This window comes from Lentimicrobium saccharophilum, assembly GCF_001192835.1.
Taxonomy (GTDB): Bacteria; Bacteroidota; Bacteroidia; order Bacteroidales; family Lentimicrobiaceae; genus Lentimicrobium; species Lentimicrobium saccharophilum.
On the sequence record NZ_DF968182.1, the window covers coordinates 1,063,979 to 1,114,529 of the forward strand.

A 50,551-nucleotide genomic window follows, 5' to 3' on the forward strand; every position below is an offset into this window, starting at 1 on the left:
AATTCAATCCTCTGGAACAATTCTGCAAATTTTGGTAAAGAAGTCTACCTGGGTACTGCCGGTTCGCATCCGGGATTTTATTATTGCGATATTCAGCTTGGTTCAGCAGGATTCGGAGGTTTCGGCGGTGCTCATTTTAATGGCGATTACTTATTCAATATTGAACGGGACCCGCAATTTACCGGGGAGGGTGAATTTCCTTATGCCCTAGGCAATAACAGTTCACCTTGCTGGAATGCCGGAACACCGGATACCTCTGCATGGTTTTGCCATGAATACCTGCCTGACGTTTGCCTTTGCGGAAATATCAGGATTGGAGATGGCCGGATAGACATCGGCGCCTATGAGTACCTGTTGTCAACCGGTTATGAAACTCCTGTGGCAAGCGCGGATGACGGACTGATTATCTATCCGAATCCTTCTTCGGAAGTGATAAGGATTGATTTTGAACTGAAAAATGCCGGAAAGGTTGTAATAGAATTGTATGACCTCTCGGGCAGGCTGGTTGCATTGCCTTTTGAACAAAACTGCAGCAGGGGCATTCAGAAGCTAAGCTACAATCCTGGTCAGCTTGCAAGAGGTGTCTATAATTGCCGTATTACAGCAGAAGGCAGAGCCATTAACAGGCTTCTCGTGCGGAACTGACAGTTAGCTGACTCAAATGCAGGATCTTCGGAGAAGCCTTGCTGGTCAGTACACTGATTTTTTTGAAATAAACCTTCTCAACCGGAAGCGGGGATATGGAAAATAGGGTAGTTCGTGGCTGCAGGCATAGGTTGGGAAGGTTTTTTTCTATGCCGGTTCGTGAACCCCGGCTTGGATGGCGGGCATTCGTTTGCATGGGTCGCCGGGGAATGATAATGAGCTGAAAATTTGTAAATCAGCACAATAATGCTTATCTTTAAAAAAAAATATGGATTGGATATGCTGAGGACCGTCATTATTGACGATGAAGCACACATGCGCCAGACCCTTGAGAATCTGGTGCATCAGTATTGTCCTAATATTGAAGTGGTCGCAAAGGCCGATGGTGTTGAGAGCGGGGAACTGGCGATCCGGAGGACGCATCCGGACCTGATACTGCTGGACATACGTATGGAAGACGGAACCGGCTTCGACCTGCTCAGGAGACTTGATCCCATTGATTTTAAGGTTATTTTTATTACCGCCTTTGATGAATTTGCCATCAGGGCATTTCGTTTTTCAGCGCTTGACTACCTGCTAAAACCGGTTGATCCTGACGAGTTGATTGATGCAGTTCGCAAAGCGGATGCAACTTTTCAGGGCGATTTCAACACACAGCTGGATGCCCTCAGCGAACACCTGAAGCTGCAGGATAAAACGGCCAGAAAACTGATCGTAAAAACCAGCGATTTCATTCATCTGTTGTGCATTCAGGATATTCTTTTCTGCGAGTCGGACGGGAGTTATACCAATATATACCTGGCCGACGGATCAAGAATAACCGCTTCCGCCATACTGCGCGACTACGAGGATATGCTGGCTGATTACGGCTTTTTCAGGGTGCATAAATCATACCTGATCAATGTCAGGTACATTCAGAAATTCGAACGTGCCGATGGCGGGTATGTGATCATCAAAGGCGACCACAAGGTTCCGGTGGCTTCGCGGAAGAAGGAACTCTTGCTCGAGATGTTTGAAAGACTGGCTCATATCTGAACCCCTTCTGCCTAACTGACTGAATCTGAAGGGAATTGCTCCCGCTTTTAATCTGAAGGTATTGCAGGTCCCCTTTTGAGGAAAGTTATGTTTTTATAATGATTCATTATCTTGCCGGCTGACCGGAACTATGCTCTCCTGCATGCACGCTGACCAATGCTGACCTTTCTGCCGGTTATTGGAAATCATTAATGCTGATAATGTCATGTATCCCGGTTTTAAACAGGTTCAGGGTTTACTCCCCTTTATCTTTGCGTTGTGGAGTCTGATTTCAGGGACCGGGGCGGTTGCACAACTTTATTATTCTCCCGATGCGGTTGATACAAGTGCTTTGCTGAAACAGGCACAAAGTCCGGACCCTGCTGCAAAGTCAGAAGCTCTTGCCGAACTGGCATACTTTTTTCGCCAGAAAAACCCGGAAAGAAGCCTGTTACTTGCAGAGGAGGCTTTGAAATATGCACATCCCGAAAAAGATTTAAGCTGGCTGGTTAAGATTTATTTTGCCCGGGGAGCTGCTTTTCATTACCTGGGCAACTATCCCGAATCGGTGCGCTGGAGCCTTGATGCCCTTGACCTGGCAACCAAAACGGAGGACCCGCTGATGTGGTTCAGGTCAATAGAGCTACTGGTACTAACCTACCTTTATTCCAGCAATGACGAACTGGCCATGAAGTACGCGTCAATGGCTTTTCCGATGATTTCCGCCGCTAAAAGCAAAACCGAAAAATTTGGTTTGCTGATCAGGCTGGGATGGGTATATAAACAGACGGGAAATTTTGAGCGGGCTATACCTTTATTTCTGAAGGCAGATCAGCTCAGCGGAGAATGCGACACAATAGGGCCGGCAAATACCTCGCTCAATGCCCTTCACCTGGGAAGCTGCTATTACGCCCTGAAACAAACTGACAGCGCCCTGTACTTTTTCAGGAAAAGCGACAGGGTAAGGGCTGCTAACCATATTGAGGTGATCGACCGGGTTGTTACCGGCATTGGCCAATGTTTCAGAAATATGAACCGCCCGGATTCGGCTATGCATTATTTTCAGATCAGCAGAAATTTGTCTGAACAAACGGGAGATATGAGCAACCTGGCAACAGTTAACCTGGAACTGGGTAATTTATACCGCGAAGCCGGTCTGATCAGTGAGGCATTGGCGTATTACCGGCAGGCGGTTTCATTCGGGAAATGGGTTGCGGAAAATCATGCATTTTATACTGACCAGCGCAAGAGCATTGATTTCTGGTTTTCACCAAGTCAGGACGTGCCCGTGTTCTATGAGATCAGCGGCTACAAAACGGTAATCGCAGCCTACAGAAGCATCAGCGAGGTATACAGGGACCAGGGAAATTACAGGGATGCCTTAATAAATTTTGAAGAAGCTGTAAGCGTTGAAGATCTGCTCGAGAAAATCTACCGCCGGAGTGAAGTGATTCAGCTCAGCACACGCTATGAAACCAGTTTCAAGGATCAGAAAATTCAAATGCTCCTCCGTGAAAGCGAACAGGGTATTCTGAAAATTAACCGCTCAAGGGTTATTATTCTGATACTGTCGGGTTTCATGGCGCTGGGGTTGGTCATTTTTCTTTTTTTGTTCCGCAATAAATCAGTCAAAGCGCGCCAGCAAAGTATTTCTTTGCAGCAGCGGCTGCTTCGCTCCCAGATGAATCCGCATTTTATCTATAATTCCCTTTCCTGTATCCAGAGTTTTATCCTGAGTCATGAACCGGATCTGGCCAACAAGTATCTGGCACATTTCGCAAGGCTGATGCGGAATATTCTCAAGAGCAGTGCGCAGGAATTTGTTACCCTTGAGGAAGAGATTGTTACCATTGAGAATTATCTCGAACTGCAACGGGTGAGGTTTGCCGATAAATTTGACTTCAGAATAGAGGTGGATGAAAATCTTGATACCGGAACACTTTTATTGCCGCCGATGATGGCGCAGCCATTTATCGAAAACTCCATAGAACACGGAATAAAGCATAAAGAGACCAAAGGATTGATTGAAGTCAGGTTCTGGCAGAGCAATGGATCGTTTTATTGTGAAATCAGGGATGACGGTGTCGGACGGGAGAAAGCCATGGAAATACAAATGAAATCAGATGCAAAGCACAGGTCGGTGGCAACCACCATAACCCGGGAGCGGTTAGCGGTGATCAACCGTAAGCGCAAACACAAGATCAGCCTGGGTATCATCGACCTTAAGGATGATGCCGGGGAAGGCGTCGGGACGCGCGTGGTATTTGAAGTGCCGATGAGGTTATAGTTTCTGCGCGTCTATGTATATGGCTGCTCAGCAATCAGGCTGCCCGAGGTGATATCGGGATTGTCAATAAGAAACTTTAATGTGGAAGCTTCTGAAAGGTCCGGATTTGTCATTCCTGAATTTATTATTTCAGGTCCGTAAGGTCTGAAATCCGTCAGACCGAAAGCCACCTTCATATTTTCCGTTTCGTAGAGATATCCGTCTGCTTGTCTGGTAAGACGGCTTACCAGATCTCCCTTGCGGTGAAGCAGGGTAAGTCTGCCGTTGGCCCATTGCAGCATATAGCCGTTATCGGTCTTGTTAAAGCTTTCCCGGGAAAGGCAGAACCTGGGCTTATCCCGGAAAGGAGCGCCGGATGAAGGGCAGAAAGTGGTGCAATTGCCGCATTCGTTGCAGAAACCGGCCAGGTTGAGCACCTGGGTTGACTGTGCTATCTTCAGAATGCCGGTCTGCTCAAAAGAAATCCCGTTTTTGTGATTGATCATTTTCCACTGCGGGATATCAACGGCTGGTGTCTGATACGAAATATTTGCCCTGTTGGGACAAACGGTCACGCAGATATTGCACAATTCGTCGCATTGCAGGCAGCGCAATGCTTCTTCGCGGGCTGTTTCTGCTGTTAGCAATGGCGGAGTGTTTTCCATCGCCGGATCAATGTTTATCCGCCTCGATTTTCTTATGATAAGTTCTGATTTTTCCAGGTGTTTTGCCGCGGGAGGATTATCAGTGTCAAGGGCGATTCCGGCCGATGCCGCGATCGCTGCGGCCGCCCTTCGTCCGTCGCCTGCGGCTTTTACGATGGTTGCCGCACCCCTGGCAGCATCCCCGCCGATATATACACGGTCAAGCTGCGTTTCATAATCTGACTCTGGCCTGAGGGAAAGCTCTTCCGGTGTGGCAAAATCAATATCCGTCTCCTGACCTAAGGCAGGAATCAGGGTGTCGACCGGCAAAGTGATCAGTGGTTCGTCTGTTTTGCAGGGTGCAGCCCTGCCGCCATCCGGAGGCGTAATCAGCTTCATTTTTGCACACGAAAGGGCGACGATATGACCGTCTTTCAGATGAATCTGCTCAGGTGAGAGCAATTCCAGCAGCCTAATCCCTTCATTCAGAGCAGCTTTTGTTTCTTCGCGGCTGGCAGGCATCTCAGCCCTGCTGCGCCGGTACACCACGCTGACGGAAGCATCTTCCGCCGCGGTGCGTCTGGCTGTTCGGGCCACATCCATCGCGGTGTTGCCGCCGCCGATCACCAGGATATTCCGGCCGGTGTCAGATTTCTTTCCGGCCTTAGCCAGCTTCAGAAACGTGAGGGGATCCACCACGCCTCCGGCCCCGGCTCCTTCGAGCGGAAGCGTTTTAAAACGTCTGGCCCCGGCGGCGATATAAACATAGTCGAAATCCCTGCGCAATTGTCCGAACAACTGCCGGTTAACCGGGGAGTTAAAATGAATGATCACCCCGGTTGACCTGATTCTTTCAACATCTTTCATCAACAGTTCAGCCTTCATGCGGAAAGGCGGGATGGCATCGCGCACCATGCCTCCCGGGTCAGGGTGTGACTCGAAAATTTCAACCCGGAAGCCTGCAAGGCGCATGAAATAAGCAAACGAGAGCCCGGATGGACCGGCTCCGATTACGGCCGCACTCTTACCGTTTTCCTTTACCAGTGGTACATCAGATGCTTTTCCGTTATGTGCAGCAAATAATTTTAATTCCCTGATTTTCAGTGGTTGATCGTAATTTATCCGGGTACATCGCAACTGGCAGGGGTGGTCGCAGGCTGAACCGAGTACATTGGGAAACGGATTCTTCCGGTGAATGGCATCGAGCGCTTTGCCGGTTTCCCCTCTTGAAATATGGTGGAGGTATTCCGGAATATCCTGGTTTGTCGGGCATTCATCCACACAGGGGGCATGAATGCAGTCGAATAAATCCAGTTTACGTCCTGTCTTTATGCTTTTTTCCGAAAACGGATCACACCGGTAACGCATGTCATCAACAACCGATAAAGCATACTTTTCCAGATACATGGCCTGGCGGGCAGTGTCAGCGGTGTTTATGCCGGAGGTCTGCTCAATATACTGCTGCAATCTCCCGTAACCTCCGGGCTTCAGCAGGTCGGAACATACGGTTACCGGCATCAGGCCGCACTGCAACAGGTCGCTGATGTTGAAACAGTCGGCGCCACCCGAAAAGGAAATGTGAAGGCCGGGGCCCAAATCGCGACGCAGTTTGGCGGCGACATTCACACTGATGGGGTGCAGCGCCCTGCCGCTCATGTACATCATTTCTTCCTTTGGCGGAAAGACCTTTCTGTGGTTTATGCACTCAAGGGTGTTGGTGAGCTTTACCCCGAAAGTCAGGTTGTTTTGCCTGGCTGCCATCTCCAGCCTGCGGATGATTCCCAGGGCGTCTTCATATTTTAAATCATGTTCAAAAGCGGCATCAGGCACCATGGTCTTATAGCCCAGTTGATTGTTCAGAATTTTCCTGAGCTGTTCCTCCCCGAGCAGGGTGGGATTCAGTTTGATGAAAGTATGAAGTTTCTTCTCCGTTAACAGATAGTGACCGATTTTTTCAATCTCACCGGGCGGGCAGCCATGCATGGTGCTCAGGGTGATGTTTGTCGAGATGCGGTCGGGGATGCTGAGGTCGCGCAACTCAGGGTATATCGGCAGAAGGGAACTGATCATCGCTTCCTTTTCGGGTTGACAGTCCTGCATTTTCGAAAGAAACCATTGCACATTTTCATTCAGTATTCCCTGCAGATTGTAACCCACACTCATGTTGAAGATAAAACCGCCCGCAGCTCCCGGGTGGCCAAGCCTGTGATGCAGCAGGTGAATCAGTATCCAGGCTTTCAGGTATTCCCCGAATGACTCATGGATACGCAGTTCCTGCGACCATTCACAGTTGTACCCTTCGTCCTGCATATCGATGCAGGGTTTCGTAATCTCAAGATCATCCAGCGTTTGTATGGTTTTCAGCTCAATGTAGCTTGCTCCGCATAGCCATGCGCTGACAATATTCTGCGCAAGCTGGGTGTGGGGGCCCGCGGCCACGCCGAATGGAGTCCTCAGATGTTGTCCGAAAATCCGGTAATTTTCAGTGCCGTTTACCTCAGGATTGAAGAACAATGCTTCCGGAATGCTGAATATCTGCCGGTTGCGCCGGTAATCTTCTTCTATCATCTGCCACAGCCTGTGGATGGAGGCAACTGAGAATCCTGTGGAATGAGCCATGTCCTCTGGGTTTTGGTATTTTTCTTCTCCGCTCTTAATTTTTAATTAAGTTTGTAAGAGGGAACCTGCGTGGGATTTCATAACCCTCGGTTTTACCGTGGTCAGTTCATGCAGGTATGTAAAGATAATGAAAATCATTTCAAATTTATGGTCATTGGTGATCACGTTTCCTGTGTGATTCTTGCAGCCGGCAACTCCGGCAGGATGGGATGCCATAAGGCCCTTCTGCAATTCGATGAATCCCGGACTTTTATTCAGCAGCTTACCGGGGTTTATCACCTGGCCGGGGCAGGGCAGATTATCGTTGTTTGCAGTCCTGCGCTCGCCCTGTTGCTGAACAAAAGTGCAGATTTCTTCGGTTTTCCGGTGGAACTGGTCATTAACTCAAATCCGGAAGCCGGAAGATTTTATTCGCTGAGGTCAGGGCTTGAGCGGGTAACGAAAGGTAACGGCTGTTTTTTTCAGAATGTGGATAATCCTTTTACCAGTGTTGAGCTGCTGGTGATGCTACATGAATCATTCAGGGGCGATGGTGCTGTTATCCCCGTATATTGCGGCAGACCGGGGCATCCGGTTTTGCTTGGCCGGGAAATGATCCGGAAGATACTTGAAGCCCCGGAACCACCTGCCCGCATCGATGATTTTCTGAAAGCCTCAGGACCTGAATATGTTGCGGTGCCTTACGCCGGCGTTCAGGCAAACATCAATACACCGGAAGAATACAGGAAATCATTCGGAAGGGATTCTCTGAAAGAGAACAGCTGCATTCATCCCCCCGGATAGAATGCAGCTGTAATGCGCGTAGAACAAGGCCTGATCAGTTATAGGCGAGCACAACCGTATAGTTTCCAACAAACCGCCCGCCCTTTGGTATATCAGGAGTAATGGCTGTCAAAGCAAGTGCCTGTTCCCCGTGGGCATCAGTAGTCATAAACTGGTCTTTGTGAGTAGTGGAAGTTTCGAGATTGAATGATTCACCATCCCTGTTAGTTACCCTGGCATTCGTAAGCTTAACGCTGCAAAGCATATCCGCTGCCGTTGTCAGGTTCAGTTTTCCGAGTTCGACCAGTTTGTGATCATTATTAACATTCAGCGAAAAATCAGTCTGTCCCTCAAATCCTGCATCCACAGCATCAACAATCTCTGCGGCCATATGCCCGGTAACACTCGCCTGCCCGTAAACAGCAGCATTAATTGCTCCTGTAAGCATAATCAGCAATATCAGATAGTTGGCTTTCATGATTTCACGCTACCATAATCTAACCAATGGCAAATGTACAACTTTTAAATTACGATTGTCAAGTATTTTTCCAGAAAATTGTTAAAAATTTGATAAATTTTGCATAGATTATTATAAAAAACTGAATATCAATTATAAAGGTAACGAAGCAAAATTTTATTATGTAAAATAAATTTACATTTTATGTATGAGGGTTATTTCTGGTATGTGAGGCGAAAATTCCATTGACGATAAAAGCTGTAAGGGTATTTTTCCTGTAATGCATTTACTTCTGCCTCCCCTTGACACCGGCCGGTGCTTTAAACGGTCGCATGGAAAAGCCGGTGTATAAAATTTGTGAATCACCAAATCAAAGACCTTACAGGTCATTCAGCCGGATGACTTGTAAGGGTAATTTGTTGTCAGGTTGAAGGGTTATCGTGGCCGGCTGTTTCCGGAAGTGCGGCCTTCAGGCAACAGGTGCGGTCAGGAAGGGCTAATTGTGTTTCAGCCCGTATTTGGCAATCTTGGCATTCAGGGTAGGGCGGGTAATGTCCAGCACGCGCGAAGCCTCAACTTTGTTCCATTTCAGCTTGTCAAGCACTTTTTTGATGTGTACTTTTTCAATATCCGCGATGGATTTCAGCTCAAACTGCTCCGGCTCCACAGGGGTATTCCGGTTTAGCAGCACAATATGTTCCTTTTCAAGTACATCGCTGCGGGTCATGATCATAGCCTGCATCAGGGTGTTCTCCAGTTCACGCACATTGCCCGGCCAGTCGTGGCTGTGAAGCAGATCCAGCACGCCGTTTCCGATTTTCAGGACTTTCTTGTTCAGTTTCCGGTTCAGTTTCTGCATCAGGTGTTTTACCAGTTCTTCAATATCGTCTTTCCGGTTTTTCAGGGGAGGCATGGCAATGGTGAAAACTTTGAGCCTGTAATAAAGTTCTTCGCGGAATTTTCCGTTTTTGACCATGGCTTCCAGGTCCTTGTTGGTGGCGGCGATGATTCTTGCTTTCAGCGGAATGGGCGCATCTCCGCCCGGCTTTTCAAACTCCAGCTCCTGAATAACCCGCAACAGCCTTGTTTGCATGGTATCGCTGAGTTCGGAAATATCGTCAAGGAAAATTGTTCCCTCGCCGGCCTGCTCAAATTTTCCTTTTTTATCAGAAACTGCGGTAGGAAAGGCTCCCATATTGTAGCCGAACAATTCATTTTCAAGTATATCTTCATGAAGGGCCGAGCAGTTTACCACAACCAGCGGATGGTCGCGGGTGATGCCACTGTAATGAATCAGCCTGGCGATCAGTTCTTTGCCCGTGCCTGTTTCGCCTGTGATCAAAACATTGACCTTGTTGAGCGATACCCTTCCGACGTTTTTGAAGATTTCACGCATCACCGGCGTTTTACCCACCAGCAGGTTATCTTCGATGGCTTTTCTTATCTCAGGCGAAATGGTTTCGGTCAGGGTCTGGCTCTGGTACGAAATTTCAAGCCCGTTCCGGATGACCTCCAGCAATTCCTGCATCTGAAGCGGTTTCTCAATGAAGTCGTATGCCCCTACCTGAATCGATTTGATGGTCAGGGCGACGTCGCCGTGCGCGGTAAGCAGGATCACCGGCAATCCGGGCTGTATCCGCTGGATTTCGGTGATCACATCCAATCCCGACATCCCCGGCATCTGGAAGTCCGTTACCACCAGGTCAGGCTTTTCCTGTATTACTTTCTGAAGTCCCGATTCCCCGTCAACAGCGGTAATAACTTCATAACCAGCCTTGGTCAGGCTGTTGCTCATCAATGTTCTGATGATGGAATCGTCATCAATGGCTAATACTTTACTCATCGTGGCTCAGATTGATTCAACCTTTCTTGTATCTGTAAATCACGGCATACCCGCCAGGTAATTGTAAGGACAGGTATCAGCAATGTAAAAGAATTATACAGCGATAAATTTACTACTATTATTTTACGAAAAGCAAATTCCATTGAATATTTACATCATTTTATGTGTTACTATTTTATATATAACTAAATGACAATACATTACGAATGATTTTGTTCTATGATCCGGAGAATACCTCATTTCAATGTCATCAACCGGGAGACTGGGCAAACCCGGATTAATCAACAGGAAGCCCGGAAGAGCTGAAGTATTGATACTATAAGGGTAATTCCGATTTAATTTTTGATCAGCGCAATGCTGATTGAGATGATTACAAACACTTAATCCGGGTTAAACAGGGTTTATCTGCAGATTTGCTTTGCAATGGCTGCCATAAAGAATTTTCCATAACAAAATATCCGGTACAACAGCCTGAGTTGCTGCTGTACCGGATATTTGAGGGCCGGGGGCTGAAACACCTTAGCCGGCCGTCAGCGTGTTATTTAACCACCTTACGCACTGCGTCGATCACCGTTCCATCCACCCATTTGATGGCGGCGATAAATTCATCGCTCAGTACGGGCAGGGCGGGTTTGCCGCAGATACGCTCGGCTTCGTCTTTCAGTTGATGGATGGTTTTTACCGGCAGGGAAGAACCTTTCAGTCTGTCGATCAGGTCGGTGCGCAACGGGTTGATGGCAATGCCCCTTTCGGTGACGATGACATCGATGAGTTCGCCGGGGCCGCAGATGGTGGTGACTTCGTCGCGGATCACCGGCATGCGGTCGCGGAAGAGGGGAATGGGCAGAATCACGCACTTCGAGAAGAGGCAATTCATCCATCCGCCGATTCCGTGAAGCAGGTAACCGTCGGAATGGGTCACCACATTGGCGTTGAAATTGATATCCACTTCGGTGGCGCCCAGGATTACCACATCCACCATGGAAGCGAAATTGCCTTTGCCATGATAATTATAGCTGGTAAATGGACTGGTATTCAGATGGTTATTATTTTCGCGCATGGAACGTACCCCTTCAAGGTCAAAGGTTTGACCGTCGAGAATGTAATCCACCAGTCCTTCTTCGAGCATGCTGACGAGGTACTTGTTGCTGCCACCGCGGGCAAAGCGGGCTTTCATGCCGCGTTTGCGGAGCATTTCGGCAAAGTAGATACCGATGGAGAGGGCGGTTCCGCCGGCGCCGGCCTGGAAAGAGAAGCCATCGCGCACAATGCCGGCTTCGTCGCAGAACTGCGCGGTCATTTCGGCCAGCAGCAGACGGTCGGGGCTTTTGGTAATCTCGGTGGTGCCGCTGATGATCTTCTCCGGGATACCGATCTGGTCCATTACCACGACGTAATCCACATAATTCCCGTGAATCTGCCAGGGTACGCAGGGGAATGGCACGAGGTTGTCGGTAACCACAATCACCTTGTCGGCATATTGTGAGTCGGCCAGGGCGAAGCCAAGCAATCCGCAGGCTGCAGGGCCGCGGTCGCCGGTGGCATTGCCGAAGGGGTCGGCCGTGGGGGCGGCGATCACGGCGATGTCCACATGCAGGTCGCCGTCCTGAATTGCCTGGTAGCGGCCGCCGTGGGAGCGGAGGATACCCATGCCCTGCATACCCCCTTCGGAGGTGTGCCGGCCAAGGGCGCCGTTCATGCTGCCTTCGATGTGGTGGATGGTGCCATCTTCAAGGTATTTGATCAGAGGGCTGTGGCATTCGAACGATGCGGAAGGCGCCCAGGTAAGCCCTTTTGCACCCAGTTCGGCGGCAGTATCGAAGATCTGATTGGCCACCAGGTCGCCGTTGCGGAAGTGGTGGTGGGTTGAGATGGTCATGCCGTCTTTCAGGCCGCAACGGATCAGTGCATCCCTCAGCGAAGCAACTACTTTGTTGCCATCGGCCGGATAATCGGCGCAACTGCTGATGGGTGGAGCATACTTGCGGCCCGTGGGTTTGTATTTTCCAACGCCCATAAACGGGATAGCTTCCTTTCCGTTGATGATCTGGGGAACTGTGCGGCCAACGGCATTCGTGGTCAGTTTATCGTATTTTGACATGTCTTTTCTTTTTTAATCGGTCATTCTCATGGATTTCAGGCTTTCTGGTTTTCAAGGAAGGCGTCGCGCCAGCCGGGACTGAGCTTACCCATACTGACGGCCAGGTCGATGGTGCGCTGGGCGCGTTTCACCACCGGCGGATCGATCATCTTGGTGCCTAATGAAACCACGCCGAGTCCTTTTTCGGTGGCTTCTATAAAGGCGTTCACAATTTTCTTTGCCTTGTCGATTTCGGCCTCGTCGGGTGCGAAATTGTCATGGATCACCCTGATCTGTCGCGGATGGATACAGCCCATGCCGTCAAATCCCAGCGCCTTCGACCGGAGTACATTTTGCTTCAGGGCTTCCATATCGGCCACATCGGAGAATACCGAGTCGATGGCCTGGATGCCGGCGGCTTTGCAGGCGTTCACCACCATGCTGCGGGCAAAGAAGGATTCGGTGCCTTCGTTGGTGCGGCGGGTGCCAAGGTCGGCGGTGTAGTCTTCGAGGCCGATGGCCAGGGCCACCACGTTATCCGACTGCGCTATTTCCAATGCTTTCAGCACACCCAAAGCGCTTTCGATGATGGGCATCAGCCAGACATTGCCTTCGATATTATTTTTTATTTTCAGTTCAGCGATGCGCCGGTTCACCTGTGCAATCTGATCGGCACTTTCACACTTCGGAACGAGGATAAGATTCACATTGTGTGGAATAATGTAATCAAGATCCTCAAGTCCGGCCGGCACCTGGTTGATCCTGACCATGCGTTCGGCTCCGTAAAAATCGAGCGCGCGCAGGGCGTTGCGCACCAGGAACCGGGCTTCCGCTTTTTTGGTCACCGCCACGGCGTCTTCCAGGTCGAGGATAATGCCGTTGGGCTTGTGAATGCCCGCGTTGATCATCAGGCTGGGGGTGTTGCCGGGAAGGTATAGCCTCGAAAACCGGTAGCGGTCGCGTGCGGTCTGATAGGTGTTCTGTGGCAGCATGGCAGGAAGGTATTCCTTTTCGTCACCCGTCAGTTGCCTGATGGCAGCCTCCAGCCGGGCGGCAATGACAAATTCAAGGGCGCCGGAATCCTCTAACGTCAGCCTGGCATGCTCTATGCCGTAGAATGTCAGAATTTCATGGCAGAGCCTGAGGATAGATTCACCGTAAAGCACTTTTACCTTACTGATCAGTTCGGTCTGTATGCCGCCCTGCTGCATGATTTCGAGCGTAAGCGCGCAATCGCTCCGCACGCCTTTGCCTTTGTTGCCTGTAGTTGCTATTGTTGCCACATCAGCCTCCTGGTTTAATATGAATAATTGAGTTTACAAGGTCATGCAAAGTAACAGCAGGCTATGTTAAAAAAAAAGAACATTTGAAAATATTCTCTTTGTTAAGTTAAATAACTGTAAAAGTGATAAATATATTAAAATCTATTGGGCATGGCTCTGGAAAGTATAACATTTTTATCCGGCTTGCATCCTGGTGTTCTGGCCCGGGGATCATGTGTTTATTCCATGACAGCAATGATTCATGACTCCCTTAAATAATGAAGTGATCAATTCAATTCAGCACAATTATATTTTTGGTATTCCGTTGTAATATATTGATAGATAATCTGATATAATTGCATTCGTGAAGAAGTGATGCCATCTGAAAATAACGGTGGTTTTCAGGGCCGGCGTCAACCTTATCTTCATCTGGTCACAGTCAGTTTCAGAATTTCATTGTAATGTGTTAGCATTCAGCAGGTTGTGCTTAAATGCAGTAGTCCGTTAAGAATTATTAATGAATTGACTTACAGTGGAATATAAAAACTTGTTTAAAAATCACAAATCATTCATAATCAAGTCGTTGCGTCATTGCAGCCTGGCCCGCTGTGGCGGGGTCCTTGCGTGATTTTTAAATTTAACGGACTATTGTAAATGACAGCCTTGCCCATAAGCAAGCTGAATGCACGGGAGTAAACAAAGGGTACCGGGAATGGTTATGTATCTGGGAACACAGTATGGAATAGTTTTTGTATCATTGACCTTACTTCAAAAAGCCTTATCTTTGTTCAGTAAAACGCTGAGAATTTTAAACATTTCAATATTAACCTAAACCAAACCAATCGTATGAAAAAGTGGAATTATTTATTTGCAGCCCTGCTGATGTCTGTTGCAGTGGTATTTACTTCCTGTTCTGATGAAGAAGAAACCGATCCGGGTCCAAGCCTCAGCCTTAAAGGCGGATCAGCTTATACATCTCAGGATGCAACAATTCAGGTGAATGAAGCCATAATGGTAGGCGTAAACGGATTAAAAAGCCCGGTATCAGGTCAGAAACTTACCCGGTTTAAATTCTCCATTACTTCCAACAATGTAGCTACCACCTATGTGGATTCAACTTTTAATGCCGATTCATTTACCTGGGAAAGTGAACTGACCTTTACAGGGGTTGGTGAAGGACGCCTTCTTTTCGAACTCTGGGACAAAGGCGGCATAAAGGCAGAACAGGCCTTTACCATTACCATCGAAGATCCGGGTGCACAAATCAACAAATATATGGACGTTGAATTCGGATCATATAATGATCAGATAGGAAGTTTCTTTGCTTCTACCGAAGGGATTACCTACACCGTTGGCCAGACCAGGAATGTTCCCGATAACCAGGCCAAGATCGACTTCCTTTTCTTCAAAGGAGCTACCAACGCTAACACCTTTGCTTCACCGGACGATGCAGATGCAGGTACCATTCAGGACCTTGGCCCTGTCAGCGACTGGACCAATAAAAACCAGACCCGCTTCAATCCTACCACCATCACAGCCGCCCAGTTTGATGCCATCGGCGATACCTATCAGTTCCCGACCTTCAACCTGATGCAGCAGACCACCAAGATGAATAACCTGACTGAAGGACAGGTATTCCTTTTCAAAACCAAGAACGATAAACTGGGTCTAGTAAAAGTGATCGATCTTTACAGCCGTGGCGACCGCGCCAAGGTAAGCGTGATTGTTCAGAAATAATTTACGGTTTAATATCTTAACTTAAAAGGCTGTCTCAAAAGGGCAGCTTTTTTTGTGAACACAGGATTATTGCAACTGTGCTTCTTCTTGTTATGAACCGGATTAAGCATTTATAAATGCTAGAAGGATCATGATTTTGTAATCTGCTCAATAATTATGCTGCTTAACAAACAGTATACAGGGGCTCCAAACATCAAATAAGTTTCTGGTGACCGGTGAGTTATTTGAAGATTCCTCTCCCGGTTGTCCGGGATCGGAATGACAAGGTTTTTGGGTTGAAGGGCCGGGAGAGGCTTTGGCCGATATTTACATTATCAGTCATTCCGAACGGAGTGAGGAATCTTTGGCAAGTATCTCTGACAAATCAACTTTTAAGCGGTTAATAGCGATAAACCGTCGTCCATACCTCCGGGGCTTTTTACTGATTAAACAGCGTTTAAAAGGCAAACTGCCTGAAAATGCTTATTTTTGCCGGTGTTTTACTGTTCCTGCCTGAGCGTTGTATGTCCGGACCCAAAAAAAAGATACTGTTTATTGTGAATCCTGTTTCGGGGGTGCATCATTCCCGCAAAGCAGTGCTGGCCGGTCTGGCGGCCGACACCCTTGACCCTGAACGCTTTGAGTGGGAGATCGTGTTCAGCGAATCGGCGGAGCATGTAAAAGAACTCAGCCGGGCAGCCGCGGAGGCAGGAACCAACATCATCGCGGCGGTAGGCGGCGATGGAACGGTAAATCAGGTGGTAAAAGGCATGCACGGAAGCAATTCGGTGCTGGCCCTGATCCCGGCCGGTTCCGGCAACGGACTGGCGCATCACCTCGGCATTCCGTCAGATATCGGCGAAAGCCTTGCCCTGATCAATAAGATGAACGTGAAGCCGGTCGATACGGTGAGCATCAACGACGATCTGTTTGTCTCCATTGCCGGGGTGGGCTTCGATGCCCTCGTGGCTAAAAAGTTCGCCAGGTCGGGCAGGCGCGGTTTTCTTTCTTATTTCAGGATCGTTACCAACGAGTACAATTACTACCGCCCGCGGAAATACAAGCTGATGATTGACGGGCAACTGTACCACCGTGAAGCCCTGTTTGTCAGTTTTGCCAACACCAATCAGTTCGGGTACAATACCATTATCTCGCCTTCGGCGCAGATTGACGACGGGCTGGTGGATGTCTGCATCGTGAAAAAGGTTCCCCTGATATATGCACCGCATGTGGTGGGCCTTTTGCTGACGCGAAAGATTGATGCCTCGGATTATGTGGAGGTCATCAAAGCCCGTGAAGTCAGCCTGACACGTAAGAAGAACAAGGTAGTCAACCTTGACGGAGAACCGGTAAAGCTCGGTAAAGCGCTTCATGTCAGGGTGAACCCTTTATCCCTGTCAATGATAGTACCTTAAAATACAACAAAATGCCGGCTGAAAAATCAAAAAACAAGCGCCCGGAAGGGATTGTTTACTCTACCAACCCCGATTTCAAATACGATTTCGGAACTGAGCAGGAACAGGAAACCCTGCCACCGGCGCAGCAGAACCTGCGTGTAATGCTCGACCGCAAACTGAAAGGCGGGAAGAAGGCCACCCTGATTACAGGGTTTTCGGGCAGCGCATCCGACCTGGCTTCACTGGCCAAACAGCTGAAAAACCTCTGTGCGGCCGGCGGGACTTCTGACAATGGCGAGATCCTGGTGCAGGGCGATTTCAGGCAGAAAATCCTGGATTATCTGCTCAAAAAGGGCTACAAAGCCAAATTGGCAGGTGGTTAAATGATTGAATATTGGTATTAAATGATTGATTTTTAACATTTTTATAAATTATGGTCTCCGGATTCCTCAGTTTTTTCCGCCGTAATCCCTGGTTTTTTTACGCGTTTGCCGTGGTGATGCTAATCCCGGCCCTGCTGTGGCACCTGGGATTTCTCGCCATCAATTTCCCTACGGATGAACCCACCCGGGCCATTGTCGCGCTCGAAATGATTGTCAGCGGTAACTACATCACACCCACCATCAACGGGGATTTCTATTACAATAAACCGCCGCTGTACAATTGGATCATCATCGCGTATTACAGGCTGGCCGGCAATTATTCCGAGTTTACCCTCCGCCTGCCGGTGGTGGTGGGGCTGCTGCTTTTCGGACTTACCATCTTCTGGTTTGTGCGCCGCCACCTGGGCAATAAACAGGGATTTATTGTGGCCATCCTTTTCATTACCTCGGGACGCATCCTTTTCTGGGATTCCTTCCTCGGTCTGATCGACATCACTTTCTCCTGGCTGGTTTACCTGTCTTTTATGCTGATCTACCATTTCAGGGAGAAAAAGCAATACCTGGCGCTTTTTCTAGTGTCATATCTCCTGACGGGTATTACCTTCCTGATGAAAGGGCTGCCATCGCTGGTTTTCCAGGGCATTACACTGCTCGCCGTCTTCAGCTATAACCGCGAGTTCAGAAAGCTGTTTTCATGGAGGCACTTTGCCGGGATCGGCTTGTTTCTTATGATTATCGGCGCCTACTACTACGCTTATTTTCAGGTGCATCCGTTTGATCTGAAGATTTTCAAAACCCTTTTCAGCGAATCTGAAAAGCGCACCATCATCAATTACGGCTGGGTTCGTTTCACCACCCACCTCTTTACTTTTCCGCTCGAGATGTTTTACCATTTCTTTCCCTGGTCGGTGCTGTGGATCTACTTTTTCAGGCGCGATTTCAGGTCGACCCTCCGCGAACACCCTTTCCTGCGGTTCAATTTCATTGTCTTTATCTTCAACATCATCATTTACTGGACCTCTCCGGAGTCGTATCCCAGGTATATTTTTATGCTCTTCCCGCCGCTGTTTACCATTCTGGTCTTCCACTTTTTCCGTGATCTGGCCAAAAACGGCAAGTACAGCAGGGTAGTGGAGTATTTTCTGATGGGGGTGATGGTGCTGGGCATCATTGCCGCCATCCCCATGCCGTTGCTGAAGCAGACCAATTTTGTAGATCATGCCTGGCTGAAAGCGGGGGTGATGTTCTTTACCATGCTGTTGCTTACCTGGTTATACTATAAACTGAAGGAGCAACGGATGATTATTTTTGCCGCCGCCATGCTGATGATCCGCATCGGCTTCGATTGGTTCATCATTCCGCCACGCTACAACGATTTCCAGGTGCATAAGGAAGGTGCGCTGAAGGCCGCCGCAGTGACCGGAGATGCAAAGCTTTCCATTTTTAAGGATTCTGAAACCGAGCATGCCACCTCGTTTTACATCACCCTGGGTAAAATGCAGCTGCTGAAGTTCCAGTATGATGACTTCAATACCAGCGATTTTTATTATCTTGATCCGCGGCTGCTGCCGGAGGATGCCTACATAACCGTCCACGACTTTCAGTTGTACCGTCATGATCAGCCGATCAGGATTGTGAAATTAAAGCAGGAAACTGTGGAAAAATTAAATGGAAAGGGTTCGTTATGATGTTGTTACAGATTGGTGTTCATTTAAAAGACTGGCTCACCGGGCAGGGGATTTCTGAAAACCTGGCGGCAGGAATCAGGGATGTTACGGATTTTGCAATCTCTTTTTTACTGATCATTGTTCTTTATTATCTACTGAAATATGTGGTCATAGGTATTATCCGCCGCATTATCCGGCGTTCCGGCAATACCTGGGATGATGCGCTCTATCATAACCGCTTTTTTAATAAGGCTTTGTTGTTTGTGCCCGGTGTGCTGCTCGGGTTTGTTGCTCCTTATACTCTTACGGAATTTCCTGATTTACTGGCCAATATTCTGAAACTTACTCAGATCTATCTGGTTTTTATTTCAATTATTACAGCCAATGCATTTCTGAATGCCGTTTACGAAATTTATCAGGGTTTTGAAATATCCAAAGCCAAACCCATTAAGGGCTACCTGCAGGTTTTCAAAATCATTCTCTTTGTGATCGCGATAATTATTGTGATTTCGATGCTGCTGAACAAGTCGCCGGTTTATCTGCTGGGAGGTCTGGGCGCTTTTTCGGCTGTGTTGCTGCTGATTTTCAGGGATCCCATCCTGGGATTGGTCGCCGGTATTCAGATCTCGGCAAACGATATGGTTCGCCCCGGCGACTGGATTGTGATGAATAAATCGGGTGCTGACGGAGTGGTCACTGATATTTCACTGACTACAGTGAAAGTACAGAACTGGGACCGGACCATCACCACCATCCCGACGTATTCTCTGGTCTCAGAAAGCTTTGTCAACTGGCGGGGTATGGAGGAGTCGGGCGGCCGGCGTATCAAGCGCTCCATCAACATCGACATGAACAGTGTGAGGTTCTGTTCCCAGGAGATGATCGATCGTTTTATGCACATTCAGCTGGTAAAGCCTTATATTATCAGCAAAGAAAAAGAGCTTGCCGATTACAATGCCGCGAACAGCATCGACAACTCGGTGCTGGTGAACGGCCGCAGGCAGACCAACCTGGGGATTTTCAGGGCATACCTGTCGGCTTACCTTAAAAACAATCCCGATATCCGTCAGGATATGACCTTTCTGGTCAGACAACTGCAGCCCGGCGAAAGCGGCATTCCTATGGAGATTTATGTTTTCAGCAAAGTGCAGGAATGGGCTAAATATGAAGACATTCAGTCGGATATTTTCGACCATGTACTGGCCGCCATTCCCGAATTTGATCTTCAGGTGTTCCAGAATCCTTCAGGTGCAGATCTGAGGAAGCTGGGGTTACCGGGAATCCGCTGATTCCCTGGTTCGCGCACGTGCCGGCATTAAAAGGCGCTTGATGAAACGGACTATTTAAAAACTTTATTTACTATACTTTAACCGCAGGTTGGTAAACAACTGCTGTACATCTGTCAGGCTGTGGCCCGGTGATGTAGTTATTCCTGCTGTTTTTCAGGCCTGTCAAAAAAATAGCTGAATATTCCGAACAAAATGCCTCCGCCCAGCGCCTGAAAAATGATGGTTCTTATACTGGCATGAAAGCCATCGTAATTATTTGACATCCAGTAGTTCCAAAGGCTCATGAGTAATGTGAATGCCAAAGCTTTCAGGATAATGGTTTTCAGATGTCTGTCATTTGGCGGAGATTTTAATTGCTCAGCCAAAATTACAGCTTTCAGACAGTTCAAAAAACGTTTTACTGCTGCTCTGTAATGTTGACTGCCTGATTTTTTCTCCGGTCCCTTCCCCTCAGCCACTCATAAATGGTGGTGTTCATCAGCAGCATAAAGAGCCCGTAAACGGCATCTTCCACGGGGATGGTTCCCATGCGGACGCCCAGGTTGCGGGTGTTGTCGTACCAAACAACGGGTTCAGACGTAAACATGCCGGTAAGGGCACCGTTAACGATAAAAAACGGAATTAGGGTAGCAAAATACATTACATAAAACCGGCCCAGGTAGCGCGATTTGAATACCAGCAGGTGCAGGGTAAGAAATATCGAAGTGAGTACAAATGTGATAAAGGTGTACCAGCGGTCGGGGTTGATCGCTGCAATAATCAGCAGGGTAAGGGCAATAACGCCGGTAAGCCGGTTTGCGTAAGGCCCCAGGTAGTCTTTGGGGATCAGGTATTCAAACGCGTGATAGGTAAACAGACAGGCATAGGGGATGGCAATGAAAAAGAGCCATTCCTCCACCGGCAGGTTGACCAGGTAAACGCCCTGGAGATGAACGGGATTAAACCCCCACACTTCCAGGGAGGTTTTCAGCATGTCCCAGGGGATAAAAACCAGCATGGTCCCCAGCATTGCCGGGAAAAGATACTTCCAGTTGCGGTAAAATTTCAATCGCTTGTCGAATCCGGCAATGAAAGGAACCGAAATGGCCAGCAGGTTGATCCAGAAATAGTATGACACGATAAAATGGATTTATTTCTGAGCGGCTTTTTTTCTTGAAAACTCTTCCAGATAATATTTCAACGGCGCGATGAGGAAGCCGTAGTTGTAATGGGCATGCGGATTATGATGTTCCAGGTGCGCCTTCACGGTAGCCCTCAGGTAACGGTTCGAGAAATTGCGGAGAATGGGAATGCGCTGGTGCACATAAACATCATGGAACATAAAGTAAGCCATTCCGTAAAGCAGGATACCGATGCCTGCACTCAGCAGGTAATAGTTCGGATTCACCACACCAAAATAGATCAGCAAAATGCTCGGAACAGCAAAAATCACTGCAAAAACATCGTTCCATTCCACTTTCCGTCCGTCGCGGATGTGATGATCTTTATGGAGTACCCACAAAAAGCCGTGCATCACATATTTGTGGGTGAACCAGGCCATAAATTCCATAAAAAAGAACAAGGCCAGCACAATCAGTATATAAATCAGGAAGTTCATGTTAGTTTGTTGTTTAAAGGTTTGTTGATCTGATGGTTAATTATTTTTTGCGATAAACAAATGAAGAATTCTTTTTGTTGTTTTTACAGTACATTTCCCTGGCTCCGGGCCGATGGTTTTTGCCTGTAAAATTCTTCCACCCTGTCGAAGGCAATCCGGAACCAGACGGTGAATAATTCCGGATTGAGGTTCATCTCCTTCCGGATATCTTCGAGGGTTGCATAGCGATATGATTCAACTTCTTCAGGATTGATAACCGGAAGCAGGTCAGAGGTCCCGATAAAGACATGGTCTACTTCGTGTTCGGTAAGGTTGTTGTCAAATTCAGCCTTATAGATAAAACTGAAAACTTCTTCCATCTCGCAGTCGAATCCCATTTCTTCGCGCATGCGCCGGTGAGCTGCATCGGCAGTTGTTTCGCCGGGCCGTGGGTGACTGCAGCAGGTGTTGGTCCACAAGCCCGGGGAGTGGTATTTCGAAAGGGCCCGCTGCTGAAGCATAAGCCGGCCTTCCGGATCGAAGATAAATACGGAGAAAGCCCGGTGGAGCTTGGCCTCCCGGTGGGCCTGCATTTTCTCCATAATTCCGGTTTCCATATCGTTGGCGTCCACGAGTATCACATATTCTTCCATTTCAGGTGCTTTATTGGTTAGCCAGTGTTTTTATCCTGGCAGATTCATTGCCGGTGAGCTGGCCGGAGTCAACCATGAACCCCGCGATTTTAATTGCAGTTTCACGGTTGGCCGGCTGGCTGCCGAACCGGTTGATATTTTCCAGAATAAACTTTTTATCATCCTGAATGTTCGCGTTGTAACCCAGAAAAGAAGGAGCTTTGGTTTGTGTGGCAAACCGCAGGAATCTTATTTCAAGCTGGTCGGGCTTTTTTGCGACGGCATCTTCGAGCATTTGCCTGCCCCTGCGAAAATAGGATATTTTTTTTGCCGGGTTACCGATGCAATTGGGGGCTGCCGCTGTGGAAGCTCCATAATAAGCCAGTAGCACAACGTCAGCGGGAGCCTTATTGCCGAATTTTTCGCTCAGTTTCAGCGCCCCGCATTCGTCCTTGTCCATGCCGAAATACATTTTGCGGGCCTGGTCCAGACTAACCTGTGCAAGTGCGGTTTGTCCGGACATAATTAAAAAAATCAGGATAAGAAGCCTTGTCTTCATTTTACAACAGATTAAGCTGATGTTTCAGGTATGAGGTTACCAGCAATTTGTATTTGGTCCGGTTGGGAATTCTGATGCGCTCTTTCATGATGCGTGACGAACGCGTGCGTTTGATTTTCAGAAAGAGTTTATGGAAATAGACATAGGCCATGTAAACGCCAAACCTGGCGCCACGGGGCAGCATTCTGATACCTTCAAGTCCGTCGGCAAAATCGAGGGCAATGTCATCTTCAATCTTCTGCTTGGTTTCATCATCAAACTTCGACAGGTCGATCCCGGGAAAGTATGATCGTCCCAGGCCTTCGAAATCAGCATGAAGATCGCGCAGAAAATTAATTTTCTGGAAAGCAGAACCCAGCCGCATGGCCGGTGGTTTCAGCTTTTTATACTTTTCATCGTCGCCTTCGCAGAAAACACGCAGGCACATCAGGCCCACCACTTCGGCCGACCCCAGAATATATTTTTCGAATTTTTCCTGATCATAGGAGATGTCTTTCAGGTCCATTTCCATGCTGTCAAGAAACAGATCGATCAGCTCTTTTTCTATTCCGTATTTATTGACAACCCATTGGAAGTTGTTCAGGATAGGGTTCAGGCTGATTTTTTCTTCAATGGCAAGATAGGTGTCCGTTCTGAATCTTTCCAGCAGCCTGGCTTTGTCGTAGCCGTGGAATGAATCCACAATCTCATCGGCAAACCGGACAAATCCGTAAATGGCATAGATCGGATCGTGAAAGCGCCGGCTGAAGAACCTTATGCCCAGCGAAAAGGAGGTCGAGTAAGTTACCGTGGTCAGCTTGCTCGATTTTTTTGAGATCATATCAAATAGCTCTTTCATCGTAAATGGTTTAAAGCTGTTTAATAATTTCGTTTGCGGCGATCTGTCCCGATATAATGGCCGGCGGGACACCCGGGCCGGGCACGGTAAGCTGGCCGGCATAATAAAGGTTGCTGAGTTTGTTATTCCTGATTTTTGGTTTCAGGAAGGCGGTCTGCATCAATGTGTTAGCAAGTCCATAGGCATTTCCCTTATAGGCGTGGTAATCGCTTTCGAAGTCGGCGTGGGCGTATGATCGCCGGTAAACGAGGTGTTCGCGCAACGGCTGGCCGGTGTATCGTTCCATCCGCATGAGCACATGGTCAAGATACTTTTCGCGGATTTCCGGGGTGTCTTTCAGGCCGGGCGCTACCGGAATCAGGACCATCACATTCTCATGCCCTTCAGGGGCAACCGTATCATCCGTTTTAGAAGTGCAGCTGATGTAAACCGATGGATTTTCAGGCCATTCCGGTTTTTTATAGATAGAGTCCGCATGACCTGCAAAATCCTCATCGAACAACAGGGTGTGGTGATCCAGGCGCTGAATCCGGGTATTGAAACCAAGATAAAATATCAGTGAAGACGGGGAAAGTACCCTGGAGTCCCAGTACTTTTGACTATACCGGCGGGCGTTTTCAGGAAGCAGTTGCTGCTCTACATGGTGATAATCCGCTGCAGCAATCACGTAATCGGCGGTGTACTGCTGCGTGTCCGTGTTCACCGAAGCAACTTTCCCATTGGCTGTATTTACAGATCTGACCTCTGCATCAAAAACAAAACTGACACCCTTCTCCCGGGCAAGTGCTTCCATTCCTTCTACCACCCGGTACATGCCGCCTCTGGGGTACCAGGTTCCCTGAACCATATCAGAATAATTCATGAGGCTGTAGAGGGCCGGCGTCGATTTGGCTGTGCCCCCAAGGAAAAGCACCGGAAATTCAAGCATGCGATTGATCTTTTCGCTCCTGAAATACCGGCGCGTATAGTCGCCAAAAGAACTTAACATATTAAGCTTCAGGCCTGCTGAGAAAATCTTCCAGTGAAGGTATTCGGTGATTGAATGGCTGGGTTTGCGCACGAATTCGCCGATACCGATGCGGTATTTGTATTCGGATTCCTTCAGGAATTCCTTCAGCGCCGGCGTGCTTCCCGGTTCAATGGATTCATAGAGTGCGTAAATACCCTCAAGAGATGCCGGCAGAACCACTTCATCACCGGGGCCGAAATAAATTTTGTAAGAAGGGTCGAGGCGGTCGAGCTGATAGTAGTCAGACACCTTCCGGCCGAAGGAGGCAAAGTACTCTTCAAAAATATCAGGCATCCAATACCAGCTGGGGCCCATATCGAAGGTGAACCCGTTTGCTGAAAACTTCCGGGCCCGTCCGCCGGCGATCGGATTTTTTTCGAGCACAGTTACATTCAGCCCGTTGCTGGCCAGGGTTGTGGCGGCTGCCAACCCTGAAAATCCTGCCCCTATAACGATTACATTTTCTTTTTTCATGCTTAGATCATCCGGAAATGAGCCGGGATGCCGGAATTTTTTTGTTTCACAATGATTAACAGGTTGACGGTCTATTTGTTTAATAGTATCAGAAAAGTATTAAACAATTTACGAATGGGATTTTTTTTGGTTTTAAATTTAACCGGCAGATTTCTTTTCTCTTTGGTCTGTTCCGGCATTGTAAAAATTTCTAATTTCGCACAAAAAAACGGAAACGTCAATGTTTAATCTCAAAAAATTATGAAACAGTTTCTTATTTTAATGCTCTCCGGATTGCTGTTGTACGGATGCTCAGGAAACAGCCCAAAAGCTCCTGCACCTGAAGCAGTGGCTGACGATTCACCGGTTGCTATTGTGAATGACCTGGAAAATGCGCTGGCCGGAGTTCCTTCGTGGAGCAATGAGAAGACCATTGTGAAAATGCCGGAGGGGATTGCTGCGCACAGCGGTCAGTTTGTCTCCCGCGTTGATGCTGAGAATCAATACTCATACGCTTTCAAGGATATCTTTGCAAATATCAATCAGAAGCTACCGGTCGCCGTTATTGTAGAAGGATATGTTTACAGCCCTGAGGTCAATCCTTCATTGGGAATTATCATGGATATCAATGACAATAACAATACGGTAATCTGGAAATCCTACGCTCTGTCGGAGGTAATTTCCGCCCTCAATGAATGGAAGCCTTTCGCTGCCCGTTTTACCATTGATGCTCCCCTTAAGCCGGAGTATCAGCTTAAGATTTTTGCTTCAGGCGCCAGGAAAACAGCCTACTTCGACGACTTTAAGATTTCTTTTGAATATTAAACAGCCGCTTCATTCAGGCTTCCCCTGCCTGACGATGAGAGCCCTCTTGAAAAACGGCATTATCGCTGCTTTGCAAGAGGGCTTTTGATTTTCTGCATCATTATTCCGGTGAGCAGACTTTATCTTTCCCTCCTGAAAGGGTTTCCTGGTTTTTCTCAGCCAGGATTCTGCTGTCGGAGTTTTGCAGCCGGATAGGCTTATCCTGCATTATGAATGTTCGTTTATCCGGCCGTTTTTACCTGTCGTTAAAGTATGCAATAAATATATATATAAATATAGAATAGGAAAAATGACAGAAAATAAATATTTTAATATAAATTCTCAAAGGCACTGTTGATTAATTATCCGGGTTTGTATTTATCTCCCTGCGTTTATCTGAAATATCCGGGCGTATATAAATCCGTTCCCGGCGATCATCAATCGGTTTCATATCTCATTTTCAGGCGCTGTAAATTTGGATTAATTGTGATCATTTTAAACCCTGAAGCCATGAAAAGAAATTTATTCATTTTGCAAAAGAGGTATCTGTACGGACTGATTTTAATGCTGTTTTTTACAGCCTGTTATGAATTCAGTTTTGTGAATCAGCCGGGCAGTGCAGAAATCAACAGCACCTTCCAGGTGCAGATCAGTGCTTATACAACCGATGGGGATGGTCAATATTACACGCCCTATTTTGGAGTCAAACTTCCGGAAGGCTGGCAGGTTGACGACAGCATTGTCTTCTCATACGGAACCACCATCGGCTGGTTTGTACACAGCGATTCCCTGTCTCAGGCCATGAGTGCCATCGACCCTCCGCCGCCCGGTTATTTTTGGTGGGTCGGTCAGGTAATTGATCTGGTTTTATATAATTACGGCGATACTTACCTGCTAAATCCGGTTATTCATACAGGTGATCAAACCGGGAATTTCTCGCTGGACTACATGCTGGGGCATGATTATATTTATTATGGCTATGGCGGACTTAATTTCAGGCGCAGCAACGGTCATTCCATTACTGTAGGTTTGCCTGATCATGTTGTGGTTACCGGGAATAGCGATCATGGTCTTGGTTCCCTGCGTTCAGCCATTGCACATGTTGATTTCAACGGAACCATCACCTTTCAGATGGTCAATCCGGCTCCCATTGTGCTGGAAACACCGCTGGAGATCAATAAGAACATCACCATCCGGGGCTCTGATGACATGCCGGTAGTCATTTCGGGGAATGATCAGTGTCAGGTATTCATTGTCGGAGAAAACTACTCCCCGAAGTTTGAATTCATTGATATCATGCAGGGGCATGGTTATAACGGCGGTGGAGCCGAGTGCAGGGCGGGATCTTCGCCTGTGTTCAGCAACTGCAGCTTTTCCGGCAACAGTGCCGTGCAAAGTGGCGGCGGTTTATATGCCGGATATGGCACAAATCCGGTGATGACGGATCTGGTATTCTCCGGAAATAGCGCAAACGAAGGGGGTGGCGTGTATTTGCAGTATTCAGGGGTAGCCTCAATGCATAATATGGCCTTTACAGACAATACCGCCAATTACAGCGGCGGAGCAGTTTACAGTTCCTCAGAAACCCTTGAAATGCGCGACATCATGATCAGCTCCAATCATTCTCAGTATTATGGTGGTGGCCTGTACCTCTACAACGGTGAAGTTAATGCCAGAAATTTATCCGTTGTTTCAAATACAGTTGACGGGCCTGAAGGAGCAGGGGGTGGCATATATACGGAATACGGCAGCATCGTGCTTGAAAACAGCGTGATCAGTAAGAATATTTCCAATGGCAGGGGAGGAGGAATCAGTTTCGGCTATGACAGCAATCCGGAATTTTGCTGCACTGCACGTTGCGACATCTTTGACAATGAAGCCGCGGAAGGCAGCGATCTGTATGCACAAACCCTGGTGGATGTAATTGTTGACAGGTTCACCGTGCTGTACCCTAACAATTTACACGCCAGTCCATTTGAAAATTTCACCTTTGATATTCTTCACGGAGTAAATGCACAGGTGGATGCAGATTTGTACATTTCGCCCCGGGGTGATAACCAAAACAGCGGGTTATCGCCTGACATGCCCAAAAGGACCATTTCCGGGGCGTTATCAATATTATCCACCCAAAAACAGCACACCCTGTACCTTGACAAGGGCGAATACAGTGTAAGCTCAAATGGCGAAAGGTTTCCTGTGATTTTGCCGGATCATATCAATCTTGAAGGTCATCCTGAATTTGCCACAGTGCTTGATGCAACTGGTAAATCAGAAGCCATCAGGATCAATCATGCAACTCAGGTTTCGATTTCCGGCATTACCATCACAGGGGCATCGCAAAGGGCTGTATCCTGTGATAATTCTTCCCCTGCCATCAGGAACGTAGTAATCACAAGGAATGATGGAACCGGTTTTTATTGCAGTAATAACTCAGCGCCGGTATTGAACGGTGTTAATATCAGCAGAAACGGGGGCGGTGGTATACAGTGCTATAACTCTTCCATCAGGATATTCAATTCAGGGATAGGAAACAATAAAGCATATTCCGGTGCAGGGGTCTATCTCAGCAACTCCGGTGCTTACTTCCGGAATGTCAATATTATGGAAAATGAAGTTCCCGGAGGTTGGTATTCCGGCTCAGGCGGAGGAGTCTGTTGCATAAATTCCGATCCGGTCTTTATTGAATCTGCAATCAGTAATAATGTGTCCGGAAAGGAAGGCGGCGGAATTTACTGTTACGAATCCAAACTTTATATGGCTAAAACTGAACTCAAAGGAAATAGGGGTGCCGTTGGTGGAGGTCTTTATCTGGATCAGTCCGGAGTTACCCTGCTGAATGTAGAATTTTCGGGCAATTCTGCCAATATGGCCGGAGGGGCTTACTTTAAGCGCTCGGAGGCTGATCTGACCAATGTGCTGGTAACGGGCAATGCTGCCGGAAACGGGGCAGGGTTATATTTCCGGGAGTCGGAAGGCCTGATGAAAAATGTGACCATTACGGAGAATATTGCCAAAATCAGCGGGGGTGCAGTATTTAATTACCGGACCAATCTGAGTTTATGGAACAGTGTATTGTGGGGTAATTTTCCTGAAGAAATCGTTCATTTCACTACCAGCGGCTCTCCGAGTCAACTGGGTATTTATTACTCTGATGTCATGGGTGGTCAGGAAGGCATTGATATGCATGGCCCGGGCCTGGTAGATTGGGGTACCGGATGCCTGGATGCCGATCCCCTGTTCACCGGGTCAGGGATTGATCCATTCAGTCTGGCTCATCATTCTCCGTGTATAGATGCAGGCCCGCGGAGTCCGGATTGGCTTGGCCTGCCGCCATACGATATCCGAGGAAATGAGCGTATCCTGGATGGTGACCAGAACAGTCTGGCCATTGTGGATATGGGGGCCTATGAATTCGAAAACATCCCCGTTGAACCAAAAAATATGATCGCCGGGGCAGGCGGAGAATATGGATTTTCTGTCTATCCGAATCCGTGCAGGGACGTGGCCTTTTTCAGCTACACCCTGCCTGCTGAGAGCAGGATAAGCATTGTAATATACAATCAGTTGGGTAAGCAGGTTGCTGTACTGGCCGATGCAAGCCAGAAAGCCGGGCAGTATCTGGTTCGCTGGAATTCTCCGGAAGCAGGTCCGGGTGTATACATGTACCGCATTCAGGCAGGAAAGACGGTAGTCGGAGGTAAGCTGATTAAACAATAAGGTTTTCAGCGGTTGTCTCAAGTACGCGTTGTGCAATTTTGTTTCTTCACGTTGAATAACCTGAAAGGGTTGATTTGGATTTAAAGCTCAGGATCACAGATGGTGAAAAACAGTTGCCCGCAAAGTCGAATGCTTTGAATCTGTTTTGAAAAGACATGTGTAAAACGTTCAACATTTTATTGCCATGAGAAAATTCAGCATCATTCTGGTCCTGTTGCTGCTCTCCTGCAAGCTCCCTGCGCAGTCTTTGTCACATCCCGGTGGCGAATTGCGTGATCTGAACGGCAGGATGATTCCCGTATCAGCAATTATTGAGGAGGGACATCCCCTGGTTATGGTATTCTGGAAATCAGGCAGTTCAAAATGCTGTGAGAACCTTGAAACACTTCAAACAGCCTGGATGGCCAGGCTGAAAGATCAGGGAGTCCGGTTTGTTGCTGTCTGCGAGGACTGCTCCGGCTCCTGGAGTCATATTAAACCGCTGGTTGCGGGTAAAGAGTGGGACTTTAATGTCTATATTGACGTGAATGGTGATTTCAGGAGGTCGCTTGGCATAAGTGTCATTCCAAGCACTGTTTTGTTCGACACCGGTATGCATTTGGTTTGTAAACATCCGGGATGGTGTTCAGGCAATGAAGAAATGGTTTGTGAGAAGATAATCAGCAAACTCGGGAATATGAAACCATAGACCCGGGTTAAGCTTTTGACAATGCTTAAACGAATTGGTATTTGTAATCAGCATGTTGATAATTGCGTTGAACAAACACTAAATCGGGATTACTCTCATAAAATCAATAGTACAGTCCTGTCGGACTTTCTGTTGACTAATACGGGATAAAATGACTATCACACCATAAAACAAATTTCGGGAAGTCATTTCAAACCAGCTAAAACTTCAGATCTATGGAACCATCAAGACACCAGATTATGAATAAGGACAGACCAGGTGCAATTATCGCCATTGTCTTTTTGATTGTGCTGGCGATTATTGCAATCTTCCTGCTCTGATTAACAAATTTCCAGGTTTGAAAAACCTGCAACCTCAAAAACCTGAAACAAAATGAAAACACAAAAATGGAAGTGCTTTTCGGCAAGGCCTCCTTAATCAGGCTTATCCGTCTTTCAGTTCAGGGTTCACACCATCGCATCACGGTTTAAGACAGTGGTCTTACATCTGGGGCGAGTGAACTGATTTTAACCGATTTATAAACTTTAAAAACACGATGCTATGAAAACATTAAGGTATCTTTGCATCGCTGTGCTTGCAGGTTCTTTCCTGTTTGCGGCATGTACAAAAGATGAGGTCGCTCCATCACAGGATCCGCAAAATTCCGTGTTGACTGAGTCCAGGTCTGACCATCCTTCCATTGATCAAAAGTTAGACTGGACCGATAATTTTTCCAATTCCGAATGCCTGACCCAAAGATGGGATCTGTATGGTTATCCGCAGCCATCCTGGGTGCTGAATGCATGTGGAAGAAAGGGGTTGTTTGTAAACAACGGCATTTATCCCCAGGGTAGTTTTGCTGTTTCAGACGCTCCCGCCGGAGATATTTGCGGGTATTCCATTGAGTCAGAAGTATGTATCAATGTGCTTGACAACGAAGGAGTTGTGGTCAGCCCTGAAATTGGCGTGACCAGGTACCCGGATTCCCCTGAATCCGGCATCTCCATGAGACTTATGTATATCGGGAATAATGTTCCCGGCATCCCTCGTGAATATGAAAACAAAACCTACGTAGTCATGAAAATGCTTGTAAGGGGTGGTAGTTACATTTATTCAGAAGATTATGCCTTTCCGGTAAATATTTCATCCGGTAGCTGGCACAAATTGCAAATCAGGGTAGATGCACTCCATTTTGTGAGTTTCATGATTGATAATGCAATAATCTGGAAGCCTGGTTATCAATTGGATCCTACAATGCTCAACCGCAATCATGTGGTTCTGGGATATGTATCTCCTGATAACAAATCAAAAGCTTACCATGACTATGTCAGGGTATTGTATCCTCCTTATAATTAAAACCGGATTAAGCATTTGACAATGCTTAAATGATCAGGTGTTTGTAATCAGTACTATCAGTCTTGTACAGAACAATTACTGAACCGGAATTACCCACGCAACATCAAAAGTTCAGCACATCGGACTTTCTGTTGATTATTTAAAGTTAGATCAAGATTTGTATAAACTAAAACTAAACCTGTTATGACTTGTCAGGATATATCAAACATATAGATGAGGCTGTTGCAAAAGAGTGACAGCCTCATTTTTTTAATAATCGGTTTGTTTTCTCTGCTGCTTTTTTTATCTGAAAGTTCATGAAAAGTAAATGCATAAAACCGCGGTATTCTTATAACACGGCATCAGAGGCCCAGCCGTTAAAAAATTGAATGCACCTTTGTCGCTTAATTACACTGTATTTAATTTAATCTCTTTGTGAATACTGATCTGCAACGCCAGGTTTTCAGCGTTTCCCTGTTTATTTGATTTGCAATAATAATTTTTCTGACGGCACTCCGGAAAGCATTCGCGGAATGAAGGGCTACATCGCGAAGAATTCTGCGCAGGTCCGGATGCAAGGTTAATTAATCCGGTGCTCAAAAGGCAACTCAACAACAGTCACCGGGCAGATAAACAATTAATGTTGATCAGTTAACCGGATTTGTTAATAATCTCTAAACGCTGGTAATAACGACGCCTGATTCTTTTGATTTGTATTACCTTTACCCGCTTTTTATTTGTTTGAGATTCAGGTTACAGCCCTGTGTCTCCGGCTTTTATTTACTGAATCAGAACTATTTATCTATGTCAAGATTGCTCAAGCGCATTTTCTCAATTTTTTTGGTGTTGGCAGTATTGGTTTTTATTGCCGGTAACAAAGCCGGTTGGTTTGAAAGTAAGGATGGTGATAAAGCGGCCGGTCAGGCATCCGGTCCGGAAGCGCTGCGGGTAAATGGGGTGGTATTGACCCCGGGCGGCCTGTCCGATCTGATTTATGCCACCGGAACCATCCTCGCTGATGAACAGGTCGAACTTAGTGCAGAGGTGTCCGGCAGGATTACCTCTATCCGGTTTACCGAGGGCACTTCTGTGAAGAAGGGTGATTTGCTGGTTACCATCAATGATGCAGAGCTCCTGGCACAGCAGCGCAAAAACAATTATACCCTGAGGCTGGCCGAGGAACGGGAGGCTCGTCAGAAATCTTTACTGGCGAAGGAAGCTGTCAGCCAGGAGGTTTACGACCGGGCGCTCACCGAACTGAATACCGTACAGGCAGAAGCGGCCCTGATTGAAGCCCAGTTGCAAAAAACACGTATTGTGGCACCTTTCGACGGCACCATTGGTTTGCGGCATGTAAGCGAGGGGGCCTATGTAACTCCCGGGCAGCGGATTGCCGGTCTGGCACGCACCGTTCCGGTAAAGCTGGAGTTTACGGTTCCTGAACGTTTTTCCGGTTCGGTTAATAAAGGAGCCAGGGTTAAGTTTACCGTTGAGAGCATCGACAGTCAGCTTGAAGCGGTGGTGTATGCCACTGAGCCGAAAATTGATCCCGTAACCCGGGCGCTTACGGTGAGGGCCACTTATCCCAACACCCGCGGTGAGCTAAATCCCGGCTCCTATGCCCGGGTTGAGTTTAAGCTGAATCACCTGAGCGAAGCCATCACGGTGCCGGCCCAGGCCATCGTTCCTGAACTCGGCGGATTTAAAGTATTCGTTTATCGCAACGGCAAGGCTGAATCCCGCAATATTTCTGTTGGGATACGCACCAACGAAGCTGTACAGATTGCTGATGGCCTGAAAGCCGGCGATACCATCATCACAACCGGAATCCTGCAGGTACGTGACGGAATGCCTGTAATGATTGATAATCTCACAATACAGAATCCATGAGCCTTTCATCCATGAGCATCCGCAGGCCTGTCCTGGCCACGGTCATGTCCATTGTGATCGTGCTGTTCGGGTTTATAGGCCTTTATTCGGTAGGGGTAAGGGAGTATCCGAGTGTGGATCCGCCCATCGTCAGCATCAGCACTTCTTATGTTGGCGCCAGTGCCGAAGTTATTGAATCACAGATCACCGAGCCGCTGGAAGAATCGGTAAACGGCATTGCAGGGATCCGGACCCTTACATCCACCAGCCGTGATGGAAGGAGTAATATCAGGGTGGAATTCGACCTGGAAGTGGATCTGGAAACTGCTGCCAACGATGTGCGCGACAAGGTTTCGGCAGCCATGCGCAACCTGCCCCCCGATGCGGACCCACCGGTGGTTACAAAGGCTGATGCCGATGCAAGCCCCATTATATTTGTAAATATCAAAAGTGAGCAGCGCAGCCTGCTCGAGCTGAATGAAATCGCTGAACGTACCTTTAAGGAAAGGTTGCAGACCATTCCCGGTGTCAGCCAGATTCAGATATGGGGCTCAAGACGCTATTCTATGCGGCTCTGGATGGATCCTGCCAAGCTCACCGCCTTTGGACTTACGCCAATAGATGTGCGTAACGCCTTACAACGCGAAAATGTGGAGTTGCCTTCGGGCCGGATTGAGGGAAGAACCATAGAACTGACGGTAAGGACCATGGGCAGGCTTGAGACTCCGGAAGATTTTAACAATCTGATCCTGAAACAGGAAGGCGATAATATCGTCAGGTTCCGTGATGTGGGATTTGCAGAGTTGTGGCCTGAAAACGACCGTTCTATCCTCCGAAGGGATGGGATACCCATGGTCGGGAATGTCATCGTACCCCAACCCGGATCCAATCATATCGACATCGCGGATGAGTTTTACCGTCGCCTCGAACATATCAAGAAAGACCTTCCCGAAGATATTACCGTGGGAATCGGATTTGATACCACTGAGTTTATCAGGGAATCCATTAAAGAAGTCGAACAGTCAATATACCTGGCCTTTGTCCTGGTTGTTTTGATTATTTTCCTTTTCCTCCGCGACTGGCGCACGACCATTATTCCGGTGATCGTGATCCCGATATCGCTGGTAGGCTCGTTCTTTATCATGTATATGGCTGGTTTTTCCATCAATGTGCTTACCCTGCTGGGAGTGGTGCTGGCCATCGGTCTGGTGGTGGATGATGCCATTGTGGTACTGGAGAATATCTATACGAAAATTGAAAAGGGGATGCCACCCGTGCAGGCGGGCATTCAGGGTTCTGCAGAAATTTTCTTTGCTGTGATTGCGACGACCATTGCACTGGCAACGGTTTTCCTGCCGGTAATTTTCCTCGAAGGAATTACCGGGCGGCTATTCAGGGAGTTCGGAATTGTGCTGGCCGGGTCGGTGATTATTTCTTCATTTGTTGCGCTTACGCTCACCCCCATGCTCTCTTCAAGGATTCTTAAGCACCGCGAGAAGCACAATTATATATACAATGTTACCGAACCGTTTTTTGTACGGCTCAATAAGGCTTACAGCAATTCACTCAACTGGTTTCTGAGGCATAAATGGCTGGCGTGGGCCATCAGTGCAGGTGCGGTCGTGATGATACTCGGGCTCGGAAGCCTGTTGCAGTCTGAACTTGCGCCTGTCGAAGACCGTTCCGGACTCCGCCTTGTGGCATCTGCTCCTGAGGGGATCACCTTTGAGTTTATGGATGCCTATATGCAGGAAGTGTCAAATATGGTGCAGGAGAAAGTTCCTGAAGCCAGGGCGGTCATCAGCATCACATCACCCGGGTGGAGCGGGGGTACCAACTCCGGCTTTATCAGGATACGGCTCGATAATCCTGATAAACGCAAGCGAAGCCAGCAGGAGATCGCTGCCGGTTTGTCAGCAGAGGCCCGCAAATACTCGGCAGCACGTGCTTATGTAGCACAGGATCAGTCTATTGGAGGCGGTGGTGGAGGCTTGCCGGTACAGTACGTGATTCAGGCGCCAAACCTGGATAAACTCAAGAAGATTTTGCCGGAATTTATGGCCGAAGTCCAGAAAAGTGATAAATTCGACTTTGCCGACCTGAACCTGCGTTTCAATAAGCCTGAAGTCAGGGTTAATATCAACCGCGAAAAGGCCAGGATTGCCGGTGTTTCTGTTCTCGATATCGCCCAGACCCTTCAGCTCGGGTTGAGTGGCCAGCGGTTCGGGTATTTTATCATGGATGGCAGGCAGTATCAGGTAATCGGGCTGATGGAACGGCCATATCGCAGCCAGCCCCTTGACCTGCGTGCTTTGACGGTACGTAACAACCAGGGACAAATGCTGCAGCTCGACAATTTTGTCACACTTACCGAAGATGTCAATCCACCGCAGTTGTTCCGCTATAACCGTTTTGTATCGGCAACAGTCTCTGCAAATCCCGCCAGCGGCCTGACCATCGGTGATGGCATCGCCGAGATGGACAGGATAGCCGCCAAGGTGCTGGACGACACCTATTCCACCTCACTTTCGGGCGCTTCGAAGGATTTTGCCGAAAGCTCTTCCAGTCTGGTGTTTGCCTTTATCCTTGCATTGGTCCTTATATACCTGGTATTGTCGGCCCAGTTTGAGAGTTTCCGCGATCCGTTCATCATTATGTTTACCGTGCCGCTTGCCCTGGCCGGCGCGGTGCTTACCCTCTGGTATTTCGGTCTGACACTGAATATTTTCAGTCAGATCGGGGTGATTATGCTGATCGGACTGGTAACCAAGAACGGTATTCTCATTGTTGAATTCGCCAATCAGCGCAAGGCTGCCGGTCTTCCAAGGATGCAGGCCATCAGTGAAGCCGCGGTAAGCCGTTTTAGGCCCATTCTGATGACCAGCCTTTCGACCATTCTTGGCGCGGTACCCATTGCTCTTGCGCTGGGAGCCGGATCAGCCAGCCGGGTTTCAATGGGAACGGCCATTATCGGGGGGCTGACCTTTTCGACCCTGCTCACCCTTTACGTTGTTCCGGCAATGTACGACTATATCTCCGGACTGACAAGAACCGTTTCAAATGTGGCTGACCTGCAGGAAACCACCGGAAACCCAACAGAGAAAGATTAAAGTGATGCAATTTAAGTTCAGATTATTGAATATCCTTCTGGCAGGATTTCTGGTTACTTCCGCCAGCCCTGCAGCCTTGTCACAGGTCCTTCTTCCCGCCGATGCGGTGAACCTGGCTTTGGAAAACAACTATTCAATCCGGATAGCCCGTCTTGAAGAAGAAATTCTGCAAAACAACTTTACGAGGGGGAACGCGGGATTTTTACCTGTAGCAGAGTTAAGCGCAGGGCAAAACAACAGTATCAGCAATGCAAGGCAGGAATACCTCACCGGGCAGGTGAATGAGCGCGATAATGCAAAATCGAACTCCCTGAGTGCAGGTGCTGCGCTCAACTGGACTTTGTTCGACGGTTTAAGGATGTTTAACGCTTACACCTTGCTGAGACAACAGCTACAGGCGGGGGAATTGCGCACACGCCTGCAGGTTGAAAATACCATTGCCTCGGTGCTGGGTTCATACTACAATATAGTTCAGCTCCGGCAAAGGGTGGCGGTATTTGATAAAGCAGTAGCCCTGGGTGAAGAGCGGGTTGAGATTGCACGTGAAATGCTGTTGCTTGGCTCCGGTTCGCGGCTCGACCTGTTGCAGGCCGAAGTCGACCTCAATACAGACCGTTCGCAACTGCTTGAATTCCAGGAAATGATTACCGGCGCTTCCATCACGCTGAATCATCTGATGGCCCGTGACGCGGCGCTGACTTTTGCAGTTGAAGATACCATCACCATTATGCCGGTTCTCGACTACAAAACGCTGGAAAGCGCCATGCTTCGCTCCAATCCGCAATTGTTGCTCAGTCAGCTCGATATTGACATGGCCAACCGTGCCTTGCTTGATATCAGGGGGAGGCGTGCGCCCGTTATCGGGATGAACCTTGGTTACAACTTCAATAATCAGAACAGTGAATCCGGATTTTTAAAGACCAGCCGGACCTCCGGGGTCAATTACGGGATTACTGCCAATATGAGCATTTTTGATGGCTTCAGCCTCAACCGCCAGGCGCAGAACGCCCGGATCGGGATGGAAAGCGCGGCCCTTCAGCAACAGGCTTATACCGAGCAGCTTAAAGCCGAATTGCTCTCTTCGTATAAGACATACAGCAGCAAGCTGCAGATGGTTGCGCTGGAACGTCAGAACCTCGAAACGGCAAACATCAATTTTGAAATTGCCGGGGAGCGTTTCAGGCTGGGCGAGTTGTCCGGCATCGAATACCGCGAAGCTCAGAAGAACCTCCTGGCAGCCAATGAACGGCTGATCAGCGCGGTGTATGAAGTGCGGTTACTTGAAATATCGCTGATGCAGCTGAGCGGGACCATTCTGCCGGAATAATGCTTTGTTCTTCAATGGAGTAGAGGGGATAAAGTTAAAAATTGCCGGATTCAGAAAAAAAAATCTCATTTGGTTGCACAGAATGAAATAATGTTCTATTTTTGCAGCCCCAATCAAAAGCTATAAACTTTATTGACATGTACTTAACTTCAGAAGTAAAAAAGAATATTTTCAGTGAGCATGGTAAAACTGCTGCCGACACAGGTTCTGCCGAAGGTCAGATTGCCCTTTTTACCCATCGCATTCAGCACCTTACCGGTCATCTCAAGATCAACAAGAACGACAAAGTGACCGAACGCTCACTGGTCAGGCTCGTAGGTAAACGCAGAAGGTTGCTCGATTACCTGAAGGAGAAAGACATTGAACGTTACAGGGAGATTATTAAGAAGCTCAATATCAGGAAATAACATCCTGAATCAAACTTTTTTCATCGAAGAGGCAATCCTGTATTGCCTCTTTTTGTATCATGCCGGATGGAAATAATTCTTTCGCTTCCTCACACCAATAGATATTAACATTAATTTTGTGCCCGGTTTTCCCTCCATGGGACTGATCGTGTAACAATCATTTTCACAATAATTTATATGCAAGGAATAGTAAAAACTTTCGACATCGGGGATGGAAGGTCCATCTCCATTGAGACCGGTCGGTTGGCCAAGCAAGCTGATGGTGCCGTTGTAGTAAAAATGGGCGACACTATGTTACTGGCTACTGTGGTTGCCAGAAAAGAGGCCGGCGAAAATGTCGACTTTATGCCCCTCTCGGTGGAATACCGGGAGAAATACGCCGCTGCCGGACGTTTTCCCGGTGGCTTTTTTAAACGTGAAGCCCGTCCATCGGACTATGAAATTCTGATAGCCCGCCTTGTTGACAGGGCGCTGCGTCCGCTCTTCCCGGATGATTTTCATGCTGAAACCCAGGTGATCATTACCCTGATCTCAGCCGATGAGAACATATTGCCCGATGCGCTCGCAGGACTGGCGGCTTCCGCTGCCCTTGCCGTGTCGGATATCCCCTTCAACGGACCGATTTCTGAGGTCAGGGTCGCCCGCATCGATGGCAAATTTGTAGTGAACCCCCATACCAAAGATATTCCGCTGGCCGATCTCGATATCATGGTTGCCGCTTCCATGGACAATATCATGATGGTTGAAGGCGAAATGAAGGAAGTTTCGGAAGCCGATATGATCGAAGCAATTAAGTTTGCGCATGAGCACATTAAAATCCAGTGCCGTGCCCAGCTTGAACTGGCTGCAATGGTTGAAAAGGCCAATCCCAAACGTACCTATTGCCACGAAACCAATGATGCGGAACTGAAAGAGAAACTGCATGCATTTGCCTATCAGCGTATTGTTGATATCGCCAGCAATCCTACCGCCAAGCATGAGCGTTCCGACGCTTTCGCCGCAATCAAGGAGGAGTTTATTGCCACCCTCGATCCGGAGGAAGCCAAAGAGAAGGAATTCATGATCTCCCGTTATTATCATGATGTGGAGAAAGAAGCCGTCAGAAACGTTATTCTTGACAAACGTCAGCGGCTCGACGGACGCAAACTGGATCAGATCCGGCCCATCTGGTGCGAGGTAGACTATTTGCCTGCCGTACACGGATCAGCCATCTTCACCCGCGGCGAAACCCAGTCGCTTACCACGGTTACCCTGGGTACCAAGCTTGATGAGCAGGTTATCGACGGAGCCGTGATTGAAGAAAAGATCAATTTCATCCTGCATTATAATTTTCCGCCATTCTCAACCGGTGAGGTAAAACGCATCATGGGAACCAGCCGCCGCGAAATCGGTCACGGTAACCTGGCGCTTAGGGCTTTGAAACCCATGATTCCCAACGGGGAAGAAAATCCTTATACCATCCGCGTGGTCAGCGATATCCTTGAGTCGAACGGATCTTCGTCAATGGCAACCGTTTGTGCCGGTACCATGGCCTTGATGGACGCAGGGGTAAAGATCAGAAAGCCGGTCTCCGGTATTGCCATGGGACTGATCTCGGATACCAAAACCAGCCGTTTTGCCGTACTGAGCGATATTCTTGGCGATGAAGACCACCTTGGAGATATGGACTTCAAGGTTACCGGTACCGTTGACGGCATCACCGCCTGCCAGATGGACATCAAGGTTGACGGGATGCCCTATGAGGTGCTTGCACAGGCGCTCGAACAGGCAAAAGCCGGCAGGCTGCACATCCTGGGCGAGATGATGAAGGCCATCAGCACCCCCCGTGAGGATTACAAACCGCATGTGCCGCGTATCGTAAAAATGACCATCCCGAAGGAATTTATCGGCGCTGTGATTGGCCCCGGCGGTAAGGTTATTCAGGAAATGCAACGCGAAACAGGATCAACCATCGTGATTGAAGAAGTCGGAGATTTCGGAATCATCGATATTGTTTCCAACAACAAGGAGTCGATTGAGGCCGTGAAGGATAAAATCAAACGCATTGTTGCCATCCCTGAAATCGGAACCGTTTACCACGGTGTTGTTAAGAACATCACCACTTTCGGCGCCTTTGTAGAGGTATTGCCCGGAAAGGACGGACTGCTGCACATTTCTGAGATTGAGCACAGGCGCCTTGATAAAGTGGAAAGTGCGCTGAAGGTAGGTGACGAAATCGACGTCAAGCTGATTGATATTGACAGTAAAACCGGAAAACTGAAGCTTTCGCGTAAAGTTTTGCTGCCTAAACCGGAGCCGGATCAGAAATAATGTAACATTCGACCGTTTTTTACGTAAAAAGGATTCGCTGTTAATTTAAAGGGAGAATATGAGGCAACTAAAGATTACCAAACAGGTAACCAATCGCGAAACAGCTTCGCTGGATAAGTATCTTCAGGAGATAGGAAAAGTTGAGCTGATCACTGCCGATGAAGAAGTAGCGCTGGCCCAGCGTATTAAGCAGGGCGACCGTGCCGCACTTGAAAAACTGACCAAAGCAAATCTGAGGTTCGTTGTTTCCGTTTCAAAACAATACCAGAATCAGGGCTTAAGCCTGCCCGACCTGATCAACGAGGGGAACCTTGGCCTGATTAAGGCTGCGCAGCGTTTCGACGAAACCCGCGGATTCAAGTTTATCTCTTACGCCGTATGGTGGATCAGGCAGTCCATCCTGCAGGCGCTGGCCGAACAGTCGCGTATTGTGAGGCTTCCGCTTAACAAGATCGGATCCATCAACAAGATCAACAAGGCCTATGCCAGGCTGGAGCAGGAATACGAGCGCGAACCCAATTACGATGAAATCGCCGGGCTGCTCGAGATCAGCGAGAATGAGGTAAAAGAGTCGATGCGCAACTCGGGCCGGCATGTTTCCATGGACGCACCTTTGGTGCAGGACGAGGACAACAACATGTACGATGTGCTGCGCAGCGAGGACGGCCCTACGCCTGAAACAGAACTGCTCTACGAATCACTCCGCAAGGAGATAGAGCGGGCCGTTTCAACCCTTACCCCGCGCGAGGCTGATGTTATCCGGTTATATTTCGGATTGGGCGGCGAGCATCCGCTTACCCTCGAAGAGATCGGGGAGCGTTTCGACCTTACCCGCGAGCGCGTAAGGCAGATCAAGGAAAAAGCCATCCGGAGGCTGAAACACACCTCCAGGAGCAAAATCCTGAAAACTTATCTTGGATAGAAAAACTGAGCGGACTAACCTCCGCTCTTTTTTTTGAATGATTTCCATTATCCCGGGCTTCAGCAGAATAAAGCAAATCCGGAACTTACAGGGACTTTTATCCTGGCTTCTGCTTTTTTTATGAATGCTTTCAATTACCCAGGACTTCAGCTTTATAAAGCAAACCCTGGAACCTACAAGGAATTTTATCCTGGCATTATCTTTTCCAGGAAGGCTTTTAATTACCCTGGGCTTTAGCCCGGGGTAATGGCCAACCCTGAACTTACGGGGGCTTTAGCCCAAAAGCCGGCGGAAGTTCAGTCGACGCCGGGTTAATATTATTTTCCCGCTGTCGTGGGTTTACCCTGATCTAGCTTTTCTCATCTTTTCGGCTAAAGCCGGTTGGGGCGGGGCGCTGCTTTTATCCCGGGCTGAAGCCCGGGGTAAGGGAAATGAAAGCGCCCCGGGCCAGGGACAAGTCTGATTAAGGAAAAAACCATCCGGAGGCTGAAGCATACCTCCGGGAGCAATATCCTGAAAACTTATCCCGGAAAAAAACTGAGGGGACTAACCTCCGCTCTTTCTTTTGAATGATTTCCATTATCCCGGGTTTCAGCCCGGGGTAATGGCCAACCCGGAACTTAGAGGGGCTTTAGCCCAAAAGCCGGCGGAAGTTCAGTCGACGCCGGGTTAATATTATTTCCCCGCTGTCGTGGGTTTATCCTGATCTAGCTTTTCTCATCTTTTCGGCTAAAGCCGGTTGGGGCGGGGCGCTGCTTTTATCCCGGGCTGAAGCCCGGGGTAAGGGAAATGAAAGCGCCCCGGGCCAGGGACAACGCGGATAAAGGAAAAAGAATCCGGAGGCTGAAGCATACCTCCGGGAGCAATATCCTGAAAACTTATCCCGGAAAAAAACTGAGCGGACTAACCTCCGCTCTTTTAAAATGCTTTTGATTACCCTGGGCTTCAGCCCGGGGTAATGGCCAACCCGGAACTGACAGGGGCTTTAGCCCAAAAGCCGGCGGAAGTTCAGTCGACGCCGGGTTAGTATTATTTCCCCGCTGTCGTGGGTTTATCCTGATCTAGCTTTTCTCATCTTTTCGGCTAAAGCCGGTTGGGGCGGGGCGCTGCTTTTATCCCGGGCTGAAGCCCGGGGTAAGGAAATGAAAGCACCCCGGGCCAGGGACAAGTCTGATTAAGGAAAAAACCATCCGGAGGCTGAAGCATACCTCCGGGAGCAATATCCTGAAAACTTATCCAGGAAAAAAACTGAGCGGACTAACCTCCGCTCTTTCTTTTGAATGATTTCCATTATCCCGGGTTTCAAAAGGATAAAGCAAACCCCGGAACTTACAGGGACTTTTATCCTGACTTTTACTCCTTTTTATGAATGCTTTCAATTACCCAAAGCTCTAGCTGGATATAGCAAACCCTGGAACCTACAAGGAATTTTATCCTGGCATTATCTTTTCCAGGAAGGCTTTTAATTACCCTGGGCTTTAGCCCGGGGTAATGGCCAACCCGGAACTTGCAGGGGCTTTAGCCCAAAAGCCGGCGGAAGTTCTGGATAAAAACTGAGCGGACTAAGCTCCACACTTTTTTTTTACAGCGATGACAAGCGTCGGAACCTGTTCCGCCTCATTGAGGGCAAATGCGCTCTATCGGGAATTTATGTAAATTTGCGTTTCCTTGCACCAAAACTGAGCCCGAATGACACACCTGATCGCCCCCTCTTTACTTTCTGCCGATTTTACCCGTTTGGGTGAAGATATAGAAATGGTTAACCGCAGCGAAGCCGACTGGTTTCATGTGGATGTGATGGATGGGGTTTTCGTGCCCAACATCTCATTCGGGATGCCGGTGATCAAAGCCATTGGCAAAATAGCCAAAAAGCCGCTTGATGTGCACCTGATGATTGTTCAGCCCGAGCGTTATTTCGATACTTTCCGCGACCTGGGTACTTACTGTCTTAGTATACATGCCGAAGCTGTCACACATCTCCACAGAGCTGTGCATCAGATAAGGGAGCTGGGGATGAAAGCAGGGGTGGTGCTGAACCCGCACACACCCGTTTCTGTGCTTGAGGAAATCATCACCGAAATTGACCTGGTGCTGCTGATGTCGGTAAATCCCGGGTTCGGGGGGCAGAAGTTCATTGAAGGGACTTACGGAAAGATCGGAAAGCTGAAAAAGCTTATTTCTTCATCCGGATCATCCGCTCTTATTGAGGTTGACGGAGGCGTTGACCTCAACAATGCAGGAAAACTGATTGCTGCCGGGGCAGACGTGCTGGTGGCCGGCAATACGGTTTTTTCCTCGGCAGATCCTGCCGGCACGATCAGTAAGCTGAAAAATACAGTGCCAGTCTGAGTTAATCAATAAACCGGATAATTTCACCCACTGACTTTTTTGACTTCCTTGCCGGAGCCCCGAAGATTTTGCCCACAGCGACGAAAGTGATCAGTTTATAAGGCTCTTCAACCTGCAACAGCGATTCCAGCGCAGGCCTGGCAATCATGGGTGCACTCATCCAGCAGGCGCCCAGTCCCAGATCAACGGCCGAAAGCAGGATATTCTGAATGGCGGCACCGGCTGTCTGCATATCAGGGCGGTTGCGTATGTTGTCAATTTCTTCGTGTGTGAGATCCGCCCCTTTCTCAAGCACCGAGATATATGGTTTCATCAGCAATGCGATCACGGCCGGTGCATCTTCGAAAAAGGTGGAATACCATTCAATCCTGGAAAGAAAGGCATGATTGAGGTCTTCCTTGTCCTTTACCGGAAGTTCTCCCAGTGCGTTTGAAACTGCTGCCGCCATTTCTTTCAGCAACTCACGCTTTGTGATTACCACAAATTTCCAGGGCTGTGAATTGTTGATACTCGGCGCCAGGCCTGCACGCCTTACCAGTTCTTCGAGGTCTTTTCTGCCGACAGGTTCCGCGGTAAAACTGCGGACACTTACACGGTTTTCAATTGCATGTATGAGTTCCATTGATCCTGGTTTATAATTCCTGTGTAATTAACGTAAAAGTGTCCGTCTGTTTTATTTGGAGTTATAAAAATAATATATTTGTGAAGATAAATTCCGCATTCAAATTAAAAAATACCATGAGCGAAGCGTTAAACCGGCTGAAACCAGCCAGATTGTGGCATTATTTCGAAGAGATTTGCAAAGTGCCGCGTCCTTCCAAAAAGGAAGAAAAAATTGCCGCCTATATTGTTGCTTTCGGCCAAAAGGCAGGTCTTGAAACCATTGTGGATGAAACCGGAAACATCCTGATCAGGAAACCTGCTTCACCGGGGATGGAAAACCGGAAATCTGTCGTACTGCAGAGCCACATTGATATGGTCTGCGAGAAAAACAGCGAAACCCTGCACGATTTTGAGTCCGATCCGATTCAGCCTTATATAGACGGTGAATGGGTAAAAGCGCACGGCACCACCCTTGGCGCCGACGACGGGATCGGCATTGCCGCACAACTTGCCTTGCTCGAGGCGGACGATATCGCCCACGGACCGATAGAGTGCCTGTTTACGGTGGATGAAGAAACCGGATTGACCGGCGCTTTCGGGCTGAAGCCCGATTTGCTCAACAGCCGGATTCTGCTCAACCTTGATTCAGAGGATGAAGGGGAAATATTTATCGGTTGCGCCGGCGGTAAAGATACCGTCATCGCCATGAATTATTCCAAAGTTCCGGTAGGTGCCAATCAGGCTGGTTATGTTGTGAAAGTAAGCGGATTGAAAGGGGGACATTCAGGAGACGATATCAATAAAGGGCTCGGCAATGCAAACAAGATACTCAACCGCTTGCTTTGGGAAGCAAATCGTCGTTTCGAAATGCGCCTCTCGAAATTTGACGGGGGTAACCTCAGAAATGCAATTGCCCGTGAAGCAACTGCCATTGTTACCCTGCCGAAGCGTTTCACCCGGGATTTTGAAGAATTTGCATCGAAATTCAGTTCTACTGTCAGGAATGAGCTGAAAATAACCGAACCGGGCCTCAACCTACAGTTCAAGGCTTGCGATCTGCCCGATTATCTTTTCGACATTTCTACCCAGGAGCGTTTACTGAATGCCCTTTATGCATGCCCCCACGGTGTTATAGCAATGTCGGCCGACATCCCGAATTTCGTGGAGACCTCAACCAATCTGGCCTCAGTCAAAACCCTTGAAAATAAAATTGAGATTACCACCAGCCAGCGCAGCTCGGTGGAATCGGCCAAGGACAATATTGCCAATATGGTGGTTGCGGTTTTCAACCTGGCCGGTGGCAAATCGGTACATTCCGATGGCTATCCGGGCTGGACTCCCAATCCGAAATCGGAGGTGCTGGAGATCTCCCGCAATGCTTACCACAGGCTGTTTGATGCAGAACCCAAAGTGCTGGCCATCCATGCAGGGCTTGAATGCGGTCTGGTAGGGGAGAAGTACCCGGGAATGGATATGATTTCCTATGGTCCGACCATCAAAGGCGCCCATTCACCCGATGAAAGGCTGCTGATCCCTACCGTACAGAAGTTCTGGGATCTGACCCTGGAAATACTGAAGAATATTCCCGAAACGGAAGTGAGTTAAACGAAGCATTAACGCGGCCTCCGTTACGGAGGCCGTTTTTGTGTGTCCTGGCCTGAATAAAGTTCTCCCGGGTATAAATATAAATATGTATGAAAAAGTTTTTCAGCGTTTCATTAATCATTTGGATAATATTCCTGAGCGCCGGATTAAGGGCGCAGCATCACGATGACCGGGTTTATTTCTGGCCTGAAGATTCACTGGTAAAAGAAAAGCTTGCCTGGTGGCAGAATCTGAAGTTCGGACTGCTGATGCACTGGGGGCCATACAGTCAGTGGGGCGTGGTGGAAAGCTGGAGCATATGTCCGGAAGACGAAGATTGGTGTGCCCGTAAAGGGCCTTTCGCACATGACTATTTTGAATACCGCAAGGCTTATGAGTCGTTGCCTTCAACATTCAACCCGGTGCGCTTTAATCCGCAAAGGTGGGCGGAGGCCGCAGCTAAAGCCGGGATGAAGTATATGGTTTTCACCACCAAGCATCACGATGGATTCTGTATGTTCGATACGAAACTTACGGATTACCGCATCACCGGTCCTGATTGTGCGTTTTCAGGTAACCCTGCAGCCAACATCACACGCGGGATTTTCGATGCATTCAGAAATAAGGGCATGGGCATCGGGGCATATTTCTCAAAACCCGACTGGCATTGCCCTGATTACTGGGATCCTTACTTTCCGCCGGTTGACCGGAATGTGAACTATAGCCGCGAAAAATACCCGGAGAAATGGGAGCGATACAAGGATTTTACCCGTGGACAGATCAGGGAACTGTTAACAGATTACGGCAGGGTTGATATCCTCTGGCTGGATGGCGGATGGGTGAAAAAGTGCGCGGATACCGTTTTTCCTGATGGAAAGCGGCTGGTTAACCAGGATATTGACATGCCGGCAATTGCGGCCATGGCCAGGAAGCTTCAGCCGGGGATCTTAGTGGTGGACAGGGCTGTTGAAGGCCCTGATCAGAATTATCTTACACCGGAACAGCGCGTTCCGGAGCAACTGCTTGACTTCCCCTGGGAAACCTGCATGACCATGGGCAACTCCTGGAGCTATGTGCCGGGCGATCATTATAAATCATCCGCTGAATTGATCAGGTTATTATGCCGCATTGTGGCGCGCGGCGGTAATTTTCTGCTGAACATAGGTCCCGGTCCCGATGGGGAATGGGCTCCGGAAGCATACCAGCGACTGGAGGAGATCGGAAGATGGATGGAAGTGAACGGAGAGGGTATATACGCCTGCAAACCTGCGGCACCTTATGAAAAGGAAGGATTTGTTTATACACAAAAGAATGGTTTTATTTATGCCATTTACCTGACCGATCAGGATGTATTCCCGGAAATACTGAAAGTGGAGCTGCCTGATGGTTATCCGGGCAAACCCTTGTTAATGGGCAGCAGTCTGAAGGTAAAGGCGGATATTTCTAAAAAGGGCGAGGTGTTTATTCCGCTGACTCCTGAGTTGAAAAGTTTACTGAAGTCAAGTCCTGCGCTGGTATTCAGGTTTGCCGGGAAGAGGTGAGATTGCCCGTCGCGTTTCCGGATTGCATTATCTGCCAAGAATAACTCCCATGCGGAGTACAGGATTGTCGTATGGCGAGAGGGCGTCCTGATTAAGGTTCCACAGTGCCATTATATAGAAATAAGATCCCTGAGAAATCCGTTGCCGGTAACCACCGCCCACAAATAAGCTGTTGATGATGGCGGTGGCTGGTTCCGAAAGCAATCCTGTGCCTGAACTATAATAGGATGTGTAGTTGTATCGCAATGATTCAAACTCGGCATGGGCAAAAACATTGTCAAGAATATGATACCTTGCAAATACAGAACCGCCGAGGATGTTGCTTTTCAGATCATAACTTATGCCCGTGTAATAATCGATGTAGTAATCCTTATATCTGTAGTATTTATAAGTAAGTCCGAGTCCGGTTTCAAACTTTTCGGTTACGCGGTATCCAACGATGGGTGAAAGATCAATCAGGGTAAGTGTGCCGAACTGCAATCCCAGCCCGCCGCCGAAGAAGAGATTATCGGAGAATTTCTCTTTGTTTTTCGTAAATTCCTGGGCATCTGCCTCAGAAAACAGGGCGGGTATTATAAGTATAGGAGCGAAAAGTATGAGTCGTAGCGCCTTCATGGGGAGAAATTTTAACGGCTAAATTACAAAATCATGTTAAAACGGTCGTAAATGGAGATATTTTTTATATTTATGTAAATCAGGCATTTAATCAATCTGGGTTGTTTTTGGGCTGTAGCGGGGTATCTGCCGATCAAAAAAAAGTTCATTTTTTTTTGATGTTGAACAGGTTTAGAATGAATGTATTAGGAAAATTGGCAGAAAAAAGTTTGATCAACCCCTTGCAGGAATAAAAAAAGGCAGTACTTTTGCCATCCCAATTGAGGCTAAAAGCGGTTAATTCTGCGGGAAGAGCGAGGTTGGAAAGTTTTTTGAAAAAAAATCTAAAAAGAGTTGCAGGATTAAAAATAGTTTGTAATTTTGCAGCCCCAAACGATAATAAAGTTTGTTGTTTGGCAGAAAGAGAGTTCTTTGAACTAATGGAGCAATACGAAAAATAAGCAGCAAAGCGGTTCACTATGTGAATAGATGAACTGAGAGTAGATCTTGAGAACATTTAAATTTTTCATTTACAATGGAGAGTTTGATCCTGGCTCAGGATGAACGCTAGCGGCAGGCTTAATACATGCAAGTCGAACGGGATTCGGGGTAGCAATACTTTGATGAGAGTGGCGCACGGGTGCGTAACGCGTATGCAACCTACCTTTAACAGGGGAATAGCCCCGAGAAATCGGGATTAATACTCCGTAACATTGCGGTGTGGCATCACACTGCAATTAAAGATTTATCGGTTAAAGATGGGCATGCGTGACATTAGCTAGTTGGTGAGGTAACGGCTCACCAAGGCAACGATGTCTAGGGGTCCTGAGAGGGTTATCCCCCACACTGGTACTGAGACACGGACCAGACTCCTACGGGAGGCAGCAGTAAGGAATATTGGTCAATGGGCGCAAGCCTGAACCAGCCATGCCGCGTGCAGGAAGACGGCCCTATGGGTTGTAAACTGCTTTTGTCAGGGAATAAACCCCCGCTCGTGAGCGGGGCTGAAGGTACCTGAAGAATAAGCATCGGCTAACTCCGTGCCAGCAGCCGCGGTAATACGGAGGATGCAAGCGTTATCCGGATTCATTGGGTTTAAAGGGTGCGCAGGCGGATTGGTAAGTCAGGGGTGAAATCCCACAGCTCAACTGTGGAACTGCCTTTGATACTGTCAGTCTAGAGTATAGTTGAAGTGGGCGGAATGTGTCATGTAGCGGTGAAATGCTTAGATATGACACAGAACACCGATCGCGAAGGCAGCTCGCTAAGCTATAACTGACGCTCATGCACGAAAGCGTGGGGATCAAACAGGATTAGATACCCTGGTAGTCCACGCTGTAAACGATGATTACTCGATGTTGGCGATACACAGTCAGCGTCTGAGCGAAAGCAATAAGTAATCCACCTGGGGAGTACGATCGCAAGATTGAAACTCAAAGGAATTGACGGGGGCCCGCACAAGCGGAGGAGCATGTGGTTTAATTCGATGATACGCGAGGAACCTTACCTGGGCTCGAACGTAAGATGACTGTAGGTGAAAGCTTACATCTCTTCGGAGCATTTTACGAGGTGCTGCATGGTTGTCGTCAGCTCGTGCCGTGAGGTGTCGGGTTAAGTCCCATAACGAGCGCAACCCCTACCTTTAGTTGCCATCAGGTAATGCTGGGGACTCTAAAGGAACTGCCTACGCAAGTAGTGAGGAAGGCGGGGATGACGTCAAATCAGCACGGCCCTTACGTCCAGGGCTACACACGTGCTACAATGGCCGGTACAGAGGGCAGCTACCTGGTGACAGGATGCAAATCTCCAAAGCCGGTCTCAGTTCGGATCGGAGTCTGCAACCCGACTCCGTGAAGTTGGATTCGCTAGTAATCGCGCATCAGCCATGGCGCGGTGAATACGTTCCCGGGCCTTGTACACACCGCCCGTCAAGCCATGGAAGCTGGGGGGACCTAAAGTCGATAACCGTAAGGAGTCGCCTAGGGTAAAACCAGTGACTGGGGCTAAGTCGTAACAAGGTAGCCGTACCGGAAGGTGTGGCTGGAATACCTCCTTTCTAGAGAAGGTTTACTCCTTTCTTTAGCAATAAAGAATGTCTTTGCTGCTTATTCGTATGCTTCATTTATTAAATATACACCTTGAAAGATACGGGTGAGGGCTCTATCCCGAAAAAAAAGCTCAGGAATAGGAAACTACTGAAAAACATAGTCCCGTAGCTCAGTTGGTTAGAGCACTACACTGATAATGTAGGGGTCCGCAGTTCAAATCTGCGCGGGACTACATCAAAATCAAACGTTATCA

Annotated in this window: 37 protein-coding genes, 1 tRNA gene and 1 rRNA gene (1 of these 39 only partly in view); 24 read left to right on the forward strand and 15 right to left on the reverse strand. The window is 48.2% G+C overall.

Annotation, left to right across the window (positions count from 1 at the left end; translation table 11 throughout):
- From TBC1_RS03810 to TBC1_RS03820, 3 genes are all read left to right on the forward strand, one after another.
- Positions 1-645, forward strand: partial view of a T9SS type A sorting domain-containing protein gene (locus tag TBC1_RS03810; protein WP_062038757.1) — the end only. It extends 2,070 nt beyond the left edge of the window; only the last 645 of its 2,715 coding nucleotides appear in the window; the start codon falls outside the window, past its left edge; the stop codon is at positions 643-645.
- Positions 646-891: 246 nt separating this feature from the next.
- A complete protein-coding gene (locus TBC1_RS03815; RefSeq protein ID WP_062038759.1) occupies positions 892-1,680 on the forward strand; it encodes a LytR/AlgR family response regulator transcription factor in 789 nt (262 codons plus the stop codon).
- A 205-nt stretch (positions 1,681-1,885) separates the two neighbouring features.
- On the forward strand, positions 1,886-3,946 hold the full coding sequence (locus tag TBC1_RS03820; protein ID WP_062038761.1) for a tetratricopeptide repeat-containing sensor histidine kinase: 2,061 nt from the start codon (positions 1,886-1,888) through the stop codon (positions 3,944-3,946).
- 11 nt (positions 3,947-3,957) lie between these two features.
- Here TBC1_RS03820 and ygfK read toward each other — a convergent pair whose 3' ends face one another.
- Positions 3,958-7,188 carry a putative selenate reductase subunit YgfK gene (ygfK, locus tag TBC1_RS03825; protein ID WP_062038764.1) on the reverse strand — a complete coding sequence of 1,077 codons (3,231 nt, stop codon included), beginning with the start codon at positions 7,186-7,188 and terminating at the stop codon, positions 3,958-3,960.
- Positions 7,189-7,335: 147 nt separating this feature from the next.
- On the opposite strand from ygfK, the gene TBC1_RS03830 reads away from it, so the two are divergent.
- Entirely contained in the window at positions 7,336-7,971 is a 636-nt protein-coding gene (locus TBC1_RS03830) for a nucleotidyltransferase family protein (RefSeq protein ID WP_172668818.1), read from the forward strand.
- Positions 7,972-8,005: 34 nt separating this feature from the next.
- Here TBC1_RS03830 and TBC1_RS03835 read toward each other — a convergent pair whose 3' ends face one another.
- The 4 genes from TBC1_RS03835 to TBC1_RS03850 form a co-directional block, all read right to left on the reverse strand.
- Complete coding sequence (locus TBC1_RS03835) at positions 8,006-8,428, reverse strand: hypothetical protein (RefSeq protein WP_062038770.1); 423 nt, start codon at positions 8,426-8,428, stop codon at positions 8,006-8,008.
- Between the two features lie 475 nt (positions 8,429-8,903).
- Positions 8,904-10,250 (reverse strand): sigma-54-dependent transcriptional regulator, encoded by a 1,347-nt coding sequence (locus TBC1_RS03840; RefSeq protein ID WP_062038773.1) that lies wholly within the window; start codon positions 10,248-10,250, stop codon positions 8,904-8,906.
- A 538-nt stretch (positions 10,251-10,788) separates the two neighbouring features.
- The gene (locus TBC1_RS03845; protein ID WP_062038776.1) at positions 10,789-12,351 is read right to left on the reverse strand and encodes a citrate lyase subunit alpha; all 1,563 of its coding nucleotides are present in this window, start codon (positions 12,349-12,351) and stop codon (positions 10,789-10,791) included.
- 35 nt (positions 12,352-12,386) lie between these two features.
- Positions 12,387-13,613: an aldolase/citrate lyase family protein gene (locus TBC1_RS03850; protein ID WP_062038778.1), complete on the reverse strand. Its 1,227-nt coding sequence runs from the start codon at positions 13,611-13,613 to the stop codon at positions 12,387-12,389.
- 825 nt (positions 13,614-14,438) lie between these two features.
- Between TBC1_RS03850 and TBC1_RS03855 the strand changes: the two genes are divergently transcribed.
- The 5 genes from TBC1_RS03855 to TBC1_RS03875 all read left to right on the forward strand — a co-directional run bounded on the left by TBC1_RS03855 (position 14,439) and on the right by TBC1_RS03875 (position 20,044).
- A complete protein-coding gene (locus TBC1_RS03855; RefSeq protein WP_062038781.1) occupies positions 14,439-15,329 on the forward strand; it encodes a hypothetical protein in 891 nt (296 codons plus the stop codon).
- A gap of 458 nt (positions 15,330-15,787) precedes the next feature.
- Positions 15,788-16,723, forward strand: coding sequence for a diacylglycerol/lipid kinase family protein (locus TBC1_RS03860; protein WP_062038784.1), 936 nt, complete (start codon positions 15,788-15,790; stop codon positions 16,721-16,723).
- Positions 16,724-16,734: 11 nt separating this feature from the next.
- Positions 16,735-17,088: a translation initiation factor gene (locus tag TBC1_RS03865; RefSeq protein WP_062038787.1), complete on the forward strand. Its 354-nt coding sequence runs from the start codon at positions 16,735-16,737 to the stop codon at positions 17,086-17,088.
- Between the two features lie 50 nt (positions 17,089-17,138).
- The gene (locus TBC1_RS03870) at positions 17,139-18,776 is read left to right on the forward strand and encodes an ArnT family glycosyltransferase (RefSeq protein WP_062038790.1); all 1,638 of its coding nucleotides are present in this window, start codon (positions 17,139-17,141) and stop codon (positions 18,774-18,776) included.
- The gene (locus tag TBC1_RS03875) at positions 18,773-20,044 is read left to right on the forward strand and encodes a mechanosensitive ion channel family protein (RefSeq protein ID WP_201781628.1); all 1,272 of its coding nucleotides are present in this window, start codon (positions 18,773-18,775) and stop codon (positions 20,042-20,044) included. Before TBC1_RS03870 ends, TBC1_RS03875 begins: the two co-directional genes overlap by 4 nt.
- Before the next feature lie 137 nt (positions 20,045-20,181).
- On the opposite strand, the gene TBC1_RS03880 is transcribed toward TBC1_RS03875, so the two are convergent.
- The 7 genes from TBC1_RS03880 to TBC1_RS03910 all read right to left on the reverse strand — a co-directional run bounded on the left by TBC1_RS03880 (position 20,182) and on the right by TBC1_RS03910 (position 25,132).
- Positions 20,182-20,409, reverse strand: a complete 228-nt coding sequence (locus TBC1_RS03880; protein WP_137305413.1) for a hypothetical protein — start codon at positions 20,407-20,409, stop codon at positions 20,182-20,184.
- A 32-nt stretch (positions 20,410-20,441) separates the two neighbouring features.
- Entirely contained in the window at positions 20,442-21,161 is a 720-nt protein-coding gene (locus TBC1_RS03885) for a lycopene cyclase domain-containing protein (RefSeq protein WP_201781629.1), read from the reverse strand.
- Between the two features lie 12 nt (positions 21,162-21,173).
- Positions 21,174-21,641 carry a sterol desaturase family protein gene (locus TBC1_RS03890; RefSeq protein WP_062038799.1) on the reverse strand — a complete coding sequence of 156 codons (468 nt, stop codon included), beginning with the start codon at positions 21,639-21,641 and terminating at the stop codon, positions 21,174-21,176.
- An 83-nt stretch (positions 21,642-21,724) separates the two neighbouring features.
- A complete protein-coding gene (gene idi, locus TBC1_RS03895) occupies positions 21,725-22,273 on the reverse strand; it encodes an isopentenyl-diphosphate Delta-isomerase (protein ID WP_062038803.1) in 549 nt (182 codons plus the stop codon).
- Between the two features lie 10 nt (positions 22,274-22,283).
- Positions 22,284-22,811, reverse strand: coding sequence for a hypothetical protein (locus TBC1_RS03900; RefSeq protein ID WP_062038806.1), 528 nt, complete (start codon positions 22,809-22,811; stop codon positions 22,284-22,286).
- A gap of 1 nt (position 22,812) precedes the next feature.
- Positions 22,813-23,649, reverse strand: a complete 837-nt coding sequence (locus TBC1_RS03905; protein WP_062038807.1) for a phytoene/squalene synthase family protein — start codon at positions 23,647-23,649, stop codon at positions 22,813-22,815.
- 10 nt (positions 23,650-23,659) lie between these two features.
- Positions 23,660-25,132 (reverse strand): phytoene desaturase family protein, encoded by a 1,473-nt coding sequence (locus TBC1_RS03910; protein WP_062038811.1) that lies wholly within the window; start codon positions 25,130-25,132, stop codon positions 23,660-23,662.
- Between the two features lie 240 nt (positions 25,133-25,372).
- On the opposite strand from TBC1_RS03910, the gene TBC1_RS03915 reads away from it, so the two are divergent.
- From TBC1_RS03915 to rpe, 11 genes are all read left to right on the forward strand, one after another.
- Positions 25,373-25,936 (forward strand): hypothetical protein, encoded by a 564-nt coding sequence (locus TBC1_RS03915; protein WP_062038813.1) that lies wholly within the window; start codon positions 25,373-25,375, stop codon positions 25,934-25,936.
- Between the two features lie 489 nt (positions 25,937-26,425).
- Positions 26,426-29,632 carry a right-handed parallel beta-helix repeat-containing protein gene (locus TBC1_RS03920; protein WP_137305415.1) on the forward strand — a complete coding sequence of 1,069 codons (3,207 nt, stop codon included), beginning with the start codon at positions 26,426-26,428 and terminating at the stop codon, positions 29,630-29,632.
- A gap of 184 nt (positions 29,633-29,816) precedes the next feature.
- The gene (locus TBC1_RS03925; protein WP_062038819.1) at positions 29,817-30,320 is read left to right on the forward strand and encodes a TlpA disulfide reductase family protein; all 504 of its coding nucleotides are present in this window, start codon (positions 29,817-29,819) and stop codon (positions 30,318-30,320) included.
- A 540-nt stretch (positions 30,321-30,860) separates the two neighbouring features.
- A complete protein-coding gene (locus TBC1_RS03930; RefSeq protein WP_062038822.1) occupies positions 30,861-31,655 on the forward strand; it encodes a hypothetical protein in 795 nt (264 codons plus the stop codon).
- Positions 31,656-32,438: 783 nt separating this feature from the next.
- Positions 32,439-33,524 (forward strand): efflux RND transporter periplasmic adaptor subunit, encoded by a 1,086-nt coding sequence (locus tag TBC1_RS03935; RefSeq protein WP_062038825.1) that lies wholly within the window; start codon positions 32,439-32,441, stop codon positions 33,522-33,524.
- Positions 33,521-36,613 (forward strand): efflux RND transporter permease subunit, encoded by a 3,093-nt coding sequence (locus TBC1_RS03940; protein WP_062038828.1) that lies wholly within the window; start codon positions 33,521-33,523, stop codon positions 36,611-36,613. The genes TBC1_RS03935 and TBC1_RS03940 overlap by 4 nt, the downstream gene beginning before the upstream one ends.
- A 4-nt stretch (positions 36,614-36,617) precedes the next feature.
- A complete protein-coding gene (locus tag TBC1_RS03945) occupies positions 36,618-37,940 on the forward strand; it encodes a TolC family protein (protein WP_062038831.1) in 1,323 nt (440 codons plus the stop codon).
- 137 nt (positions 37,941-38,077) lie between these two features.
- Positions 38,078-38,347, forward strand: a complete 270-nt coding sequence (gene rpsO / locus TBC1_RS03950; protein ID WP_062038834.1) for a 30S ribosomal protein S15 — start codon at positions 38,078-38,080, stop codon at positions 38,345-38,347.
- Positions 38,348-38,524: 177 nt separating this feature from the next.
- Complete coding sequence (locus TBC1_RS03955) at positions 38,525-40,657, forward strand: polyribonucleotide nucleotidyltransferase (protein ID WP_062038837.1); 2,133 nt, start codon at positions 38,525-38,527, stop codon at positions 40,655-40,657.
- Positions 40,658-40,715: 58 nt separating this feature from the next.
- The gene (locus TBC1_RS03960; RefSeq protein WP_062038840.1) at positions 40,716-41,579 is read left to right on the forward strand and encodes a sigma-70 family RNA polymerase sigma factor; all 864 of its coding nucleotides are present in this window, start codon (positions 40,716-40,718) and stop codon (positions 41,577-41,579) included.
- 1,689 nt (positions 41,580-43,268) lie between these two features.
- A complete protein-coding gene (rpe, locus tag TBC1_RS03970; RefSeq protein ID WP_062038846.1) occupies positions 43,269-43,928 on the forward strand; it encodes a ribulose-phosphate 3-epimerase in 660 nt (219 codons plus the stop codon).
- Position 43,929: 1 nt separating this feature from the next.
- Here rpe and TBC1_RS03975 read toward each other — a convergent pair whose 3' ends face one another.
- Positions 43,930-44,550, reverse strand: coding sequence for a nitroreductase family protein (locus tag TBC1_RS03975; RefSeq protein WP_062038849.1), 621 nt, complete (start codon positions 44,548-44,550; stop codon positions 43,930-43,932).
- Positions 44,551-44,666: 116 nt separating this feature from the next.
- On the opposite strand from TBC1_RS03975, the gene TBC1_RS03980 reads away from it, so the two are divergent.
- Together TBC1_RS03980 and TBC1_RS03985 are read left to right on the forward strand one after the other, a co-directional pair.
- Positions 44,667-46,136 carry an aminoacyl-histidine dipeptidase gene (locus TBC1_RS03980; protein ID WP_062042732.1) on the forward strand — a complete coding sequence of 490 codons (1,470 nt, stop codon included), beginning with the start codon at positions 44,667-44,669 and terminating at the stop codon, positions 46,134-46,136.
- An 89-nt stretch (positions 46,137-46,225) separates the two neighbouring features.
- Positions 46,226-47,656: an alpha-L-fucosidase gene (locus TBC1_RS03985; RefSeq protein ID WP_062038852.1), complete on the forward strand. Its 1,431-nt coding sequence runs from the start codon at positions 46,226-46,228 to the stop codon at positions 47,654-47,656.
- 27 nt (positions 47,657-47,683) lie between these two features.
- Here the strand turns inward: TBC1_RS03985 and TBC1_RS03990 are convergent, their stop codons facing one another.
- Positions 47,684-48,271: a hypothetical protein gene (locus tag TBC1_RS03990; protein WP_062038855.1), complete on the reverse strand. Its 588-nt coding sequence runs from the start codon at positions 48,269-48,271 to the stop codon at positions 47,684-47,686.
- Positions 48,272-48,416: 145 nt separating this feature from the next.
- Positions 48,417-48,767, reverse strand: coding sequence for a hypothetical protein (locus TBC1_RS18155; protein ID WP_062038859.1), 351 nt, complete (start codon positions 48,765-48,767; stop codon positions 48,417-48,419).
- A gap of 15 nt (positions 48,768-48,782) precedes the next feature.
- Here TBC1_RS18155 and TBC1_RS04000 point away from each other — a divergent pair.
- Positions 48,783-50,306: ribosomal RNA gene (locus tag TBC1_RS04000) — 16S ribosomal RNA — on the forward strand.
- A 150-nt stretch (positions 50,307-50,456) separates the two neighbouring features.
- Positions 50,457-50,530 (forward strand) — tRNA-Ile (locus TBC1_RS04005).
- Positions 50,531-50,551: the final 21 nt, after the last annotated feature.

Excerpts from the sequence above, each read along its gene's own strand:
- TBC1_RS03815 (WP_062038759.1), top strand. The coding sequence starts at position 892 with ATGCTTATCTTTAAAAAAAAATATGGATTGGATATGCTGAGGACCGTC.
- TBC1_RS03820 (WP_062038761.1), top strand. The coding sequence starts at position 1,886 with ATGTATCCCGGTTTTAAACAGGTTCAGGGTTTACTCCCCTTTATCTTT.
- ygfK (WP_062038764.1), bottom strand. The coding sequence starts at position 7,188 with ATGGCTCATTCCACAGGATTCTCAGTTGCCTCCATCCACAGGCTGTGG.
- TBC1_RS03830 (WP_172668818.1), top strand. The coding sequence starts at position 7,336 with ATGGTCATTGGTGATCACGTTTCCTGTGTGATTCTTGCAGCCGGCAAC.
- TBC1_RS03835 (WP_062038770.1), bottom strand. The coding sequence starts at position 8,428 with ATGAAAGCCAACTATCTGATATTGCTGATTATGCTTACAGGAGCAATT.
- TBC1_RS03840 (WP_062038773.1), bottom strand. The coding sequence starts at position 10,250 with ATGAGTAAAGTATTAGCCATTGATGACGATTCCATCATCAGAACATTG.
- TBC1_RS03845 (WP_062038776.1), bottom strand. The coding sequence starts at position 12,351 with ATGTCAAAATACGATAAACTGACCACGAATGCCGTTGGCCGCACAGTT.
- TBC1_RS03855 (WP_062038781.1), top strand. The coding sequence starts at position 14,439 with ATGAAAAAGTGGAATTATTTATTTGCAGCCCTGCTGATGTCTGTTGCA.
- TBC1_RS03860 (WP_062038784.1), top strand. The coding sequence starts at position 15,788 with ATGCTTATTTTTGCCGGTGTTTTACTGTTCCTGCCTGAGCGTTGTATG.
- TBC1_RS03865 (WP_062038787.1), top strand. The coding sequence starts at position 16,735 with ATGCCGGCTGAAAAATCAAAAAACAAGCGCCCGGAAGGGATTGTTTAC.
- TBC1_RS03870 (WP_062038790.1), top strand. The coding sequence starts at position 17,139 with ATGGTCTCCGGATTCCTCAGTTTTTTCCGCCGTAATCCCTGGTTTTTT.
- TBC1_RS03875 (WP_201781628.1), top strand. The coding sequence starts at position 18,773 with ATGATGTTGTTACAGATTGGTGTTCATTTAAAAGACTGGCTCACCGGG.
- TBC1_RS03890 (WP_062038799.1), bottom strand. The coding sequence starts at position 21,641 with ATGAACTTCCTGATTTATATACTGATTGTGCTGGCCTTGTTCTTTTTT.
- idi (WP_062038803.1), bottom strand. The coding sequence starts at position 22,273 with ATGGAAGAATATGTGATACTCGTGGACGCCAACGATATGGAAACCGGA.
- TBC1_RS03900 (WP_062038806.1), bottom strand. The coding sequence starts at position 22,811 with ATGAAGACAAGGCTTCTTATCCTGATTTTTTTAATTATGTCCGGACAA.
- TBC1_RS03905 (WP_062038807.1), bottom strand. The coding sequence starts at position 23,649 with ATGAAAGAGCTATTTGATATGATCTCAAAAAAATCGAGCAAGCTGACC.
- TBC1_RS03910 (WP_062038811.1), bottom strand. The coding sequence starts at position 25,132 with ATGAAAAAAGAAAATGTAATCGTTATAGGGGCAGGATTTTCAGGGTTG.
- TBC1_RS03915 (WP_062038813.1), top strand. The coding sequence starts at position 25,373 with ATGAAACAGTTTCTTATTTTAATGCTCTCCGGATTGCTGTTGTACGGA.
- TBC1_RS03920 (WP_137305415.1), top strand. The coding sequence starts at position 26,426 with ATGAAAAGAAATTTATTCATTTTGCAAAAGAGGTATCTGTACGGACTG.
- TBC1_RS03925 (WP_062038819.1), top strand. The coding sequence starts at position 29,817 with ATGAGAAAATTCAGCATCATTCTGGTCCTGTTGCTGCTCTCCTGCAAG.
- TBC1_RS03930 (WP_062038822.1), top strand. The coding sequence starts at position 30,861 with ATGAAAACATTAAGGTATCTTTGCATCGCTGTGCTTGCAGGTTCTTTC.
- TBC1_RS03935 (WP_062038825.1), top strand. The coding sequence starts at position 32,439 with ATGTCAAGATTGCTCAAGCGCATTTTCTCAATTTTTTTGGTGTTGGCA.
- TBC1_RS03940 (WP_062038828.1), top strand. The coding sequence starts at position 33,521 with ATGAGCCTTTCATCCATGAGCATCCGCAGGCCTGTCCTGGCCACGGTC.
- TBC1_RS03945 (WP_062038831.1), top strand. The coding sequence starts at position 36,618 with ATGCAATTTAAGTTCAGATTATTGAATATCCTTCTGGCAGGATTTCTG.
- rpsO (WP_062038834.1), top strand. The coding sequence starts at position 38,078 with ATGTACTTAACTTCAGAAGTAAAAAAGAATATTTTCAGTGAGCATGGT.
- TBC1_RS03955 (WP_062038837.1), top strand. The coding sequence starts at position 38,525 with ATGCAAGGAATAGTAAAAACTTTCGACATCGGGGATGGAAGGTCCATC.
- TBC1_RS03960 (WP_062038840.1), top strand. The coding sequence starts at position 40,716 with ATGAGGCAACTAAAGATTACCAAACAGGTAACCAATCGCGAAACAGCT.
- rpe (WP_062038846.1), top strand. The coding sequence starts at position 43,269 with ATGACACACCTGATCGCCCCCTCTTTACTTTCTGCCGATTTTACCCGT.
- TBC1_RS03975 (WP_062038849.1), bottom strand. The coding sequence starts at position 44,550 with ATGGAACTCATACATGCAATTGAAAACCGTGTAAGTGTCCGCAGTTTT.
- TBC1_RS03980 (WP_062042732.1), top strand. The coding sequence starts at position 44,667 with ATGAGCGAAGCGTTAAACCGGCTGAAACCAGCCAGATTGTGGCATTAT.
- TBC1_RS03985 (WP_062038852.1), top strand. The coding sequence starts at position 46,226 with ATGAAAAAGTTTTTCAGCGTTTCATTAATCATTTGGATAATATTCCTG.
- TBC1_RS03990 (WP_062038855.1), bottom strand. The coding sequence starts at position 48,271 with ATGAAGGCGCTACGACTCATACTTTTCGCTCCTATACTTATAATACCC.
- TBC1_RS18155 (WP_062038859.1), bottom strand. The coding sequence starts at position 48,767 with ATGTTCTCAAGATCTACTCTCAGTTCATCTATTCACATAGTGAACCGC.